Origin of the sequence: Porphyrobacter sp. TH134 (assembly GCF_002855495.1) — a bacterium.
Classification (GTDB): domain Bacteria; phylum Pseudomonadota; class Alphaproteobacteria; order Sphingomonadales; family Sphingomonadaceae; genus Erythrobacter.
This window is the reverse complement of the sequence record NZ_PKRO01000015.1, coordinates 1-57,671: the sequence shown is the minus strand read 5'-3', so window position 1 is coordinate 57,671 and position 57,671 is coordinate 1. Positions and strand designations below refer to the sequence as shown.

The following is a 57,671-nucleotide window of genomic DNA, read 5'->3' as shown; positions in this document are numbered from 1 at the left end:
ACCGGCGAAGCGCATGCATTTGCCGAAGCGGTCGGCATCCCGGTCCTGACCGCGATCCCCGCGAACGAGGACATCCGCCGCAAGAGCGCGAATTACCAGATCATCGGCATCCCCGGCGGCGAATGGGCAAGCCTGTTCGAAGACCTCGCCATCAACGTCGCCGAAGCCCCCCCGGTGCGCCCGACCCCGCTGACTCAGGACGGCTTGCTCGGCCTGTTCAGCGCCGACGTGACCGGTGCCAATGTCGAACTCGTTCCTGCAACGCAGGCCGATATGCGCGGCGGTGTGTTCGAAACCCGTCCGAGCCTCGAAGTGATTTACGACGAGGCCTGATGCGATGAGCGATGCTTTCCCCCCCAGTGGCAACCGCGCACCCGACCGGATCGATCTCGATGCCGGCGCCGTGAATGCGGGCGGCGCGTGTTCGTCCAAGGACACGATGCGCGATGCTGCGCGCGATGCGGGAAAGAGCGACATTCTCGATCAGTATGCCGCCGACTATCCGGTCGATCCGGCCGCCGGCCCGCATGATCAGCCGCAATCGATGTGCCCTGCCTTCGGGTCGCTCCGGGTGGGTCTCAGAATGCGGCGCACCGCCACGGTCCTGTCGGGCTCGGCCTGCTGCGTTTATGGCCTGACCTTCACCTCTCACTTCTACGGCGCGCGCCGCACGGTGGGCTATGTGCCCTTCTCCAGCGAAACGCTGGTCACCGGCAAGCTGTTCGAAGACATCAAGGAAGCGGTCGAAGGGCTCGCTGACCCCGAAAATTACGACGCGATCATCGTCACCAACCTGTGCGTCCCCACCGCCAGCGGCGTGCCGCTGCGGCTCTTGGGCAAGCAGGTCAACGGCGTGCGGATCATCGGCATCGACGTGCCGGGTTTCGGCATTCCGACCCACGCCGAAGCCAAGGACGTACTGGCGGGCGCAATGCTCAACTATGCCCGCGAAGAAGTCGCGGCTGGCCCGGTTGCTGCGCCGCGCGAACGCTCCGACCTGCCGACCGTCACCCTGCTGGGCGAAATGTTCCCGGCCGATCCGGTGGTGATAGGCCAGATGCTGGCGCCCTTGGGCCTCGCTGCCGGCCCGGTCGTCCCGACCCGCGAATGGCGCGAGCTGTACGCGGCGCTCGATTGCGCGGTCGTCGCTGCGATCCACCCCTTCTACACCGCCAGCATCCACGAATTCGAAGCCGCCGGTCGCCCGATCATCGGGTCTGCCCCGGTCGGCGCGGATGGCACAGCCGCCTGGCTGCAATCCATCGGCGACACGCTGGGCCTGCCGCAGGATAAGGTCGACGCGGTCAAGAACACCATGATCGCCGCCTGCCGCGGTGCGCTTTCGGCCATGCCGATCAAGGGCCGGATCACGGTTTCGGGCTATGAAGGCTCCGAACTGCTGGTCGCGCGCCTGCTGGTCGAAAGCGGCGCCGAAGTGCCGTACGTCGGCACCGCGACCCCGAAAACCCGCTGGTCGGATGCCGACCGCGAATGGCTCGAAGCGCGCGGCGTGCACGTGCAGTTCCGCGCCAGTCTGGAACAGGATATCGCCGCGGTCGACGAATACCGCCCCGATCTCGCGATCGGCACCACCCCGGTGGTGCAGCACGCCAAATCGCGCGCGATCCCTTCGCTCTATTTCACCAACCTGATCTCGGCGCGTCCGCTGATGGGTCCGGCAGGGGCTGGCAGCCTCGCCACGGTGATCAACGCGGCGATGGGCAACAAGGCGCGCTTTGATGCGATGCGCGATTTCTTCGAAGGTGTCGGAACCGAACACGCTGCGGGCGTGTGGGAAACCCTCCCCGTCGACCGGCCCAAGTTCCGCAAGAAGTATGCGGCACTGAACGATGCGGCGCGCAAGGCGTCCGAGGCGGTGGGATCATGACCCTCATCCTCGATCACGATCGCGCCGGCGGCTACTGGGGCGCCACCTACGTCTTCACCGCGGTGAAGGGCCTGCAGGTCATCATCGATGGCCCGGTCGGCTGCGAAAACCTGCCGGTGACGAGCGTGCTGCACTACACCGACGCGCTGCCCCCGCACGAACTCCCCATCGTCGTTACCGGCCTGGGTGAGGAAGAGCTGGGCAAGACCGGCACCGAAGGCGCGATGAAGCGCGCGTGGAAGGCGCTGGATACCGAACTTCCTGCGGTCGTCGTCACCGGATCGATCGCCGAAATGATCGGCGGCGGCGTGACGCCCGAAGGCACCAACATCAAACGCTTCCTGCCGCGCACCATTGACGAAGACCAGTGGCAATCGGCTGACCGCGCGCTGACCTGGCTGTGGACCGAATTCGGCCCCAAGAAAATGCCCGCACCGCGGACCCGCAAGGAAGGCGAAAAGCCCCGCGTCAACATCATCGGGCCCAGCTATGGCATGTTCAACATGCCGAGCGATCTGGCCGAGATCCGCCGCCTGATCGAAGGCATCGGCGCCGAAGTCGGCATGGCATTCCCGCTCGGCAGCCACCTGGCCGACATCCGCGATCTCGCCACGAGCGACGCCAACGTCTGCCTGTACCGCGAGTTCGGGCGCAACCTGTGCGAAACGCTCGAACGGCCCTATTTCCAGGCGCCGATCGGCCTCACCCAGACCACCAAGTTCCTGCGCGCGCTGGCCGCGGAGCTAGGCCTCGATCCCGAGCCGTTCATCGAGCGTGAAAAGCACACCACGATCAAGCCTTTGTGGGATCTGTGGCGTTCTGTCACGCAGGATTTCTTCGGTACGGCGAGCTTCGGCATCGTTGCCAACGAAACCTATGCGCGCGGCATCCGACAGTTCCTCGAAGACGACATGGGCCTGCCCTGCACGATCGCGGCCTCGCGCTGCGCCGGGGTAAAAACGGATAACCAAGCCGTGCGCGCCTCGCTGCACAGCAATCCGCCGCTGGTGATGTTCGGCAGCTACAATGAACGCATGTATCTGGCCGAAAAGACCGGCAGCGGCTTTGGCCCCAGCACGCAGTTCATTCCCGCCAGCTTCCCCGGCGCCGCGATCCGCCGCCATACTGGCACACCCTTCATGGGCTATTCCGGCGCGACCTATCTGGTGCAGGAAGTGTGCAATGCGCTGTTCGATGCGCTGTTCCACATCCTGCCGCTGGGCACCGAGCTCGACAAGACCGTTCCGACCCCGCCGCGCGGCGAGGCGCAATTGACCTGGGACACCGAGGCCAAGGCGATGCTCGACAGGCTGGTGGAGGCGCAGCCCGTGCTGGTGCGGATTTCCGCTGCCAAGCGCCTGCGCGATACCGCCGAACGCACCGCGCGCAGCCGCGGCGTCACCACAGTTACCGCAGACTGCCTCGATGCAGACCTGCTCGAAGGCGCGGAGGCATGATGATCATGCCCGCCCCTTCCAACTCTTTGTCGTTGCCGCGGACCATGTCCTCGGCAGCACATACCTACGCCCCTGAAAAAGGGGCTCTCCAATCCACGTGGGGGATCACGCGGGGACGCCGAAGAGAGCTTTCGGGCTCTCAATCATACCCAACTGAACGGAGAAAACCCGATGAACGAACGTATCGGAACCCACCTGACGCCTGAAGAGGCACAGGAAATCCACAAGGGCTTTATGGGCACTTTCAGCCTGTATGTCGTGATCGCCTTGGTCGCGCACTTCCTGATGTGGTCCTACAAGCCCTGGCTCTAATTCCGTCATGAATGCGCGTGGCCTGCACTCGGCCGGCTGCGCAGATATCTGACTGTACAAGAAAGGAATTTTCCCATGTGGAGAGTTTGGTTTTATTTTGACATTCGCCGCGCTCTGGTTGCGCTCCATGTTGGTCTCGCCGTGTTGGCGTTCACCATCCACTTCATCCTGCTCAGCACGGATCGTTACAACTGGCTCGAGCGCGCTCCTGGCACGCCCGCACCGGCCCAGGCTGCTATCGAGTCGTCGGAAAGCCCGGCGGCAGGATAACACCTGCTTTAAATGTGAGGGGGCAGGTTCGCCTGCCTGCCTCCCATCACTTTTTGGCAAAACTGTAGCGCCCGCCTTACTGGCGGGGAGGATGGATTTATGGCGCTCCTTAGTTTCGAGCGGAAATACCGCACACGCGGTGGCACATTAATCGGCGGCGACCTTTTCGACTTCTGGGTCGGGCCGTTTTATGTTGGATTCTTTGGGGTGACGACGGCAATCAGCGCCTTGCTTGGCACGATGCTGATATTCGCCGCTGCGACGCAGGGTCCAACCCTCAACCCCTGGCTGATTTCGATCAACCCTCCGCCGGTCGAATATGGCCTGTCGCTGGCACCGATGTCACAGGGCGGATACTGGCAGATCATCACCTGTTGCGCCGTTGTTGCCTTCGGCTCCTGGGTGCTGCGGCAGGCGGAAATCGCCCGCAAGCTTGGCATGGGCTACCATGTGCCCATCGCTTTCAGCGTTGCGGTCTTCGCCTATGTCTCGCTCAACGTCATTCGTCCCTTGTGGATGGGCGCGTGGGGCAATGGCTTCCCCTACGGGATCTGGACGCACCTCGAGTGGGTTTCCAACGTCGGGTATGCTTTCGGCAACTTCCACTACAACCCAGTGCACATGCTGGCGATCACGTTCTTCTTCACGAACTGTCTCGCGCTGGCTTTGCATGGCGGTCTGGTGCTGTCGGCGGTCAATCCGTCCGGGGGCACCGACGTCAAGTCGCCCGAATATGAAGATACCTATTTCCGGGACTTCATCGGTTATTCGGTCGGGACGCTCGGCATTCACCGGGTGGGCCTGTTCCTTGCGCTGAGCGCCGGGTTCTGGAGCGCCATCTGCATCGTGATTTCCGGCACCTTGTATGTCGGCAGCTGGATCGAATTCTGGGATTTCTGGAAGAAAATTCCGATCTGGTCGTAAGGAGCCTGAACAATGGCGACGTATCAAAACATCTTTACCCAGGTGCAAGTCCAAGGGCCGCCCGAAATGGGCGTCCCGCACCTCGACGGTAGCGAGGGCCGCATTGCCCTTGTCGGACACAACTACTGGATGGGCAAACTGGGCCAGGCTCAGATCGGCCCGATCTATCTTGGCCTGCTGGGCGTGCTCAGTCTGGCTTTCGGCGGGGCGGCGCTGCTGATTATCGGCCTGAACTTCGCCGCGCAGGTCAACTGGAGCCCGCAAGGCTTCATGCGCGAGTTTTTCTGGCTGTACCTTGGCCCTCCGGGTCCGGAATATGGGTTCAGCCCGTTTGTCCCGCTCAATGAAGGCGGCTGGTTCATTCTGACCGGTGCGTTCCTGACGATCTCGGTCCTGTGCTGGTGGGCGCGCACTTACATGCGGGCCAAGGCGCTGGGCATGGGGATGCACATCCCCTGGGCTTTCGCCAGTGCGATCTGGTTGTTCCTGGTGCTGGGCTTTATCCGCCCGCTGCTGATGGGCAGCTGGTCGGAAGCGGTTCCTTACGGTATTTTTGAACACCTCAACTGGACCAACAATTTCTCGCTGGTCTACGGGAACCTGTTCTACAATCCGTTCCACGCGCTCTCGATCGTCTTCCTGTATGGATCGGCGCTTCTGTTCGCGATGCACGGGGCGACGATCCTGGCGCTCGGCCGTTATGGCGGGGAACGCGAGATCGAGCAGATTACCGACCGCGGGACGGCGGCTGAACGCGGTGCGCTGTACTGGCGCTGGGTGATGGGCTTCAATGCCTCGTTCGAATCCATCCACCGCTGGGCCTGGTGGTTTGCCGTACTGACGACGCTGACGGGCGGGATCGGCATCCTGCTGACCGGCACCGTTGTCGACAACTGGTACCTGTGGGCGCAGGAACATTACTACGCTCCCGAAACGGTCAACTATGACCCGACCGGCGCTGCGCAGGCCTCTGCCGGCAACTAACAGCGGGCCGGGCCGCATTGGTCCGGCTCCTTCAATCGGAAATACAGCAAACCCGGCGCGGACTTATGGTCCTTGCCGGGTTTTTGCTTTGGGACTTTCAGCTGTGGCCCGCGCGGGGGCCAGTCGGACCAGCCTAGCGCTCATCTGCCCGCTTGGCTCTCAGCCGATTGCGAAGATCCAGCAGGTGGAGCGGCAGGGACGCTGCCAGTGGCAGTGCGATCCAGTACCAATCGGCCCTCACCATGGCCGCGCGCAGGCCCAACACGATCAGCGCCGCTGTGCCCAGCAGCGCGGCAATATCGGCCCAGCGCCAGCCTTTTGCGACCCGCAGCCATGCCGCCTCGATCGCAAGCACACCAAGGATAATGTCAGCTGCATGGCCATCGGCAAACAGCGTCGCGGTCAGATCGCTGCCCATCATGACGTCGCCCCCTGTGATTATGCACCCGGCCTCAGCCGAAGGGAGCGTTGAGTTGCACGACCGCCCAGTTGAGCGCGCCAGCAAAGCTCACCCAGCCAAGGTAGGGAACCAGCAGCAGCGCAGCGCTTTTCGAAAAACGCCAGCAAAAGACGATCATCACCAGAATCGAGAGCCACAGCAGGGTCAGCTCGAAAAACGCCCAATCGGGCCGCTGGAGGCGGAAGAAAATCAGGCTCCAACTGATGTTGAGAAAGCCGTTGAGGGCAAACAGACCCAGCACCCATTCTGCCCGCGCAGCGGTAGGCGCCGCACGCCAGGCGGTGATCCCGGCAACTGTGATGAGGGCATAGATCACCGTCCAGCCCATCGGAAACACGACATCAGGCGGGTTCCAGTCAGGCTTGGCGAGCGCCTGATACCACGGACCAAGGTCGGTCACGGTCGCGCCCAGCGCCGCCACACACAGCGCCGCACCCGTGGCAACGGTCACGGGAATAATCATCATCCGGTTCATGGCATCAGCTTAGAGTTGCGGGCTGCAACCTGCAATGGGCACCGCCGCCGCCGTTCAGGTCGCCGCTCTCAGCCCGAGCAGGTGTGCGGTGTCTTTCAGGAAGATCTTGACGTGTGCCATGGGTTTGGCGCGCACCAGCTTCTTGTGCATATAGGCCTGCCAGGTCAGTTCCTGCACATCCTTGTCGTCGCACATGGTGACAAACCGTTCGCGGCGCTTGTCGGATGAATACCAGAAATACTGCATCATCCCCAGCACCCAGAACACGGTGCCATGCTCTTTCATGAAGGCTTTTCGGGCGGCGCGCAGATGCTTGGCCTGGCCCGTCTTCAGGAATGCGGAGGCTGCCTCGCCGACCACGCGCCCACAGGCCATCGCGTAGTAGATGCCCTCGCCCGATGCGGGCGCAACCACGCCGGCGGCATCGCCTGCGACAATCACATCTGCGCCGTTATCCCAGCGTTTCAGAGGCTTCAACGGAATCGGCGCGCCCTCGCGGCGCAGCGTCTCGCAGCGGTCCAGCCCCAGATCATCGCGCATCGTGGCGATCGCACCGCGCAGGGAGAAGCCCTTGTTGGCGCTGCCCACCCCGATGCTCGCAGTGTCGCCATGAGGGAAGACCCAGGCGTAGAAATCGGGCGACAAGCGGCCCTGATAATAGACATCGCAGCGCGACGCGTCGAACTGGTCGGTGTTGCGCGGCGGGGCCTTGATGATTTCGTGATAGGCAAACACGCAAGGGATGCGCTCGGCACCCGGCAGGCATTGCTTGGCCACCGACGAGCGCGCGCCGTCCGCGCCGATCACCACGCGGGCGCGAACGCTTTCCAGCGGCCCGCCGCGGGTGCGGCGGAAGGTGACGATAGGATGAGCGTTGTCGTCGCGCTCGATCTTCTCGAAGGTGGCCGTCAGGCGCTCCGCGCCCGAATGGTGCGCGCGTTCGCGCAAGGCCTCGTCGAATTCCTCGCGGTCGACCAGACCGACATAACCGATCTCGCCCACCGGCATATCTACCGCACGGCCCGAGGGCGCGATCATCCGGGCCGAGCGTGCCTTGGCGACCAGCAGGCCGTGGGGAATGTCGAAATCAGCAAGCAGGCGCGGCGGGATCGCCCCGCCGCACGGTTTGATCCGGCCGCCGCGCTCCATCAGCAGGACCGAATGACCAGCCAGCGCCAGATCGGTCGCCGCCGTTGAGCCGGAGGGGCCGCCGCCAATAATGACCGCGTCGTAAATCGTCTGGTTCATGCGAACACCCCTCTCTCTTGCTTGATCATGGCGGCGCGCATCGCGGCCCCGCCTGTGGCCTTCACTGCCAATAGAGCAGCAAGCACGAAGGCTGCCGCTTCCACGGCAAAAACAACTTGAAACGCCGCGCCGTCATTCGCGAGCGCCCGGCGCGCGACATCAAGACCCAGTGCGCCAATCAGCCCGCCCAGTCCGAAGGCGATCGCTTGGCTCGCGCCCCACACGCCCATGCGCACACCTTCACGGGTTTTCTCGCCCGCGCCGGCCAGGCCCATCATCGATCCGATGGCAGCCACCGCGAAGACGCCATTGCCGAAGCCCAGCACGAAGAGGTTGATCCCCAAAGGCCACGGCGGCCCGTTGACCGCCGCCAGCCCGAGCGCGCCCAGCCCCAGTCCTGACGCAAGGCAACCGCCCACCACCCACGGACGCAGACCCTCGGCCCGCTTGCCCGAAAAGGCACTGCCGCCGATCCCGGCAATGATCATCCCGATCAGGATGCCGCCCTGGTGGAACTGCCCCACGGTCTTGGTCGATTCCCCCGGTGACAGGCCAAAGATCAGCCCTGCGAAGGGTTCGAGGATCAGATCCTGCATCGAGAACGCGATCATCGACACAAAGATGAAGATGGTAAAGCGCCGCGCCGCAGCCTCGTGCCAGATCTCGGCAAGCGCAGCGCGGAAATCGGGCACGGGGGCGTCTTCAGCGCCATCGCGGAACTGGCCCGCTTGCCGCTCCAGCCGGAAGGTCGCCAGCACGGTCACGGCAATCGTCACCGCCGCCAGCCCGCCCGCCACTTCGAGCAGTCGCTCGGGCGAATAGGGTTTGAGCAATTCGCCCACTGTGATGGCCGAGGCGACAATCCCGCCCACCATCATGATCCACGTAACAGCAGCGGCGGCCGCGCGCCGTTCCGGCGCGACGCCGGAAGCGAGCAGCGCCAGCGCCGACGTCCCGCCTGCACCCACGCCGACACCAATCAGCGCATAGGCAAACACGGCCAGCGCGAAGGCGGCGGGGAAGGTGCTCGCCATCATCAGGGTCGCTTGCGTCGCCAACAGCGCGCCAGCCGCCAACACGACCAACCCGCCAACGATCCACGGCACGCGGCTGCGCCCCTTGTCAGAACCATGCCCCCAAAACGGACGGCCCAACTGAACAGCATAATGCCAAGCGACCAACCCGGCAGGGATTGCCGCTGCCAGTTGAAACTCGACAATCATCAGCCGGTTAAGCACCGCTGTCGTCAGCATCACCAGCGCGCCGATCGACGCCTGCACCAGACCAATTCGCACGATCCCGAACCAGCTGAACCCGGCTTTCATTGTCACCGGCGCGGGAAACGGAGCGTGCATCAGATATAGCCTCCAAGGCCTAGCGCCGCCGCCAGCATCCCCAGCACATACAGGGTCACGCCCACACCGTTATACCATGGTGCATGGCGCGCCGGATCGCGCAGCAATTTGGGCATGGCAGCCACCTGTGCCGCAAGCACGCCGGTCACAATTCCGGCCGAAAGACCAAGGCCCCAGCGTGCCAGCAGGGCGATCACCACGACTTGCGCGGCGGCCATCGTCAGGCAGGCAAGCCTCGCCGCGGTGCTGACACCCAAAACCACCGGAAGCGAGGTCAACCCGGTCTGGCGATCACCTTCGACTGCCTTGAAATCATTCAGAACCATAATGCCATGCGCACCGAGCGAATAGAGCACCAGCACCGCGATGACCGCAGCCGAAGGCATCGCCCCCAGCATGACCGCTGCGCCGGTAAACCAGCTCAGCCCTTCATAGGTCAGCCCGCACACCAGCGGCCCCAGCCAGCCATTGGCCTTGAACCGCAGCGGCGGCGCGGAATAGGCCCATGCAAAGGCAAGGCCGACCAGCCCGGCGACAAATACAATCGGCCCCAGCAGCCAGCCGACGCACGCCGAGATCAACGTTGCGATAATGGCAATATAAAGCCCCCAGCGCCCCGGGATGCGGCCCGAGGGGATCGGGCGGTGGGGTTCGTTGATGGCGTCGACATGACGATCAAACCAGTCGTTCACGGCCTGACTGGTACCGCACACCAGCGGGCCAGCCAGCAAGACGCCGCCCGCCACAAACCACCAGCGCCCCTCCAGCCCGGCGCCTGAAGACACCGCGCCGCACATGAAGGCCCACATCGGCGGGAACCAAGTGATGGGTTTGAGCAGTTCGAGCACGACTCGCGGCCGGGGAACCAGCGCGGCCTGCCCGCTGGATCGCGGGGCAGGCACGGCTTGAGTCGCGGGTGCAGAGTGCTTCATATCCGGAAGCTATGCCTGACAAACCAAAGCGTCAAATTATTTTGACACTATTTATCCATTAGAAGCGCGATTTCGCGTTCAAATGGACAAAGCTTTGCCAGCCTTGTCCTTTTGCCTGGGGTCAGCCGAATTGACAGTGGGAAAATCGAACGCGATTTTTGAAAAGATCCAGACCCTGTTCAGCCCCCAACAGACCGTGGTCAGCCCCCTGTCAGGCAGCGTTGGGCGCGGAAAAAAACCGGATTTTGGCGGTCACGAAAGCAGCGCGGGCAGAACCCCGCAAGTGCCTACAAACAGGGCCTATTCACCCTCGCCCGTCAGATTGCCAAGGCCATAGCGGTGCAGCTTGGAATAGAGGCTCTGGCGTGACAGGCCGAGGATTTCGGCGGCCGAGGCGCGGTTATCCGACGTGTACGACAAGGCCGCCTCGATACACAGACGCTCGATCAGATCGGTGCTCTCACGCACGATATCTTTCAGGCTCATGCGCCCGACAAGATCGGTCAATTGTTCGACTGACCGCGGCAAATCCTGTGCGCCGGGCGGCAAATCGCGCAAGCGACGGCCGATCGGGCGGATCACAAAGGCGTAATAGCCCCCCTCGCCCGCCGTGCGAACCGCAGACAATTCAACCGGTTCCCCGTCAACATCATGGCCCACACGCAGCACTGTGGCGATGTTGCGTGCCGCACCGTGCTGGTCGATCTGACCTTCGATCAGATCAAGATCAATGCCGGGTCGGCCAATCGATTCCGACAGATGCCGCCCGCGCAGCTGATCAACGCTAGCTGCCTGCAAAAGCTCGACAAATGCAGCGTTGGCGGTCACGATTTCAAGATTGCTGTCGGCCACCACAAAGGCATCGGGCATCTGGTCGACCAGCGCCAGCACCGGGGATGTCTCGGGCGCCGGCCGGTCACTGACCGGAACCAGCCGCATCAGCAGAAACTGCCCGCGATCCTGCGTAAAGCCGTTGACCGACGCCAGCACTTCGCGCGCGCCGCGGATAATGCGGACCCGGCCCGGGCTGACGGTATCGGAAACCAGCGCGGCGCCGACCAGGGACTGCACGGCGTCATGCGAATTTTTATCAATGAAAGTCAGCAGCTTCTTGCCAGGCAGCCCGCCCGCGCGCGCGCCGACCAGCTGATGCGCCGCAGGATTGGCCTCGCGGATGCGGAGCGTCCCGGCCTCGATGATCATCACCGGTTCGGTCGACCGTTCAAACAGCATCCGATAGCGCGATTCAAGCTGGCGCATCCTGAGATAGTCACGCTCAAGCGATTGCTGGACTTGCAGCAGCCGTTGCTGGAGCTTGCCTGCCTCGCGCAGATCGCGGCCAAAGGCGATGCGATGCTCGCCGCCATTGACGCTGAGCACGGCATAGCGGATCGGCACATCACCATCGCGCGAGGGATGATTGACCTGGCGCCAGTGCTGCACCTCACCGCGCCGTGCAGCCGCCAGCATCTCCATGATTTTCGGGCGACTTTCATCCGTCACCGTTTCGATCCAGTTGGTCCCGACCCACCCGGCAAAGGCCGGAAATTCGCGTGGATCGAAGGCTGCATCGAGGATCGTGCCGGTATCGTCGAGCACCAGCGTTACGTCGCCCGCCACCATCGCCAGCTTCATGGCGGCACCGGCGTCAAGCGTGTCGAACAGCTCGGCTGCGTTGCCGAACGGGTGCTTGCCTTCAATGCTGTGTTTGCGGGTGAGCATGGCGTCCGAACCTATATCAGGTTCAGATCACAGGCGGCAGCAGTCTTGACCAGAGAGTTTGCAAGTTCAAGCGCGGCCAGTGCATCGGCGCCTGTGCCGTCTGCCCCCACTTCCAAAGCTATTCCGGGATTTTCGTTGATCATTCGGCCGCCAACAAGGACGATTATACGAGGGTTGGCAGAGACATTGCGCACCGCCTTGATAAGGTTTGCGAGCGCCGAGCTAGGACAGTCGCGCGCGAGCGTCAATCCCAGCAGATCGAAGGGCTGACGCGCCAGTCGGTCGAGCAATTCGCGGCGCTCCGGCTTGATCAGCGCCTCACTACGCCATCCGCCGCGCCCGAAGACCTCCTCGATCATCAGCGTACCGAAATTGTGATGGTCGCCCGGCATCGGCGAGAACAGCGCGGTGTGTGGCAGGCTGAGGCCGGCCAGCACCACCGGAGACCGTGCAGCCACTTCGCGCATAACCTCCTGAAGGCGCCATAAGCCCATGGTAACATCAAGGAAATCGCACTCGTCGGTCTCCCACATTTCACCCAATTTGCGGGCCGCCGGGGCGAGCAGGTCAAGGCAGATGGCCTCAACGCTGGCACCTTTGGCGATGAAGATGTCCACTTCTTCGAGCAAGCTGGCCGCCTCAAGCCGCAGCGGCAAAAGCGCAAATCGGGAAGCCTCGTCGGTGGTGATAAGGCGGGACCGGCGCGCCTTGGCGCGCGCTTCACTGCCGGCATGCGCCATCAGCAAGCGGGGGATGATCTCGCTTTCGATGATGGCATTGACGGAATCGGGACGATCCGGGCTGGGTGCTGCACTGCGGCGTCGGACAGCTTCAAGCGGGGCGGTGATGACACCCCTCAGCACCGCCGATCCTGCCTCAAACATGCTCGAAGCCTTGGACTCTCCCATAAACCAGACCCTCCCAGGTCGTGCGGACAAACCTTCCGCAGGAGGTAATGACCACCACCGTATGAAGCAGTCGCGGCCACGATCCCGAACAGCCAACGACTCTGAAATACGCCTTTTTTGATGATGGCGCAAATCACCTTACCGGGGATTACCTGTGCGTCAAGCAAACTAAACGTCCAATTTAGTTGACACTCAATTAGGAACGCGTAATCTCCGAGTCTGAGAGAAAAGGCCAACGCAACACATGACTCGGACGGATCAGCCATTCCCAGTCGCACCCGAAACCACGGTCACGGGGGCGCGCCATCAGAGTGGCAAATCGTTCGCGCTTTACACTGCGGAAGAACGGCAGCGGCGTGATGCATCGGCCTGGACGCTGGTCCAGGGGGTGCTGGCCCCAATCCAGTTTCTGGTGTTTCTGGTCAGCCTCGGCCTTGTTGCCCGCACGCTCACGACAGGCGAGGGCGCCTTTGCTGCCGATGCCTCGATCGTGATCAAGACGCTGGTGCTTTACACCATCATGATCACCGGCTCGATCTGGGAAAAGGTCGTGTTCGGGAAGTGGTTGTTCGCCCCGGCGTTCTTCTGGGAAGATGTGTTCTCGATGCTGGTTCTGGCATTGCACACCGTCTATCTCGTGATGCTGCTGGGCGGGATCGGCACGCTGGAGCAACGCATGCTCATCGCGCTTGCCGGATATGCCGCTTATGTAATCAATGCCGGCCAATTCCTCTGGAAGCTGCGCATGGCACGCCTTCAGGGCACCCCTTCCAACACGGCGGTGACCGCATGAGCGTGGCTGATCTTCTCGATGGCTGCGCGGCCGAACTCGCCCGCGACACCGCGCCTGCCGCGCCCGCCCGCCCCGTTCTGCGCGAACGCGGCCAGCGCGAAGTGTTCTGCGGCCTCACCGGCATCATCTGGCTGCACCGCAAGATGCAGGACGCCTTCTTCCTCGTGGTCGGCTCGCGCACTTGCGCCCACCTGCTGCAATCGGCGGCGGGCGTGATGATCTTTGCCGAACCCCGCTTTGCCACCGCGATCATGGAAGAGCGTGATCTGGCCGGCATGGTTGATGCGCAGGACGAGCTTGACCGGGTGGTGAACCGCCTCCTCGAACGCCGCCCTGACATCCGCACGCTGTTCCTTGTCGGTTCGTGCCCCTCGGAAGTGATCAAGCTCGATCTCGCCAAGGCCGCCCAGCGCCTCGGCGCGGTGCACATGCCGCGGGTTCGCATTCTGAATTACTCGGGAAGCGGGATCGAAACCACCTTCACGCAAGGCGAAGATGCCTGCCTCACGTCGCTGGTGCCGGTGATGCCTGCCCTGCCCGCTGATGCGCCCAAGGAGCTGCTGATCGTCGGCAGCCTCCCCGATATTGTCGAAGATCAGTTCCTGCGGCTGTTTGCCGAAATGGGTATCGTCAAGGTCGGCTGTCTGCCCGCCCGCAACGCCCGCGATCTGCCGAGCGTCGGCCCCGGCACCCGCTACCTCTTGGCCCAGCCCTTCCTGGGTGAAACCGCGATGGCGCTCGAAGGTCGCGGCGCCCAGCGGATCGAAGCATTGTTTCCCTTCGGCGTCGACGGCACAAGCGATTGGCTTCGCGCCGCGGGCGAAGCGTTCGGCATCGACCGCGCGCTGACCGAACAAGTCATCGCGCCCGGCCGCGCCCGCGCGGCCCGCGCACTCGCCAATCTGCGCCCGCAGCTTGAAGGCAAGCGCATCACCTTCCTGCCCGACTCGCAGCTCGAAGTGCCGCTCGCGCGCTTCCTGCAGGACGAATTGGGCATGGAGCTGGTCGAAGTCGGCACGCCTTATCTCCACCGCGCGCACCTCGCCCGCGAGCTGGAGCGGTTCGGCCCCAACGTGCGCCTCAGCGAAGGCCAGCACCTTGATCGCCAGCTTGATCGTGTGCGCGCTGACCGCCCTGACATTACCGTGTGCGGACTTGGCCTTGCCAACCCGCTCGAAGGGGAAGGCCTGACCACCAAGTGGGCCATCGAACTCGTCTTCTCGCCGATCCATGGCTTTGATCAGGCCGCCGATCTCGCCGAACTCTTTGCCCGGCCGCTGCGCCGCCGCGACATGCTGGAGATCTAGGCGATGCAACTGGCTGTCTGGACATATGAAGGCCCCCCGCATGTCGGCGCGATGCGCGTAGCGACCGCGATGGAGAAGCTCCACTACGTGCTGCACGCACCGCAGGGCGATACCTATGCGGACTTGCTGTTCACGATGATCGAACGGCGCGGCAAGCGTCCGCCGGTCACTTACACCACCTTCGAAGCCCGCGATCTGGGCAAGGACACGGCGCAAATCTTCCAGGACGCCGCGCGCGAAGCGGTCGCCCGGTTCAAGCCGCAAGCGATCATCGTCGGCGCTTCGTGCACCGCTGAACTGATCCAGGACGATCCGGCCGGCCTGTCCGAGGCAATGGGTCTGCCCTGCCCGGTCATCCCGCTCGAACTGCCGAGCTATCAGCGCAAGGAAAACTGGGGCGCGGCGGAGACCTTCTACCAGATCGTACGCACCCTTGCCGACAAGTCGGTGGTGCGGACCCCGCGTGAAGGCCGCGCAGCCCGCGTCAATATCCTTGGCCCCACGGCCTTGGGCTTCCGCCACCGCGACGATCTCGTCGAGATCCGCAAGATTCTTGCCCTGCTGGGTGTCGAGGTCAATCTCGTCGCTCCGCTGGGTGCCACCCCGGAGGACATCACACGGATCGGCCAAGCCGATTTCAACATCGTCCTCTACCCTGAAATCGCAGATGAGGCCGCCCGCTGGCTCGAAAAGACTTTCGATCAGCCCGCAGTGCGGACCATCCCTATCGGCGTGGGAGCGACTCGCTCTTTCATTGCCGACGTCGCCGAGCTGGCAGGTGCAGATCCCACGCCTGCCCTCGGCGACACCTCTTCCCGGATGCCCTGGTGGTCACGGTCGGTCGATTCGACTTACCTGACCTCCAAGCGCGTCTTTATCTTCGGCGATGCGACCCACGCGGTCGCCGCTGCCCGGATCGCGCGCGAAGAACTGGGCTTCGAGGTCTGCGGGCTTGGCTGCTATTCCCGCGAATTCGCCCGCGAAGTCCGCGCCGAAGCCGCCCGCTGCGGGGTCGAGCCGCTGATCACTGACGATCACTTGGCAGTCGAAGATGCTATCGCTGCCGCCGCGCCCGAACTGGTGCTGGGCACGCAGATGGAACGCCATATCGCCAAGCGGCTTGGCATTCCCTGCGCGGTCATCAGCTCCCCGGTCCACGTGCAGGATTTCCCCGCGCGCCATTCGCCTCAGATGGGTTTTGAAGGCGCGAACGTGATCTTCGATACCTGGGTCCACCCGCTGGTGATGGGTCTGGAAGAGCACCTGCTCACCATGTTCCGCGAGGATTTCGAGTTCTCCGACGAAGCGGGCGCATCGCATCACGCAGCACACAGCCCCCGCAAGGCGGCTGTGCCGGTGGTATCAGAAGCCCCGCTCGAAGACATTGCGGCGCCCGTAATGCCGGAAGATGATGCATCTCTCTGGACCGCCGAGGCCGAGCGCGAGCTGAAGAAGATACCCTTCTTCGTGCGTGGCAAGGCCCGCCGCAACACCGAGAACTTCGCCGCTGCCGAGGGTCGCCGCCAGATCGACCTCGAAACCCTCTATGACGCAAAGGCGCATTATGCACGGTAATGTCGCCTCCGCTTCCACGCTGGACCCCCGCGCGCCCGTCCGGGTCGTGATCGTCACGCTCGACAATCACCTCAAAGGCGCAGTTGACCGGGCCGAGGAAGCACTGGCGGCAGAGGGTATCGACCTCAGCCTGCATGCAGCATCGGAATGGGGCAGCGACGCGGGCGAGCTTGAACATTGCAAGGCCGCCATCGCCGAAGCCGACATTGTCATCGCGACGATGCTGTTCCTTGATGATCACATCCGCGCCATCCTGCCCAGCCTCGAAGCACGCCGCGAAGATTGCGATGCGATGGTCTGCCTGATGTCGGCGGGCGAAGTCGTGAAACTGACCAAGATGGGCGCCTACCGCATGGACGCGCCGGCCAAGGGCCCACTCGCGCTGCTCAAGAAGCTGCGCGGAAAGCCTGGCAAGCCGGGCGGCAATTCCGGCGCGGGGCAGATGAAGATGCTGCGGCGCCTGCCCAAGCTGCTCCGCTTCATCCCCGGCACCGCGCAGGACGTGCGCGCCTATTTCCTGACGCTGCAATATTGGCTGGCAGGATCGGACGAAAACGTGGTCGCCATGGTGCGGGCGCTGATCGATCGCTACGCTGCCGGAGAGCGCATGTATCGCCGCGGCATCACCAAGGCCGAAGCGCCGCTCGAATATCCCGAAACCGGGGTCTATCACCCGCGCACCCAGCAGCGCATTTCCGAAAGCCTGCGCCTGCTTCCGCCAGAACAGGGCCGGCAAGGCACGGTCGGTCTGATCCTGCTGCGTTCCTACCTGCTCGGCCGCGACTGCGCGCATTACGACGGCGCGATTGCCGCGTTCGAAGCCGCAGGGCTCAAGGTCGTGCCAGTGTTCGCCAGCGGACTGGATGCGCGCCCTGCGATCGAAGCCTTCTTCATCGGCCCGGATGGCCAGCCCACGGTCGACGCCATCGTCAACCTCACCGGCTTCAGCCTCGTCGGCGGGCCCGCCTATTCCGATGCGCAGGCCGCGCGCGAGGTTCTGGGCAAGCTCGATTTGCCCTACCTCGCCGCCCACGCGATCGAGTTTCAGACAATCGAGGATTGGGCGCATCGCCCGCAGGGCTTGCTGCCGCTCGAATCCACGATGATGGTCGCCATGCCGGAGCTTGACGGTTCGACGGTGCCGAGCGTGTTTGGCGGTCGTGCAGGCAATTCGGACAAGGGCTGCACCGGCTGCGATCGCAACTGCGCCCGTCCCGCTTCGCACAAGGCCCGTCCGATGCAGGCCTGCCCGGAACGCGCCGAGGCGCTGGCTGCGCGCACGGTCAAACTGATCCAGCTGCGCAAGAGCGAGCGTGCGGCCCGCAAGCTCGCCATCGTGGTCTTCAACTTCCCGCCCAATGCCGGCGCCACCGGAACCGCGGCCTTCATGGCGGTACACGAATCGCTCTACGCCACGCTCCAGCGCCTCAGCGCCGATGGCTATGCGGTCGATGTCCCCGAAAGCGTCGACGCGATGCGCGACGCGCTGCTGAAGGGCAACACCGATCGTTACGGCACCGACGCGAATGTCGCCCACCGCATCCCGGCCGATGAGCATGTGCGGCGCGAAAAGCACCTCGCTGAAATCGAGGCGGCATGGGGCCCCGCACCCGGCAAGCAATTGTCCGATGGCGGCAACATCCTCATCCAGGGCGCGCATTTCGGCAATGTCTTCGTCGGCGTGCAACCGGGCTTCGGCTACGAAGGCGATCCCATGCGGTTGCTGTTCGAGGGCACCTTCAGCCCCACCCACGCCTTCAGCGCCTTCTACCGCTGGATCCGCGAAGACTTCGGCGCGCACGCCATCCTCCATTTCGGCACGCACGGCGCGCTCGAATTCATGCCGGGCAAGCAGGCCGGGATGTCGGGCAAGTGCTGGCCGGACCGTCTGATCGGCGACACGCCCAATTTCTACCTCTACGCTGCCAACAACCCCTCCGAAGGGATGCTGGCCAAGCGCCGGTCGGGCGCGACGCTGGTGAGCTATCTCACGCCGCCGCTTGCCCAGGCCGGACTGTACAAGGGCCTGGTCGAACTCAAGGCGACGGTCGAACGCTGGCGCACGACGATTAACGATGCCGACCATGCCGCCGAACGTGCTGACCTTGCGCAACTGGTCGCCGACCAGTGCGAAGCGCTCGACATCACCTATGCCGACATCGGCGAGCTGCCCGCGCGGCTCTACGAGATGGAAGCGGCGCTGATCCCGCATGGCCTGCATATCCTCGGCCGGAACCCGCAAGGTGCCGAGCGCGAAGATATGCTCGATGCGATGATGGAAGCCGGGAGCCTTGATGGCCCGACACCCGAACGCGCGGTGCTGGCAGCCAAGCTTGATTCCTCCGATGAGTTGGGCGCGCTGATCCACGCGCTGGATGGCGGCTATGTCCAGCCCGCTCCCGGCGGCGATGTGGTGGTGAACCCCGACGTGCTGCCTACGGGCCGCAATATCCACGGCTTCGATCCGTTCCTGATGCCGTCGGCCTATGCCTGCCGCCTCGGCAATGAACAGGCCGAGCAGCTGATCGCCCGCCATGTGAACGGCGGCGAGCCATTCCCTGAAAGCATCGCCATGGTGCTGTGGGGCACCGACAACATGAAGTCCGAAGGCGTCCAGATCGCGCAGGCGATGACGCTGATGGGCGCACGGCCCCGCCGCGACTCCTATGGCCGCTTGGCCGGCGCGGAATTGATCCCGCTGGCCGAACTCGGCCGTCCGCGGATCGATGTGGTGATGACGCTTTCGGGCATCTTCCGCGACCTCCTGCCGCTGCAGACCCGGATGCTCGCCGAAGCAGCCCTGCTCGCCAGCCAGGCCGAGGACGAAACGCCGGAAGCCAACTTCGTCCGCAAGCACACGCTGGCGCAGATGGAAAAGCACGGCTGCGATCTGGAAACCGCTGCCTTGCGCGTCTTCTCCAATGCCGAGGGCGCTTATGGCGCCAACGTCAACCAGATGATTGAAGGCGGCGTCTGGGCCGATCCCGATGAACTCGCCAATGCCTTCGAGATCAACAAGGGCTTTGCCTACGGGGTTTCTGGTAAGCCCGTGCAGCAGCGCGAATTGCTGCAAAGCGCGCTCAGCACGGTCGATTTCACTTACCAGAACCTCGAAAGTGTCGAGCTCGGCATCAATGATGTCGACCAGTATGTTGACGGGCTTGGCGGCGTGACCCGCTCGGTGGCGCGGGCCAAGGGGGCGGAAACGCCGGTCTATATCCTCGATGCGACGCGCGGCAGCACCAAGGTGCGCACGCTTGGCGAACAGATCGACCTCGAAACCCGCACCCGCACGCTCAACCCCAAGTGGTTCGAAGGCCTGCTCGAACATGGTTACGAAGGCGTTCGCCAGATCGAAGGCCATGTGACCAGCACGCTGGGCTGGTCAGCCACCACCGGGCAGGTCGCTCCGTGGGTCTATCAGAAGATTTCCGAGACATTCGTGCTCGACGAAGTGATGCGCCGCCGCTTGTCGGACCTCAATCCGAAAAGCTCCGCGCGTGTGGCGAACCGCCTGCTGGAAGCCTGTGACCGCAATCTGTGGGCACCGGACGAAGCCACCCTCGCCGCCTTGCGCGAAGCGAGCGACGAACTCGAGGACCGCCTTGAAGGCGTGTTCGCGGGCGAATGAATAAAAGGGATAGACCAAAATGAACCTGCACAGCTCAGCATCCGCATTCAGCCAAGCCGATGGCGAAGGATCGGTGCAAGTTCAGCTCGATCCGGCCGACAAGATCAAGGGCGCCAAGGTGTTCGCGGTCTATGGCAAGGGCGGGATCGGCAAATCGACCACGTCTTCAAACCTCTCGGCAGCCTTCTCGAAGCTCGGCCACCGCGTGCTCCAGATCGGCTGCGATCCCAAGCATGACAGCACTTTCACGCTGACCAAGAAGCTGATGCCGACTGTGATCGACGTGCTCGAAACGGTCGAGTTCCACGCCGAGGAACTGCGGCCCGAAGACTATATGTTCGAAGGCTATAACGGCGTCATGTGCGTCGAAGCCGGCGGGCCGCCTGCGGGCACGGGCTGCGGCGGCTATGTGGTTGGCCAGACGGTCAAGCTGCTGAAACAGCACCACCTGCTCGAAGAAACGGATGTGGTGATTTTTGACGTTCTGGGCGATGTGGTGTGCGGCGGCTTTGCTGCCCCGCTGCAACACGCTGAGCGCGCGCTGGTGGTCGCGGCCAATGATTTCGACAGCATCTTCGCGATGAACCGCATCGTCGCGGCGATCGCGGCGAAATCGAAGAATTACGACGTCCGCCTCGCCGGCGTCGTCGCCAACCGCAGCAAGGACACCGACGAGATCGACCGGTTCTGCGACAAGGTCGGCATGCCCCGCCTCGCGCACTTCCGCGATGTCGATGCGATCCGCCGTTCGCGCCTGAAGAAGTGCACGCTGTTCGAAATGGGCGACGATCCCGAAGTGATCGCGGCGCAGGACGAATATCTGCGCCTGGCAGCGATGCTGTGGGCGGGTGTCGATCCCAGCCTCGCGCAGCCGATGAAGGACCGTGACATCTTCGACTTCCTGGGGTTCGAATAATGGCGAGCCGTAATTTCTCCGAATATGACACCCGCCGCGAGGCGCTGGCGACCTATTTCGACAGCACCGCGCGTCAGGCGTGGATCGATCTGACCTCGGATACCAAGGTTTCAGGCATTCGCGCCACGGTGCGCGCCGGACGCGATGCGATGCGTGCGACCTTGCTCGATTGGCTGCCGACCGATTTGCGGCGCACGCGCCTGCTTGATGCTGGCTGCGGCACCGGATCACTGGCGGTTGCTGCTGCCTGCCGGGGCGCCGAAGTCACCGGCATCGATGTGGCCGCGGGCCTCGTCGAAGTCGCGCGCGAACGCACGCCTTCATTTATCGGTCATGGCCGGATCGACTGGCGCAGCGGCGACATGCTCGACCCGGGCCTCGGCACCTTTGCCCACGTCGTCGCGATGGATTCGCTGATCCACTATCAGCCTGAAGATCTGGTCGATGCGCTTACCCAGTTGGCCACGCGCACCAGCGGCAGCATCCTCTTCACCTTTGCCCCGCGCACAAAGCTGCTCAGCGCGATGCACGAAGTTGGCAAGTTCTTCCCCAAGTCCGACCGCTCGCCCGCCATCGTGCCCACCGCCGAAGACGACCTGCGCGAACGGCTGGCCCGCCTTCAGGGCTGGAGCATCGGCCGCACGCAGCGCGTCCAGTCGGGGTTCTACACCTCGCAGGCCATGGAACTGGTGCGCCGCTGATGACCCGCCCGGTCCGCCCTCCCAATCCACACTGGACGCAGCTGGTTTTCCGGCTGCTTCCGTTCGCGGATGCGGCGAGCGTGGACCTGCCTTTGCCGCGCCTGCTGCGGCTATCGCTGTTTCAGGTCAGCGTCGGCATGGCGATGGTGCTTTTGAACGGCACCTTGAACCGCGTCATGGTGGTGGAACTGGGCACACCCACATGGCTGGTCGCGCTGCTGATTGCGGTGCCGCTGTTTGCCGCGCCCTTCCGCGCGCTCATCGGGCACAAGTCCGATACCCACCGTTCGGTCCTCGGCTGGCGGCGGGTGCCCTATATCTGGTTCGGCACGCTGATGCAGTTTGGCGGCCTTGCGATCATGCCCTTTGCCTTGCTGCTGCTTGGCGTTCCCGAGCGCTTCGAAATCGGCCTGGCAGCCGCGACGATCGCTTTTCTGTTAACCGGCACAGGCTTCCACGTCACGCAAACCGCCGGTCTGGCTTTGGCTACCGATCTTGCGCCCGAGGACAAGCGCCCGCGCGCAGTCGCGCTGCTGTATGTGATGCTGCTGGTCGGCATGATGTTCTCCGCCTTCGTGATCGGCGGCGTCTTGCATGATTACTCTGCGACCAAGCTGGTGCAGGTGATCCAGGGCTGTGCGCTGCTGACCATCATCCTCAATGTGACCGCGCTCTGGAAACAGGAAGCCCGCAATCCGGCGGCGACCGCACCGGATCGGGAGACAGCAAGTTTCAGCCAGATCTGGCAGGCCTTCGTCACCGATGGCCGCAATGCCCGGTTGCTGACGGCCATCGGCATCGGCGCAGCGGGTTTTGCGATGCAGGACGCGCTGCTGGAGCCTTATGGCGGGGAAATCCTCGGCCTTTCCGTCGGTGCAACCACCGGGCTGACCGGCGCGTGGGCATTGGGCTCGCTGGTGGGGTTCACCCTGTCGGGCCGCGCCCTGGCACGCGGATGGGATCCGCTGCGACTGGCGGGCGCAGGGCTGGTCGTGGGCATCAACGCCTTCTTGCTGGTGCTGTTTGCCGGCGGCTTCAACGCACCGGCGATGCTGTTTGCCGGTGCGCTGGCCATCGGGCTGGGTCTCGGGCTGTTTTCGGTCGGCACGCTGATGGAAGCGATGAGCCTTGCCAAGGATCAGACCGCGGGCCTTGCGCTGGGGGCATGGGGCGCGGTGCAGGCAACCTGCGCCGGTGTCGGCATCGCGGTTGGTGGATTGTTGCGTGATGGCATCGCTGCCTTTCTGCAAAGCGGCGAACCAGCCGCCAGTATCGCGATGCGCGCATCGGGGTATGGCACAGTCTATATTCTTGAAATCGTGCTGCTGCTCGCCGGCCTTGCCGCGATTGGTCCGCTGGTGAGCCACCAGCGCCACATGCCGCGTGATACCAAAGGTCCGCTGGGCCAACCCTTTGGTCTTACCGAGTTTCCGACATGATTAGCCGTAACTGCCCGTACCAACACTCGCCCGGCGACGCCGCAGCCGGTGTATTCCATGAGAGGAATGTGAAATGAACGCTGCCTATATCGTCGGCACCTTTGATGTTGCCGAACTTACCTTCCTGCTGTTTTTCGGGTTCTTCATTGCGCTGGTGTTCTACCTCAACAAGGAAAGCCGCCGCGAAGGCTATCCGCTTGAGGACGAGCTGACCGGCAAGATCCACCCGGGAAGCCTGTTCGATGGCGACAAGAAGGTGTTCCCGCTGCCCAATGGCCGCGGCACTTATGTCCCCGAAGATGTGGCCCGCGACGATATCAATGTCCCGGCTGTGTCCGCATTCCGTTCGGCCGGCGCACCGCTGGTGCCGACCGGCGATCCGATGATTGACGGCATGGGCCCGGCCGCCTGGGCCAATCGTGCCAAGTATCCCGATCTCACCTTTGATGGCCGCCCGCGCATTGTTCCGATTGCCGACAGCCACGAATTGATTGTTTCGCCCAATGATCCGCAACTGGTCGGCTGGCCGGTGGTTGCCGCCGACGGCGTGACTGTAGGCAAGGTCAGCGATATCTGGGTCGATCAGGCAGAACACCTGATCCGGTACCTCGAAATCGAGACCACCACCGGCAAGAAGGTGCTCGCGCCGATGATGGTCGCCTCGGTCCACGGCAACAGCCTGATCGATGCGCTGCTTCCCATCATCGAAGACAAGCCCAAGTTCGTCGAGATCGACGCGATCACTGCCGCGCAGTTCGAAACCGCACCGCTGCTGGAAACCCCTGGCATCATCACCCGCTACGAAGAAGACCGTGTCCAGGCCTATTTCGGCGGCGGCTACATGTATGCCACTCCTGAAAGGTCTGAAGCATGGATCTGAACGCGCCCACAGATGCGGCAGCGACGGTGACGTCGCTGACCGCAGGGATCGATCACGCCGCGCTGGAACAGGATGGGCCCAAAGCGTTCGGTGATCGGATGGGCACGCCTGCTGCTGACGAAAAGGTGCTTTGGAAAGGGCGCCCGGCGGTCGGCCTGCTGGCACGGACGGCCTTTCATGCCCACACGCTCGGCCTGTATATGGCGGCGCTGGCGCTGATCGGGCTTGTTGCTGGCAACACCACCGCTGCGATGGTTGCGGCGGTGATGGGGGTCGCGCTGGTCGGGCTGCTTTATCTGCTTGCCTGGCTGAGCGCTCGCAGCACGCTCTACATTCTGACCGATGCGCGGATGATCATGCGGATCGGCATGGCGATCGAAACCCGGATCAATCTCCCCTTGAAACAGGTCACCGCAGCGCATTTCCGTCCGCGTGGCGCGGATCATGGTGACATCGCCTTTGAACTGAGCGGCGAACGACTGCTGACCACGCTGCTGCTGTGGCCGCATGTGCGCCCCTGGCATTATGCCATGCCGCAGCCGATGCTGCGCAGCATCCCCGATGCTGCAAACGTGGCTGAAATGGTTGCTGCCGCCCGCGGGCAATATGGCGCGATTGAGCGGAATTTGACCAATATCAACGACGCTGGTCCCGCCAACGTCCAGCACGGGCTCCAGCCTGCGACCACAGCCGGTCGGCTCGTACCCGTCCGGCACCGCGGCGAACATGGTCTTGAAGGAGCGCCGGCATGATTGTGCGTGAATACGAAAAGGACGAGATAACCGTCCACAAGACGCCGATCATGCTGATGGGCGGGATTGTGGCGATCTCGCTCGCGCTCACCGCATCTGTCAGCTTCGGGCTGTTCGAGCGGCAGTCCGTGCCAGCCGAAGCCAGGGCCGCTGCCGGGATCAAGCCTGCGGCCGAACGCACCTTGCAGTTCTTCGATGAGGCTGACGGCACCGTGCGCGTTGAAGACGGGGCGAGCGCTGAAGTGCTGGCCCGGTTCACCACCGGCCAGGGCGGCTTTATCCGCGCAACGGTGCGCAGCCTCGTCCACCAGCGCCGCATCAGAGGCGAAGGACCGTCCGTGCCCTTCACTCTCACCCGCTGGGAGAACGACACTCTGACCCTCAGCGATCCCGTCACCGGCCGCAGCGTCGAGGTCAGTTCCTTCGGACCGGACAACCGTGCAATCTATAACAACCTCCTGCCCCCCAAGGCGGAGACGCGCTGATGGCTCTCGCGCTGCTGACCTCGCATTCTTTCGAGACGCCCTGCACGATCACGGTCGAGCAGAGCTCCGAACATTTCCACGCCCATGTCGAACTCGGCGGCGAAATCGCGATGGAGCCTGGCGACAAGGTCCGCGTCCACGGCGCGCCGATCCAGATTCCGTTCGGCACCCGTCAGGTGTTCGAACGCCGCGCCACGGTGACCCGCGCCAGCCCGCTGGCCCGCGCCCTGACCCGGTTGGCGGCCTATTTCGATCTGGCCGAACTCTACGAAGTCAGTTTCAACGCCGGGAGGATCAAATGAACGCCTACAAGCCGATGACCAGCGAGGAAGCGATGGCAATCGCGACGCAGGACACGATGCTGACCCCGCGCTTCTACACCACCGATTACGACGCGCTGGACGCGATCGATGTCAGCCTTGTGCGGCGCGAATGGGACCAATTGATTGCGGACATGGTGGGCGATCCCAACAAGCTGCATTTCAAGCACAACGACAGCTTCAAGGGCGTGATCGAAGGGCTTGAGCCTGAATTGCGCCGCGAGTTTACCGATTTCATGGTCAGTTCGATGACCAGCGAATTTTCGGGCTGCGTCCTCTATGCCGAAATAGCGCGGCGCACCAAGAACCCGGACGTGAAGCAGCTGTTCCGGCTGCTCGCCCGCGATGAAAGCCGCCATGCCGGTTTCATCAACGAAAGCCTCAAGGATGCCGGCATCGGGGTCGATCTGGGCTATCTGACGAAGACCAAGAAATACACGTATTTCAAACCGAAATTCATCTTCTACGCGGTCTATCTGTCGGAGAAGATCGGCTATGCGCGCTACATCACGATCTTCCGGCACCTCGCCCGCAATCCGCAATACAAGTTCCACCCGATCTTCGACTGGTTCGAAGAATGGTGCAACGACGAGTTCCGCCACGGCGAGGCCTTTGCCATGCTGCTGCGCGCCGATCCCAAGCTGCTGGAAGGCACGAACAAGCTGTGGGTGCGCTTCTTCCTGCTGTCGGTCTATGCGACGATGTATGTGCGCGACCACAACCGCCCGGCGTTCCACGCAGCGCTGGGTGTCGATCCGACCGAGTATGATTACAAGGTGTTCGAGATCTGCAATCAGATCAGCCGCCAGGTCTTCCCGGTCGAACTCGACATTGATGCGCCCGGCTTCCGCCGCCAGATGGAAAAGCTGCGCCTCGCGGCTGAACGAATCGAGGAAGGCAAGGCCCGCGGCGGCATTGGCGGCCTGATGCAACGCGCATCGGGGATGGCCGGCGCTGGCGTCGCCTTTGCCCGGATGTATTTCCAGAAGCCCAAGTCCAATGCGCTGCCGCAGTCGATCCGGCTTCAGCCCGCGTGGTAAGCTGGAGCGGTCATATTGTACCGTTCATCGTGACGGTGGCGATCTGGTTTGTCGCGACCGGGCTGATTGCCTGGGCGGACAACCGTGAGCGCGCGACCTTCTCCACCAGCCTGATGATCGGCAGCGTTGCCGGGATCGCAGGCCTGGTGGTGATCCTGGTTGCCTCGCTTTCGGCCGCGGTCTGGGCGGTTTATCTTGCCTTCATCGGCGCGCTGATGGTGTGGGGTTGGCACGAACTCAGCTTCCTCACCGGAGCATCGGCGGGGCCGCGGCGCGGATTGGCCGAACCCGGACTGACCGGCATCGCCCGCTTCCGTCAGGCAGCAGCCACGGTGATGCACCACGAGGTCGCACTGGCGCTGACCGCGCTGCTGCTGATTTCGCTGTCGTGGGACGTGCCCAACCAGATCGGGGCGACCGTGTTCGTCCTGATGTTCGCGATGCGGCTGATCTCGAAGATCAACCTGTTCGTGGGCGTGCCGAATTCGACCTCGGAAATGCTGCCGGAACAGCTGGCCTATCTGAAGTCCTATTTCGGCCCGAACCGCACGACCCTGCTGCTGGCCGTCTCGATCATCGGGCTGGCCGGAATGACCACCTGGTTTGCCGCGATGGCGCTGGCAGCGCCGGTCGGCAGCGCCGAAATGGTCGGCGCAAGCCTATTGACCACGCTCGCCCTGCTCGGCGTGCTTGAGCACCTTTTCCTTGCCCTGCCATTCCGTGACGGAATGCTGTGGGGCTGGGCCTACCCGCAGCGGAAGGCTGCGGCGCAGACCCACCAAGATTGAAAGCAAGATAATGACGACAGAGGGAACCCCGATGAACTTCGAAGCCTTTTTCGCCGGCGAACTGGATGCCGTGCGCGCCGATGGCCGTTACCGGGTGTTCACCGACATCAAGCGCCACCGGGGCCGCTTTCCGCACGCGACACGCTTTGTCGAAGGTGAAACCCAGGCGGTGACCGTGTGGTGTTCGAATGATTATCTCGGCATGGGCCAGCATCCCACGGTGCTTGATGCGATGCACGAATGCCTCGACGAATGCGGTGCAGGTGCTGGCGGCACGCGCAATATCTCGGGCACCAACCATCACCACGTTTTGCTGGAAGCCGAACTGGCCGACCTCCACAACAAGGAAAGCGCCCTGCTGTTCACCAGCGGATATGTGTCGAACTGGGCGGGCCTTGGCACGCTGGCGTCGAAAATCCCGGGGTGTGTCGTGTTCTCCGATGCGCTCAACCACGCCTCAATGATCGAAGGCATCCGCCACAGCCGCGCGCCTTACAAGGTGTGGCGCCACAATGATGCGGAGCATCTCGACGAACTCCTCTCGATGTATGGCCCCGAAGTGCCCAAGCTGGTCGCCTTTGAAAGCGTCTATTCGATGGACGGCGACATCGCCCCCATCGCCGACATCCTCGACGTGTGCGAAAAGCATGGCGCGATGAGCTATATTGACGAAGTCCACGCGGTCGGACTCTACGGCCCGCGCGGCGGCGGGATCGCCGAGCGTGAAGGGCTGATGGACCGCATCACCGTGATCGAAGGCACGCTGGGCAAGGCGTTCGGCGTGATGGGCGGTTATATCGCGGCATCGGCCAACCTTGTCGATTTCGTGCGCAGCTTTGCGAGCGGCTTCATCTTCTCGACTGCCCTGCCCCCTGCCATCGCGGCAGGCGCGGCGGCCAGCATCCGCCACCTCAAGAACAGCAGCGCCGAGCGTGAGCTTCAGCAGAAGCGCGTCGCGCAGGTGCGACGGGCGCTCGACATCATGGGCATCCCGCACCTCGACAACCCGAGCCACATCATCCCGGTGATGGTGGGCGACGCCAAGAAGTGCAAGATGATCAGCGACTGGCTGATGGACAACCACGGCATCTATGTGCAGCCGATCAACTACCCCACCGTTCCGGTTGGGACCGAGCGCCTGCGCGTCACGCCCTCGCCCGTGCACACCGATGGTGATATTGACCGGCTCACGCGCGCTTTATCCGAAATTTGGTCGCATTGCGAACTTGCAAGAATGGCAACAGCCGCCTAACGGAATCGGGCAACACAGTTTTCCCTTGGACGGGAAGAACCAGGGGGGCGGGTATCAGGCGATGCCCGCCCTTTTTGCGTCCTTGCGGTCAGTTCACCGGAATGAAGCGCACCGCCACCCCGCCTGATGCCGCCAGCCGAACGGCAAACATATCACCGCCGGTGACCACCTTCTCCTCGATCACGATGTCGTAGGGGTTGTAGTCCCAATGCGCGTGCGGTCCGTCGCGGTAGATCTGCGCGCGGTACTTGCGGCCCTTTTCAAGAAAGCCGAGCGGCAGTGACAGATCGCGCGGCTCGTGGTCGGTCACCGCGCCGAGGAACCACTCCTTCGATTTGCGCCCCTGCCGCGCGAAGGCGACATATTGGCCAACCTCACCGGCCAGCGCGATCGACTCCTCCCAATCGGCCTCCACATCCTTGATGAACTGGAAGGCTTCGGGCCGGGCTTCGTAATTCTCGGGCAGGTCAGCGGCCATCTGGAGCGGCGAGTAGATTGTCACATAGGTCGCAAGCTGCTTGGCCAGAGTCGTCTGCGGACGGTTCTTGGGGTCGCCGCGCGGCATGTCGGGGCGCACCGGCGGGCGTTCGTTGGGCCTGAGGTCAAAGATGCCCGGCGTGTAGTCGAATGGCCCCGCTAGCAGCGCGGTGAAGGCCAGCATCGGCTCGTGGCTCGGCGGATTGGGCGGCGTGCCCCAGGCGTTGAACTCCATCCCGCGCGCGCCTTCGCGGGTCATCCAGTTGGGATAGGTGCGGCGCAGGCCCGTGTCCTTGACCGGCTCGTGCGTGTCCATCGCGATTCTACGCTCGGCCGCGGCCTTGATCACCGTCATGTGGTGGTCGATCATGCGCTGGCTGTCGTAATATTCGTAGTGGCGGATGCCCTTGTCATCGACCCACACAGCATCGCCCGCGTCGGAGACATAGCCCGACTTCACATAGTGCGAGCCGATCTTGCGCACCAGATCGAGGCCCGCTTCAAGCTGCTTTTCGTAATTGGTGAGGTTGGCCGAAGTCTCGTGATGGACGATGAGCTGGACGCCTTTGGCGGCGGCATATTTGCTCAGGCCCGCGATATCGTAATCGGGATAGGGCTCGGTGAAGCTGAAGACGTCGCCATTGTTGAACCAGTCGCCATCCCAGCCCTTGTTCCAACCTTCCACCAGCACGCCGGAAAAGCCGTGTTTGGCGGCAAAGTCGATATAGCGCTTGGTCTCAGCGGTGGTCGCACCGTGATATTTGTCGCTCGCCCAGGTGCGGTCATTGATGTGCATCGCCCACCAGATGCCGACATATTTGCCGGGCTTGGCGTAGGAGACATCGCCCAGCGCGTTGGGTTCATTGAGGTTGAGGATGATGTCGGAATTGATCAGCCCCACCGCTTGCCGCGCAATCTGGATGGTGCGCCACGGGGATGTGAACGGCGCCTTGGTCTTGACCTTCGGCCCGCCCGACCAATTCCTGAGGTTCGCCTGGAAATTGCCGGGGCGCAGCTGATCCAGCGACATCGAGGAATAGTCGACCAATGCCGCCTCGTGGATCGCGAAGTGGATGCCGGTGGTGGTGCGGAAGGTGGACGGTGTGTGCGCGTCATCAACCTCGCCTGCGGGGGCGACCCGGTAGATATATTCGTTGCGGTTGTATTCGTCGGACGGCGTGTACCACATCGTCGTTTTGTCGCCGACGCCGAACTGGGTCAGTTCTTCGACGATGGCGATATCGCCTTGCAGGGCCGCCTGTTCGGGGAGTTCGTAGCGGAAGCCGATGCCGGTATCGAAGGCGCGGAAGCGGACGGTCATCTGCCGATCGGGGCCATCGGCAGGCTTGAAGGTAACGGCGAGTTCATTGTGCTGATCACGCACCAGACGGCGCTCGCCCCACGGCTGTTCCCACGTAGTGTCCTTGCTGGCGCGGACCGATCCGGCGATGGCGAGGCCGCGTTCGAAGCCGTGGTGTTCGGCAAACAGCATGCCGAGCTTGGAGGGCGCGATCACCTGCTCGCCTTCGAAGCTGACTGTATAAGTCGCTTGCCCGGCGTCATCGCTGACTTTCACGGTGATCTTGCCGTCGGGCGAGGTCACTTCCAGCGTTTCGGCAAGGGCCGGGGCCGTCGCCCAGACAATTGCGGCCAGCGTGACAAGTGGTTTCCAGTGCTTCGTCATCGTCCCTCTCCTGCGGCCTCGCGGTGCCGCCTCACTTGCTCTCTTTGAAAATCCTGTAGCCCCACGGCGCGATATCGAGCATCTCGCCTCCACCGAAGCGGGCGCTCTCGCCGCTTAATGCATCGGCATAGGTGCCGTGGTGGCGGGCCTGCGCGAAGGTGATCCGCTGCGGCCGGGGGCTGAGGTTGAACACCGCAAACACCCGCTGGCCCGCAGCCCCGCGCGTGAAGGCGAAGACATCGGCGGTCGCATTGGTCGGCACTTCCACCAGCGGCGCGCCAAAGCGCCCGTTGTGGAGCGCGGGGCTTTCGGTCTTGAGCGCGATCAGCTTGGCGATCAGCGCAGCGTGCTTGCCCTCGCGCCAGACGATCGGATCGCGCTCGAAGAACTTGAGCTGCCGGTCATTATCCGCCTCCTGCCCATTGTAGATCAGCGGCAGGCCGAGGCCGGTAAAGGACAGCGCCATCGCAGCCTCGTAAGCCGGGCCGTAGATTTCGCTCGCCACCCCGTCCCACGAATTCTGGTCGTGGTTTTCGGTATAGACCATGCGCATCGCGGCATGAGGCCAGGTTTCCGACTGCCCGGCGTAATAACCGCGCATCGCCCCTGCCCCGCTGCCGTCTTTCACAAGGCGCTGCATCGCCTCCTTCCAGCCCCAGCCATAGGTCGCATCGAAAGCGCGGGCGTGGAGATCGCGCTGCTCCCATTCGGCGAGCATGAAGACCGGCTTCACCTTGTTGAGCTCGGCGCGGGCGGTCTCCCAGAAATCGGTCGGAACATACCCCGCCACGTCCGCGCGATACCCGTCGATCCCGAATTCGCGCACCCAATAGACGAGGCTTTCGGTCATGTATTGGCGCAGGGCGGGCTGGCTGTAATCGAAGTCCGCCACATCCGACCAGTCGGTGCCAGCGGGCGACATCAGCGCGCCTTCGGGCGTGCGGGTATACCACTCCGGGTGGCTCAAGGTCAGCGGATTGTCCGTGGCTGAATGGTTGGCGACCCAATCGAGGATTACCTTCAGCTCCAGCCGGTGCGCCTCGTCCACGAAGGCGCGGAACTCGGCATCGGTGCCGAATTCGGGATTGACCGCGCGGTAATCGCGCACGGCATAGGGGCTGCCGAGACTGCCCTTGCGGTTTGCCGCGCCAATCGGGTGGATCGGCATCAGCCAGATGATATCGACCCCCATCGCCGCCAGACGCGGCAACTGCTTTTGCGCGGCGGCAAAGGTGCCCTCAGGCGTGAACTGCCGCGTGTTGAGCTGGTACAGCACCGCGTCCGCCGTCCACTCGGCATTCTCGATCTGCACCATGTCGCGCGGGGTGTAGTCGGGAGCGACTGGCGAGGATTGGGCCAGCGCCGGGGTCGCCGCAAGCGCGCCCGCCAGCAAGGCGAAAGCCAGCCGCATCATGCTTCTCCCGCCTGAAGCGCTGAAGCACCCGCCGCCTCGCCATCGCTCACCAGCAGAGTGGCCGCAGCCGCCAGAACGAAACTGACCGCCGCGATTGCCATCGCGTAGATCGGCTCACCCCCGAACAGGTTGGTGACGAGAAAGCCGAGCAACGTTGCTGCCAGCAATTGCGGAACGACGATGAAAATGTTGAACACCCCCATGTAAATGCCCATTTTTTCAGGCGGCACGCAGCCCGCAAGGATCGCATAGGGGAGCGCCACGATCGAAGCCCAGGCAATGCCGATGCCGATCTGCGGCAGCCACAACAGCGCCGGATCGCGGATCAGCAGCATCGCGGCAAAGCCCGCTGCACCCAGCGTCAGATTGATGGCGTGCAGGCGCGTGCGGTCGATCTTGGCTGCCACCATCACAAAGCCGAGCGCGGCCGCGGCAGCAAGGCCGTTGCGCACCGATCCCATCAGGCTCCACCAGTCGGCCCCGTCCTGATAGGCGGCGCTGGCAGCATCGGCCGCGCCGAAGTGGTATTCGGTGACGCCGGGCGTGCCGTAAATCCACAGCGCGAACATCGCGAACCAGCTGAAGAACTGCACCACCGCCAGCTGGCGCATGGTGCGCGGCATAGCGAACAGGTCGCTCACCACCTCCATGAAGCCGCTTGTTTCGCGCTCCTGCCGCCGCAGGCTACCCGCGATCAGCTGGATGACGCCAAACCCGGCGACGAGCGCGGCAAGGACATAAAGCTCCTGCGCTACCTCAATCGTGCCAAGAAAAGCGGGTCGCACTTCCCCCCGCGCTGCTGTGACCAGCGCAGCGATCACCGCGCCGGCCATGATCCACACCATCCCGCCCGTGAGAAATTGCGCGGCGCTGCGCTGGATGCGGACACTCCTCACCGCCGCGCCCTGCCCGCGCGCGGCTTCAAACCGGGCGAGTTCTTCCGGCGAATATTCCTTCGTTGAAAACACCGTCCAGCAGACGGCCGCCAGCAGCGCTGCGCCGCCGATGTAAAAGGCCCAGCGCACCGTTTCCGGGATCTCGCCTGCCGGCGCGACATTGCTGAGGCCCAGCCAGTTGGTCATCACCCACGGCAACGCGCCTGCCAGCACCGCGCCGGTGCCGATGAAGAAGCTCTGCATCGCATAGCCCATGGTGCGCTGGCGATCGGGCAGATTATCGCCCACAAAGGCGCGAAACGGCTCCATCGTGATGTTGAGCGAGGCGTCCATCACCCACAGCATCCCGGCCGCCACCCACAGCACCGGCGCATTGGGCATGACGAACAAGGCAAGGCTGGCCAGCAGCGCACCGACAAGGAAATACGGACGACGGCGGCCAAACCGGGGGTTCCACGTTTTGTCCGACAGATGCCCGATGATCGGCTGCACGATCAGCCCGGTCATCGGCGCGGCAATCCACAGGATCGCCAGGCTGCCAACATCCGCGCCCAGTGTCTGGAAGATGCGGCTGACATTGCCGTTCTGAAGCTCGAAACCGATCTGGATTCCGAGGAACCCGAAACTCATGTTCCAGATCTGGCCTGCGCTCAACGCAGGCTTGTGGACGCTTTGCGTCATGGCCGAATAATCCCTCTCCCCCGCGCCATTACCCGGGCGGGCGTGACGCGGCTCCCGGCATGGCGTAACTTTTCCGGGTCTGACGCCCGGACATATGCTCCACAATGCCGAGGCTTAGTCTGGACGCCCTGCAAAAATTTGCAAGAAACTTTCCAATGTTCAGCAGAAAATCTCCCTCATTCTAGCAAAAATTCGCCAATTATCACGTTTTTTCTGCAGCTTGATGCAATCCGGTTACCACTGGCCCGCACTCCACAAAGATTTGCAAAATGCTTTGCATGATGTCACAAACATCGCCGGAGGGAGTTGGGTCATGACGCGAATCTTCGTGAGCCTCGCGGCTGCGCTATGGGCAAGCACCGCTGTGGCAGGGGGGCCTATGGTCACCGAGGCAGCGGCAACAGCTGGGCCGATTTCAGAACGCCAGCTTGAAGACGAGATCATCTATTTCGTCCTGCCGGACCGTTTTGAAAACGGCGATCCGCGCAATGACCGCGGCGGGATTGCCGGCGGCGCCTTCGATCACGGCTTCGACCCCACTCACAAAGGCTTCTACCACGGCGGCGATCTTAAGGGCCTGACCGCCAGGCTCGATTACATCCAGGGCATGGGCGTCACGGCGATTTGGTTCGCGCCTGTGTTCAAGAACAAGCCGGTGCAAGGCAAGCCGGGTCAGGAAAGCGCAGGCTATCACGGCTATTGGGTCACCGACTTCACCCAGATCGACCCGCATTTCGGGACCAATGCCGAATTCAAGGCCTTCGTCGATGCCGCCCATGCGCGCGGCATGAAGGTCTATATGGACATCATCAACAACCACACCGCCGATGTGATCGACTATGCCGAAGGCGAAACGGCTGGCTATGCCTATCGCAGCAAAGGTGAATATCCCTTCTCGCGCAAGGGCGGCCCCGACGGCGCGCCGATCAACAGCGGGTTTGCAGGCGACGACAACGCCGATCCCGCCAACTGGGCCAAGCTGACCGATCCGACTTTCGCCTATACCCCGGTGGTCAGCGAGGCCGAGCGAAACGTTAAAGTGCCCGCCTGGCTCAATGATGTGACGCTTTACCACAACCGCGGCAATTCGCACTGGATCGGCGAGAGCAGTGTCTATGGCGATTTTTCGGGGCTGGATGATCTGGCGACCGAACATCCCCGCGTCGTCGAGGGCATGATCGACATCTTCGGCCAGTGGATCGATGATTACGGGATCGATGGCTACCGCATCGACACCGCCAAGCATGTGAACCCGCAATTCTGGCAGGCTTTCGTCCCCGCCATGCTGGCGCGCGCCAAGGCCAAGGGGATCGATCACTTCCACATCTTCGGCGAGATCGCCTACGAGGAACCAACCGCAACCCTCGCTGCGCAGGTGATGGCGGAAAGCGGGTTGCCCTATGCGCTCGACATGGGGTTCGCCAAGGCCGCTCAGATGGTTGCCAGCGGCAAGTCGCCGCCGCGCCTGATGGCAGAGTTTCTCCAGCAAGACGCGATCTATCCCGGCGGGGCCAAAACCGCGCTGGGTCTGCCGACCTTCCTCGGCAACCACGATTTCGGGCGTTTTGCGATGTTTGTGCAGGCGATGAACGGATCGGACCATCCCGACATGCTGATGAGCCGCGTCAAGCTGGGGCACGCGATGATGTTCCTGCTGCGAGGCGTGCCGACGGTTTATTACGGGGACGAACAGGGGTTCATCTCTGACGGCAATGACCAGCTGGCGCGCGAGGACATGTTCCCCAGCAAGGTCGCGGTTTACAACGACAATCGTTTGATCGGCACCCGCAGCACCACCGCGCAGAGCAACTTCGATACCGCCCACCCGCTCTACCGCCTGATCGGCGATCTTGCCAAGGCGCGCTCCGCCAGCCCCGCCCTGCGGCGCGGGCTTTCCACCATCCGCGCCTTTGAAGAAACCAAGCCCGGCCTGCTCGCGGTCGAACGGCACGATCCCGCAACCGGACAGCGCATTCTGACGGTGTTCAACACCAGCGATATGCCACTTTCGCAAGGCGTGGAGGTCAGCTACCGGGCGACCGGCGTGACCTCGTTAACCGGGCCATGTCCCTCGGCGCTGGCCACGCCTGGCTCTGTCACCATCACGCTTCCGGCGTTTGGTTTTGCTGCCTGCCTTCTGGAGACTGACGACTAATGGCCACCGTACTTGCCGAGGCCGCTACCACAACCTCTCAGGCGTGGTGGCGCGGCGCGGTCATCTACCAGATTTATCCGCGCTCTTTCCGCGATACCAACGGCGACGGGATCGGCGATCTGGCCGGGATTGCCGACGGGCTGGATTACATCGCCGACCTTGGCGTGGACGGCATCTGGATTTCGCCCTTCTTCACCTCGCCGATGAAGGATTTCGGCTATGACGTGGCCGATTACTGCGGGATTGATCCCAGTTTCGGCAGCTTCGCCGATTTCGACCGGATCATCGCCAAGGCGCACAGCCTCGGGCTGAAGGTCATTATCGATCAGGTCTATTCGCACACATCGGACGAGCACGCCTGGTTCCAGGAAAGCCGCGCCGATCGCACCAATCCCAAGGCCGACTGGTATGTCTGGGCCGATCCCAAGCCCGATGGCTCGCCGCCGTCGAACTGGCAGTCGGTGTTCGGCGGCTCGGCGTGGCAGTGGGATGGGCCGAGGAAGCAGTATTACCTGCACAACTTCCTCACCAGCCAGCCCGACCTCAACGTCCATAATGTCGAAGTGCAGGATGCATTGCTGGATGTGGCGCGGTTCTGGCTTAGCCGGGGGGTGGACGGGTTCCGATTGGATGCGCTCAACTTCTCGATGCATGACCCCGATCTGCGCGATAATCCGCCGTCGGGCACGCCGATGGAGCTGGTGACCCGCCCGTTCGATATGCAGCTGAAGCAGTACAACCAGTCGCACCCGGATATCACCGGCTTCCTCGAACGCATCCGCGCGACCATTGACGAATTCCCCGGCCGCTTCACCGTTGCCGAAGTCGGCGGGCCGGAGCCGCTGGCGGAAATGAAGGCCTTCACCGAAGGCGGCAAGCGGCTGGACTCGGCGTACAATTTCGACTTCCTCTACGCCCCGCGCCTGACCGCACCGCTGGTGCGCGCCAGCCTGTCGCAGTGGAGCGGAGAGCCGGGGGAAGGCTGGCCTTCGTGGGCGTTTTCAAACCATGATGCGCCGCGCGCGGTAACGCGCTGGACGCTGGACGGCGACATGGCGCGCGCGGCACGGCTCAACCTGCTGCTGCTGCTGTCCTTGCGCGGCAATCCGATCATCTATCAGGGCGAGGAACTGGGCCTGCCGCAGGGCGAGGTCGCCTTTGAAGACCTGCAAGACCCCGAAGCCATCGCCAACTGGCCGCACACCCTGGGCCGCGATGGTGCGCGCACGCCGATGCCGTGGTCGGCCAATGCGCCGCAAGCCGGGTTTTCGAACGCCAACCGCACCTGGCTCAAGCTGGACCCGGTTCACACCGGCTTTGCGGTCGACAGTCAGGCGTCGGACCCGACGTCGACCCTCGGTTACGCGCGCCAGCTGCTGCGCCTGCGGCGGACCCACCCGGCGCTGGTGCACGGCGATATCGAACTGCTGGACAGCCCTGAGGACATCCTCGCCTTCCTGCGCCGGGACGAAAGCGGCGCGGTGCTCTGCGTCTTCAACCTCGGCGAAGCGCCTGTCCGGTGGAGCCCTGCGGCGGAACTTGGCAGCCTGAGTGTGATCGCTACCCAAAACACAGTCGACACGGCCGCCGCCTTGCCGCACGATCTCGCCCCCGGCACCGGCTATTGGGCTGTCGTGGCGGGCAGCTGAGGACGAATGACCGATACACTCTCCCCCGCATCCCGGCGCAGCGCCACGCTAGAGGATATCGCGCGTGAGGCCGGGGTATCGATCTCCACGGTCAGCCGCGCGCTGAACGATAGCCCCTCAGTCAAGCGCCGGACCAAGCAGCAGATCTGGCAAATCGCCCGCGCGCATGATTACGAGTTTCGCGCCTCCATGCCGAGCGGGCCGATTGGCGCGGATGCGACCATCGCGGTGGTCGTCCCCGCCCCGCAGGCGCGCGACAGCCGGGTGTCCGACCCGTTTTTCCTCGAACTGCTGGCCGGCATTGCCGAAGCCGCGCGGGAACGGAACGCTGACCTCATCATCAGCCATCTCAGCCCGCGCGCGGGCCTCGATCTCGATTACGCGATGAGCACCAGCCGCGCGACCGGGGTGATCTTCATCGGCCAAAGCTCGCTCCACCACGAATTCAACGCGCTCGCCGCGCGCGACAATCGCTTCGTGGTGTGGGGCGCGGAGTTTCCTGATGCGCAATATTGCGTGATCGGATCGGACAATGTCGCGGGCGGCAGGCGGGCGACCGCGCACCTTGCGCGCCTTGGTCGCCGCCGCATCCTGTTTCTCGGCGATACCGAAGCGCCCGAAGCCGAACAGCGCTTTCGCGGCTACAAGCAGGCGCTGAATCAGGCGGGGATCGCGCTTGAGGACGAGCTGATCGTGCCGGCCCATTTCGAAGTCCATTCCGCCGAAGCCGCGGTGCGCAGCGCGATTGCGCGGGGCTTGCGGTTCGACGCGGTGTTCGCTGCATCGGACCTGATCGCCATCGGCGCGATCCGGGCGCTGACGCGTTCGGGAATGCGGGTGCCGGAGGATGTTTCGGTGGTCGGTTATGACAATATCCCCGCCGCGCGGCTTGTCACCCCGCAGCTGACCACCATCGATCAAGACGCCAATCTTGCCGGAAGGATGCTGGTGTCGAAGCTGATGGACAAGGGGGACGGCCCGGCGATTTCGCAGCGGCTGGAAACCAGCCTGCTGATCCGCGAAAGCTGCGGCGGATGACCCAGCCTGCTCCGCTGAAATCCATCGTCATCGTCGGCGGCGGTAGTGCCGGATGGATGACGGCGGCTGCGCTGTCCCATGCGGTGGGCAGCGCCTGCGCCATCACGCTAATCGAGAGCGAGGCTATCGGCACGGTCGGCGTGGGCGAGGCGACTATCCCGCCGATCCGCCACTTCAACCAGCGGCTCGGCATCGACGAGGCGACTTTCGTGCGCGAGACGCAGGGGTCGTACAAGCTCGGCATTGAGTTCGTCGACTGGGGCGAACTGGGGCACCGCTACTTCCATCCCTTTGGCCAGTATGGTGCAGAGTTCGACAGTGTTCCCTTCTACCACCACTGGATGCACGAACATCTGGCGGGGCGGATTGACGGCCCGATCGATGATTTCTCGATGTGCTGGGCGATGGCACGCGCGGGCAAGTTCAGCCACCCTGCTGCTGACCGGCGAATGATCCAGTCGACCTTCGATTATGCCTACCATTTCGACGCCGGCCTCTATGCAGCCTTCCTGCGCCGCTTTGCCGAAAGCCGAGGCGTGGTGCGCAAGGAAGGCCGCGTGGTCGATGTCGCCTCGCGCGCAGAGGACGGGTTCATCGCGGCGGTCACACTGGATGACGGCACGCGGATCGCAGGCGAATTCTTCGTCGATTGCAGCGGCTTCAGAGGCCTGCTCATCGAAGAGGCGCTGGAGGCAGGTTACGACAACTGGCAGCACTGGCTGCCGTGTGACCGCGCTGTGGCCGTGCCCAGTGAACGGGCGGGCGAGAGGGGCGAATTCACCCCCTATACCCGTTCCACAGCGCGCGCGGCGGGTTGGCAATGGCGCATCCCGCTCCAGCACCGCACCGGCAATGGCTATGTGCATTGCAGCCAGTTCATTTCCGAAGATGAGGCCGCTGCCACCTTGCTTGCAAACCTCGACGGCAAAGCGTTGGCCGACCCGCGCACGCTGCGGTTTGTCACCGGCAAACGCCGCGAATTCTGGAAGCGCAATTGCGTTGCCATCGGGCTGTCAGCCGGCTTCATGGAGCCGCTGGAATCGACCAGTCTGCATCTTATCCAATATGGCATCCTGCGCCTGATCGCCTTGCTGCCCGACAGCGCCATGTCACCGCTGCTGGCGCGCGAGTATAATGCGCAGACCGCCCTCGAATACGAGCGCATCCGCGATTTCCTGATCCTGCATTACAAGGCGAGCACCCGGGACGATTCCGAGCTGTGGCGCTATTGCGCGGCCATGCCGATCCCCGACAGCCTGCAATACAAGATCGACCATTTTCGCGAGGGCGGGATGCTGGTCTCGGACGAGCGCGAGCTGTTTGCCAATCCCAGCTGGATTGCAGTCTATCTGGGGCAGGGGATCGTCCCCAAACGTGCCCCGGCGTTGGCGGAAATGCGCGGCAGCGTTCCGGTGGCCGAACGGCTCGCCCAGATCCGGCAGGCGATGGCCGAGGCGGTGGCCGCCATGCCGAGCCACGGCGAATTCGTCGCCCGCCACTGCGCTGCCCCCCCCATCAGCGCCTGATTGTTTCACGTGGAACGTCGGGCAAGCCAGGCCTAGCCGGGGTTTAACCCGCCTCTGGCCGGACCTAGCCCCGCGCGAGCCCTCTCGCCGCGCCGCCTGCCACTCCTCAAAAGCGAAAGGGCCCGCCATGGCTGGCGGACCCTTCCTGCAACCCTCGATGCGACCCGAGGGCGTAGGCTTCAGAAGCTCTTGCGCAGCGTGAACTGGAAGGTCCGGCCATAGAGTTCATGACGGCTCGCGAAGGCCCCGATCGTGGCGGTGTCCGCGGCATTGCGCAGCGGGTTTTCGGTCACGGAAGGCTGGTCCGTCAGGTTGAACACTTCCGCGAGAATCTGCACCCCGTTGAGGAAGCTGCCTTCATTTTCGAAGGTGTAGCCGATCTGCGCATCGAGGATCGTCTCGCTGCGCGCCTGAGCGCCTTCGAGGCCACCCGAGAAATTCGGCACTTCCGACAGGAACCCGCCGCGATAGCGCGCGGCCAGCTTGGCGCGGAAGCCGTGCTTTTCGTAGAAGATGTCGCTCGACCAGGTGAGGTCGGAATAACCGGGGATATCGATCGGCGCATTGCCCGGCGGGGTGACCTCGGCATCCGCATAGGTGACCGAATAGAACCCGCCAAAGCCATCGAGCGCTTCGACAAAATCACCGAAGTTCAGGCGCAGCGTGCCTTCGATCCCGGTAATCTTGCCATCCGAAAAGTTCACCGGCCCGTTGAAGGCACCCACTGCGATTTCCGGCGCGGTATCAAGGATCGCGCCGAAACCGGCATTCTCGATCTGCTGGGTGAAATCGAACACGACCGGCTGATTAACCACCCAGTCCGTCAGATCCTTGTGGAAGGCGGCAACAATGATCGCCGTGCCGGGCGAGAAGTAATGCTCGAACGAGATGTCGTAGGAGGTCGAGCGATAGGGCTGCAAGGTCGGGTTGCCGCCGTTCAAGCTGAAGCACACGTTGGCGGGCGGGTTGAAGGAACCGGGAACGATCGAATCCGGCACCTGATCGCCGTTGGTGTCGCGGCAGACCAGCGGATTGAACGTCAGGTTCTGGTTCGCCGCCAGTTGATCGAGCCGCGCGCGGGTGATCGTCTTGGCATAGGCGAGGCGGATGAAGGTATCCTCGGCCACCTCGAAACTGAGGTTCGCACTCGGCAACCAGTTGTCGTAGCTGAAGTCGACCTCATTGATGGCCCCGCCGCCAAGCGTTCCGGTTGAAGATTGCGAGGTATCGACATAGCGCAGGCCGACATTGCCGCGCACTGGCACCGAGCCGAGATTGCCGTCGAGATTGGCCTGGATGTAGAAGTTGTGAATCTTCTCCTCGACCAGCCATTCGGTGTCGTCGGTCGCGGCTTCCTGCACATAGGTGCCGTCGGTCAGCAGCGTGGAGGGGTCATAAGCCAGAATGTCGAGGCCGATGCCCTTGGAATTGCTTTGACCAATGATGAGATTGTTCGGGATCGGCCGCGCGCCGCCGACAAAGCCGTTACCCGCCCGCAGGAAGATGCCGTTGTTGTCGAAATCCTTAGTGCGGTCGGAGTAGAGCCAGCCGGCTGTGACCCGGTCGATGAACCCGCCGTCGAATTCCCAATAGGTTTCGGCCCGCAGCTGGTGCAGCTCGTCATTGGTTTCCGGCACGCGCAGGAAGCCGACCTGACCCCAGCCGCCCGGATCAACCAGCAGCAGGTTGCTGGCATCGGTGTAATCGAGCTGGCTTTCGATGGTGTATTGGCCGTCAGCCGGGAAATTGAAGGTCAGCGTATCGGCCGGGCCGCTGCCGTTGGGGCCGGTGCTGGCGTAGGATTCGTAGTCCCGATCATTGCGGTTGAGCGTCGAGTAGCCGTAATCGACCACGAAGCCGAGATTGTCGGTCGCCTTCCATTCGAAGTTGCCGCCGATGGCGAAAATCTCGGATTCGGCGCCTTCGGTGTCGGTGCGCAGGATCGGATAGACGTTGGAATAGGTCGCGCTGTCAGCGAAGGGACCGGACCCGGTCACATTCTCGACCTGCGCGCCGCCATCGAAGCTCCACGAAGCGATCGGCGTTTCGGTGCCGCGGAAGATGCCCGAATCGGTCGTCTGGGTGTAGAAGGAATCAATGGTGAGCGAGACGCGGTCGGTCGGTTCGAATTGCAGCGATCCGGCCACCGAGGTGCGCTCGAAATTGCGGCTTTGCGAGCCCTGACGCGGGTTGTCGCGCGGGAAAATCACGCCTTCATCGGTGCGCGCGATCTGGCCATTGTTGGTCTTCAGCTCGCGCTGGATGATCTGGGTCGGGATCGATTGCACAGTCGCACCGATCGACCAGCCGAGCGTGCCATCGGCGTTCTGATCGATGTAGCTGCCGAAGAAGCGATAGCCATCAGCCCCGAAATCGGGATTGAGCGAGCCTTGATCGTTGAGCGTGTAGGTGCCCGAAACGGTGATCTGGCGCTTGGCAGAATCGAGCGGCCTGACGGTCCGCAGGTCGACTGCGCCGGCAATTCCGATAGCGGCAAGCTGCGCGTCGCCGGTCTTGTAGACCACGGCCGAACCGATCAACTCGGACGGGAACTGGTCAAATTCGATCCCGCGGTTGTTGCCCGCCGACACGATCTCGCGGCCGTTGAGCAGCGAAAGCGAGAAATCCGGACCAAGGCCGCGGATCGAGATCTGCTGCGAGCGACCACGCACCCGCTGGGCGGTGACGCCGGGCAAACGCGCGAGCGAGTCGGCGATCGACTGGTCGGGCAGCAGGCCGAGGTCTTCGGCGGTGATCACTTCGACAATCGAGGTCGCGTTGCGCTTGGCATCGAGCGAGGACTGGATCGACTGGCGGATGCCGGTGACAACAATGGCGTTTTCGCCCTCACCTTCGGCCGCAGCGCCTGCCTGCTCTTCGGCCTGCGCGTCCGCTTCCTGCGCCATGACCGGTGCGCCGGTGACAATAAGTGCCAGACAGGTGGCCGCTCCGCACAGCAGGCGCGCGCTTGCATTGATCCCATTCGTTTTCATCAGAAGTCCCCTCCCGCAAGCGACGTTGACCGTTCGCTTTTGCAGTTTTTTTCATACTCCAACATGAACCTCAGGTAAATGACCAAATGCGCAAAGCGGCCAAGGCTGGAAGATTTCCTATTTTTCGATTTATTATCGGATGTTTGCGCGCCTTTCTCAGCGCCCTCAGGTCGCTCAATGGGATGAGCTTTTGCCCGATTGTTGCCAGATTGACACAGTGCAGGCACTCGCCACGCCGGAGCATCGCGCACCATATGGCAAAGGCGCAGTCGCGGCCGGAAAAACGGCGCGGATATCTAATATTTTATCGCAATCTCATAGATTTGGTCATTGCACTTTGACCAGGTGGCAGAGTTTGTTAGGTTCAGTGGGTGACCACAACGCCCGCCTCAGCCACCCTCGGCGCCCCTCACCCTTGGGCAATTTCGCTGTCACAGCCGCGCATTGAGCATTTTTCAGTTTTAAATCATATTCTTGTACACATAAGCGGCTTTCTCAAAGCGCCTGAGGATGTCATTTTGCAAGCTAGTTTGCAAAATTTTGCAAAACTTACGCCGCATTATCCGGGGGTGCGCGCGCCGCTTGAACCGGCGGTATGCCGGGCATGGCTGGATTGTCTGGCCCCGCGGCTCGATCAGTGGTTCGGCCCGCTGGGCCGTCCGTGGGAGATGCAGGCATGGTTTTCGCTGGTCACCACCCGGCCCGCCGATCTGGCTCCGATCCAGCGGCTGCCGCATGTCGATGGGACCGATCCTGCGCAAATCGCGATGATGCTGTACCTGCACCGGCCCGGGCCGCAGTCCCGACAAGGCGGCGGCACGGCGTTTTACCGGCACCGCGCGACGGGGCTTGAGGCCCTCACCGCGGCGGATTACCCGCGCTATGCTGCTGCCGTACAGGCCGAGGTCGGCCGCGCAGGCCTGCCCCCAGCAGCCTATCCCACCGATGGCGGCCCGCATTTCGAGCAAACTCATGCCGTTGTCGGCACATTCAACAGTGCGGTATTCTATCGCGGCAACATCCTGCACAGCGGGGTGATCGACAATACCGCGCCATTAAGCGCCGATCCATTGGCCGGACGGCTGACCATCAACGCCTTTTTCCGCCCGGCGGCGGCATGACAGCAATAGGGACAGGATGATGCAACCGGGGATCACAAAACTCGTTATCGTGGGCGGCGGAACCGCAGGCTGGATTGCCGCGGCCGCCTTTTCCCGGCTGCTGGGTGAGCGGCTGACAATCGAACTGGTCGAAAGCGAAGCGATCGGTACCGTCGGCGTGGGTGAGGCCACGATCCCGCAGATCATCCGATTGAATGCGATCCTCGGCATCGACGAGCATGAGTTTCTGCGGGCGACCTCTGGCACCTTCAAGCTGGGGATCGAATTCGTGGACTGGGGCAGGCAGGGCAGCCGCTATCTTCACACCTTTGGCGACACCGGCATGAACCTCGGCAATGTCGCCTTCCACCACTATTGGCGCCGCAGTGTGAGCGGGCAGGCCGTGCCCGATCCCAAGGGGTTGTGGGACTATTCGCTGCACCAGCAGGCCGCCGATCAGGCACGGTTCGGCAAGCTGGACCGCGTGGGCAACACCGCGATGACAGGGCTGGCCTATGCCTACCATTTCGATGCCAGCCGCTATGCCCTGTTCCTGCGGGCCTACAGCGAAGCGCGCGGGGTCACGCGCACCGAAGGGATTGTCCAAAGCGTTGAACGTCAAGGCGAATCCGGCGACATCACGGCCATCGGCTTGGCCGATGGCACGCGGGTTGCGGGGGATTTTTTCATTGATTGCACCGGCTTTCGCTCGCTCTTGCTGGGCGGCGAATTGGGTGTGGGTTACGAAGACTGGTCGCGCTGGCTGCCGTGCGACCGCGCACTGGCGGTGCCAAGCGAGCGGCTGCCGACACTGGTCCCCTACACCCGCGCCACTGCGAAGGCGGCGGGATGGCAATGGCGCATCCCCTTGCAGCATCGCACGGGCAACGGTCATGTCTATTCCAGCGGCTTCACAAGCGACGACGCGGCCGCCGATGTGCTGCTTAAAGGCTTGGACACAAAGGCGCTTGGCGATCCGCGCCCGATCCGGTTTACCACCGGGCGGCGGGCGGCGTTTTGGGCGCAGAATTGCGTCGCCATCGGGCTGTCGAGCGGATTTCTCGAACCGCTCGAATCGACCAGCATTCACCTGATCCAGTCGCATATCAGCCGCTTGATCCAGCTGTTCCCGCGCGCCGGCAACCCGGCCGCGCTGCGCGACGAATACAACCGCCGCTGCGCTGCCGAGTTTGCGCAGATCCGCGATTTCCTGATCCTGCACTACCACCGCACGGATCGGGACGATTCGGAATTCTGGCGTTATTGCAAGCACATGGCGGTGCCTGACAGCCTGTCCCACAAGCTGGAACTGTTCGCTGCGGCGGGCCGCGTCGGGCGTGATCCCGATGATCTGTTCCGCGATGCGAGCTGGGTGCAGGTGATGCTGGGCCAGGGGATCATGCCGGCCGATTACGATCCGATGGCCGATTCGGTGGCACCGCAACAGCTTGGCGAATTCCTCACCAATCTGCGCATCCTTATCAGCCGCGCCGTCGCGCAACTGCCGTCGCATGAGGATTATCTGCGTCAGCACTGCCCGGCTGACGAAAGCTTGCTCGCAGCGTGACCTAGGCGCTGCCTGATCGGGATCCAGCACAGTCTGGCGGGGATTTGACAGCGGGCCAACCGGCTTCGAACTGCCCACGAAAAAGGGCGGCGCAGTGTCCCGCGCCGCCCCATCATTTCCACCCGAAGGCGTGAAATTACTTCGACTGGGCTTCCAGATAGGCCACCAGGTCAGCGCGCTTCTGCGCGTCCTTGACGCCCGGGAAGGCCATCTTGGTGCCGGGCATGAAGCCCTTGGGATCTTCGAGGTATTCGAAGAGCACGTCCGGGGTCCAGGTCACGCCGCTGCCCTTGTTGGCGTCCGAGTAAGCAAAGCCCGGGACCGAGCCCGACTTGCGGCCGACGATCTTGTAGAGCGACGGGCCGACGCGATTTACGCCTTCGTCAAACACGTGGCAGGTGCGGCATGCCGCGAACACTTTTTCGCCCGAGGCAGCATCGCCGGTGAAGCTGGCATATTCCAGCTTGCCGCCGGCAGCAGCGGCATCAGCCGGTGTTTCGGCAGCAGCCGGGGTTTCAGCAGCTGCCGGAGCAGCTTCGGTTGCGGCCGGCGCCGGGGCATTGGCATCGCTGCCCGCACCGCCACCACAGGCCGAAAGAGTAGCGAGGCTCGCCAGTGCGGCCGCACCCATCAGGAAATTACGCTTCATAGTCGTCTGTCCTCTGAACAACTTGTTCCTCCCGCATCCGCGCGAGGCATAAACCAGATTTTCAGCCATGGAAAGCGAGACCTCGCACCAGCGCGGCGCTCGCTCCCCAAAAGCCGTAACCGTCCTAACGCTAAGCCGCGCAATCGGTTTCCGCAAGTCTCGCAACGATTGCCATGCGCAGTGCGGACGCTATGATTTGCGCATGATGACCAACCTGCCCAAGCACACCAAGCTTATCCTCGCCCTGCTACTTTTCATGCCCGCCTATTTTGCGATCGCCGCATTCGGCACCAAAATCGGCATCTGGGATTGGAAATTCGGTCTGGGGGTGCTGACCTTCAGCGGCGGATTGATCGTTTTCGGCGTGACGGCGCTGGTGGCATTGGTCTCGCTGGTGCTTGCCTACCGCGCGGCGCCGCGGCGCAACGGGCTGGTGGCGATTGCGATCCTCGGCCTCGTGTTGCCCGCGGCAGGCTTTGCCGCGTTCGCAGGCGCGCGCAGCAAGGCGGCGGACAATCCGATCCACGATATCGCCACCGACACCGGCAACCCGCCGCTGTTTTCGGATGAAACGATGGCAGCGCGCGCAGATGCCGGCGCCAATCCGCTGAGCGATTACCAGGCCCCGCTGGGGCAGCTGGAATTGTACAAAGACCGCACAGCGCCTGAGTTGGCGGTCAAATCCCATGCGCAGATCATTACCGACCGCAAGGATCGCCCCGCCCCGCTGCCGCTGGGCGGCGCAACCAAGGCCGAAGCGGTCGCCGATATTGCCGCAGCGATGGGCGCGATGGGCCTCACCGATATCCGCACCAATCCTGAAACCGGCATGGTCGAAGCGGTCGCCGAAACCTTCTGGTTCGGGTTCAAGGATGATGTGGTGGCGCGCGTGGGTGACAGCCAGATCGACTTTCGTTCGGTGAGCCGCGTGGGGATCAGCGATCTTGGCGCCAATACGGCCCGCATCATCGAACTGCGTGCCCGCACCGAGGCCTTGCTGGGCGCGGCGAGCCGTTAATCGCGGAACGCCGCCACAGCCATCGCGCTGCGCTGGATAATGGTCGCCGTGCATAGCCCGGCATAGGCGAAGGCGAGCAGCGGGAACCACGCGGGCCAGATGCACATCGCGATAAACACCGCGATGGTCTCTGCCCCTTCGGCCAATCCCGTGGAATAGAAGAAGCTCTTCTTGCCGTGGGCCTGCGTCTCGGCCCCGCGCTTGCCCGCGATCACAGCAAAGGCAAGAAAGCTCACCCCGGTCAGCACGAAGCTGGCTGTCAGCACCAGCGCGGGTAGCAGGTTGGCAGGCGCCAGCAGGCCAAAGCCCACGGGAATGCTGACGTAGAAGGCGAAGTCGGCGACGATATCGAAATAGCCGCCAAGGTCCGACGGCCCCCGCGCCCGCGCCACCGCCCCGTCGAGCCCATCGGTGAGGCGGTTGGCGATGATGAGGGCAAGGCCCCAGCCGATGTGCCCTGCCGCGATGGCCGCCGCCCCCGCCAGCCCGATCGCAAGGCCGGTAAAGGTCAGCGCGTTCGCGGTAACGCCAAGGCCCGCCAGCAGCAGCCCTGCGCGGTTCAGCGGCGGATCGATCAGCGGGCGCAGGCGCGCGTCAAGCAAAGGTCACCAACCCGATCCACGCCCCCGTCATGCCGCTGGCAAGATTGCCCGCGATCCAGCTTTTCATCCCCATCCCCGCTGCCTCGGCCCGGCGTTCAGGGCAAAGCGTCCCGATGGTCGAAACCAGCAGGCCGACGCTGGCGAGGTTGGCGACGCCGCACAGGGCATAGGTGACGATCAGCGTTGCCCTCGGCCCCAAAGCGCCATCCGGCAGCGCGGCAAGTTCAAGATAGGCGACATATTCGTTGAGCACCGCCTTGGTGCCCATCAATCCCCCCGCCGCCTGCGCCTCGCCCCACGGCACGCCCAGCAACCACATCAGCGGCGCCAGCGCCCAGCCCAGCAAGCGCTTGAGGCTGAGCGGCGCGCCATCGATCAGCGGCAGCGCCGCCAGCATCCCGTCCACCAGCGCAACCAGCGCGAATACCGTGATGATCACCGCAATGACGCTGAGGAACAGCTGCATCCCGTCCATCGTGCCCTTGACGATCGCATCGATGCTGGATTCGTAGCGCAGGCCGGGGTCTTCCTTGTCAATCTCGGTGGCGCTGTCATCGGCGCTGGCCGGAACCATCAGCCGCGCAATCAGCAGCGCGGCGGGGATCGAGACCAGCGAGGCGGCGATCATGTGGCCGACCGCGTCCGGCACGACCGCACGCAAGGTGGTCGCATAAAGCACCAGCAGCGCGCCGCTGATCGTCGCCATCGCCAGCACCATCAGCTGGAACAGCTCGCTCCGGCTGACCCTCGCAAAGTACGCGCGGGTGACCAGCGGTGTTTCGACCACGCCCAGGAACAGCGCCGCCCCGCCCGCCAGCCCGACCGGTCCCGACACGCCGAGCGAGCGGCGCAGCAAGAACGAGAGGCCATTGACCAGCCACCGCAGCACGCCCCAGTGCCACAGCAGCGCGGACAGCGCCGAAAACACGATCACCAGCGGCAGGATCTGGAAGGCGATCACCAGCGGCGGCTGCGCGCCCTCTTTCAGCGCGAAGGGCAGTTCTGCCCCGCCGAGATAGCCGAACATATAGGACGAGCCCTTGAGCGTCGCTGCCTCGACCGCGCTGACCGCGTTGTTGACGAGGCCGACCGCCTGCCAGACGATCGGCACCCGCACGATCAGCACCGCCAACAGGCCTTGCAAGGCGAGCGCGCCAAGTAGCCAGCGCCAACCGGGGTGGCGGGTGCGGTTCTCACTGATGGCCCAGGCGATGCCGATCAGCACCGCAATGCCGATCATCCCGCGCAATTGGTCGAACAATTCCACGCGGTCTAGCCCCGCATCCAGGTGTGATAGCGCTCGACCCAGCGGAGCAGGCCTTCGGGCTTGTGCGCCTTCTTCCAGTTGCCGGCGGCAAACTTGTTGGCTTCCACCATGGTGGGATAGGCATGGATTGTGCCGAGGATCTTGTTGAGCCCGATCCCGTGCTTCATCGCCAGCACATATTCGGCGAGCAATTCGCCCGCGTGGGCACCGACTATGGTCGCGCCCAGCACCGTGTCCTTGCCGCCCGCCGGGGTGAGGATTTTCACGAAGCCCTTGGTCTCGCTCTCGGCAATCGCGCGGTCGAGATCGTCCAAGTCGTAGCGGGTGACTTCGACCGCAATGCCCTGCTCGGCCGCTTCGCGTTCGTTCAGGCCGACGCGGGCGAATTCGGGATCGAGGAAGGTGACGGCGGGGATGACGCGGTAATCGGCCTTGAACTTGCGGAAGGTACCGAACAGCGCGTTGACGCTGGCATACCACGCCTGATGGCTGGCGGTGTGGGTGAACTGGTAGGGACCGGCCACATCGCCCGCCGCGAAGATATTGGGGAACTTGGTCGCGAGAAATTCGTCGGTGACCACGGTCTTGGCGGTGTCGACGCCGATATCCTCCAGCCCGAAGCCGGTGAGCCGCGCCTTGCGCCCGACCGCGACCAGCAGCACGTCAAACGGCACGCGCACTTCCTGCCCGCCTGCCTCTGCAATCAGTGTGCGCCCGTCGATCCGCACCGCCTTGTGGCCGGTGAGGACTGTGACCCCGTCACTTTCCAGCACCGCCTTTGCCAATGCCGAAACATCCGCATCCTCGCGCCCCAACAGCGCCTCGGCCATCTCAACCTGCGTTACCTGCGATCCCAGCCGCGCCAGCGCCTGCGCCAGTTCGCACCCGATCGGCCCGCCGCCCAGCACCGCGACCCGCGCCGGGGCCGCGTCCATCTGCGCAAAGGCATCCCACATGGTCTCGCTGGTGAGGTAGCCGCTGCCCTCGATGCCCGGGATCGGCGGGACGACCGGCTCCGCCCCGCTGGCGATCACGATGCTGCGGGTGGTGAGGCGCTGCGTGCCGCCATCATTTCGGGCGATTGCGACCGTCCACGGGTCAATGATCTTGGCATAGCCCTTGACCACATCGACGCCGAGACCCTCGTAGCGTTCGACAGAATCGTGCGGCTCGATGGTCTTCACCGCGTCCAGCACGCGGGCTATCACGGCGCGGAACGGCACCTGCGGCTCTGACGCCGTCAACCCATAGCGGTCGGCGTGACGCATCATCGCCGCGACCTTGGCGCTCTTGATCAGCGCCTTGCTGGGTACGCAGCCGGTGTTGAGGCAATCGCCGCCCATTTCGTTGGCCTCAACCAGCGTGACCTTGGCCTTGACCGTCGCGGCGATCAGCGCGCTCACCAGCCCTGCCGAACCCGCGCCGATCACCACCAGATTGCGGTCGAACTGCTTGGGCCGCTTGAACCCCGCATAGACCTTGCGGCGCTGCACCACGCCGATCACCAGTTTGGCCAGCCAGGGCGCAATGCCCAGCAGGACGAAGCTGCCCAGCACGCCCGGCGAGGCGATGCCCGAAAGGCTCTCGATCCGGGCGAGCTGCGTACCCGCATTCACATAGACCGCTGTGCCCAGCAGCATCCCCAGCTGGCTGACCCAGACATAGGTCGCCACGCGGATGCGGGTCAGGCCCATCACCAGATTGACGACGAAGAACGGGAACGCCGGGATCATCCGCAAGCTGAACAGATAAAACGCCCCGTCGCGCTCGACCCCGGCGTTGATCGCCTTGAGCCGCTCGCCAAACCGCGCCTCGATACTGTCGCGCAGCACATAGCGTGATGAGAGGAACGCCAGCGTTGCCCCCAGCGTTGACGCGAAGGAGACAAGGATCGTGCCTGTCACCAGCCCGAACAACGCACCGGCTGCCAGCGTCATGATCGCGGCGCCCGGCAATGATGCTGCCGTTACCGCAACATAGGCGGCAAAGAACGCGGCGATGACCGCTACGGGGTTTTCGGCATAGAACGCCTCCCACTCGGCCACTGCGCCCTTGATCCCGGCAAGGGTCAGATATTGCCCCAGATCGAAGGCGAAATAGGCCGCAACAACGGCGGCCAGGGCAGCAAGGATGGCAAGCTTCTTCACAATATCTCCTGCCTGATGCTTTAGCTCAGGTGCGGGGGCTCAGGTGGCCGGGCGGCGGTGCGCTCTTTGACAAGACGTGCGTATTTGGCGATCCAGCCTTTGTCGATCCGGTGCTTGAGGGCAAGCACCCAGCGACCCTCGGCGCTGAGCGGGCCATAGCTTGCAATCGCGCGGCCGTCGCCGGTGTTCATGAGGTAAAGGCTGTTCCAGCGCGGGCGATAGCTGCGCGTCGGCGGCTTGCCCGCGGCGATGCTGCGCAGATTGGCGGCCAGAACCGGGCCGGCAAACACCGCATGGACGCCCGAATGCGCGAGCGGACGGTCGATCCGCGCGGCAATATCGCCTGCGGCGAAAACATGCGGATGCGAGACGGAACGCTGGTGCGCGTCCACTGCGATAAAGCCTGCGGCATCGCTCGCCAGCCCGCTCGCCCGCACCCAGCCCGGCGCGGCGCTGCCGGTGGCAGCGATGATGCAGTCAACCGGTTCGAGGCTCTGCCCGCCCGCCATGATCGCGCCGTTCTGAAACCGCGCATCAGCGTCCACCACCGCGATCCCCTGCCGCGCCAGAGCCGCCGCGGCGCGGGCCTGCACACCGTGGGCAAAACCGGGAAGAATGCCGCCGACACCCGCAGCCAGCGTAACCTGCGGCGCCGCAACGGCGCGGGCGAGATTGCGCATGGCAAAGGCTAGTTCCACCCCCCCAGCGCCGCCGCCTGCCACCACCACGCGCGCAGGCACAGGACAGGTCGCCAGCCGATCGGCAAAAGCGCCAATCGGGCGGACATCGGTCAGGCGCGGATCATCGCCCAGCAGCAAGGCCGCCCGCCCTTCGCCGCCGGTGTCAAAGGATGCGATGCCGAAGGTGATGTGCGCGCCGCTGGCAGTCGTCACCACGCGCGCATCAGGATCAAGGCCGGTGCAGCGGTCGAGGATCAGTTCCACCCCCGCCCGCGCTGCCAGCGCGGCAAGGTCAACCAGCCCGTCATCGCGCCCATGCTGCCCGGCCAACCAGCCCGGCACCATGCCGGAATAGCGCAAGGTCGGCTCCGGGGTGATCAGCACCGCGCGAAGGGCGCGCGGAACACCCTGCGCGATCCAGTCGGCCAGCACCGCGACATGCGCATGGCCGCCGCCCACCAGCAGCAGCAGCTGCTGCTGCGGCGGGGCCGAAGCGCTGTCTGCATTGGTATTCTGTCCCGCCATCATCATCGCTTCATCGGCTTTGGTTCAGCTAACCGCAAGCTTGGCGCGTTATGCGCACCCCCAACGCGACATTGCCTCTCAATAGCCATCAACAGCTTCATATCTAAAGGAAGTTGCAGCATTTCGCCACCGCCGGAACCGCTGGCGTGCTGAATGATTGATCGCTTGCGGCATGGAAATGTTGCATAGGATGCACTTGCAGTCCGGCGAGCGGTTTTTGCGCGTCATGCATTCGCATCAACACCGGATTTGAACACGAAAGGCTGCCATGGCAGGTGAAGGCCAACATTACGGCTCCCAGATTTCGCTGGCGAAATTCTTCAGGATTTTCTTCGACATCCTGAAGCCCGAAGCGAATTTCTACTGGCTGGCCGCGGTCTATGGCGTCGGCATCAGCCTCTTGTCGCTGGCAACGCCGATTTCGGTGCAGATGCTGATCAACACCATCGCCAACACCGCGCTAACCGCGCCGTTGGTGATGCTGTCGCTGACCTTGTTTGGCCTGTTGGTCATCTCCAGCCTGCTTTATGCCTTGCGCGTTCACCTGATGGAGATCTTCGCGCGGCGGTTTTATGCCCGGATGGTCGCCGAAATCTCGCTGATTTCGGTCTATGCCCAAAATCCGTTCTTCAACGACGCCAAAAAAGGCGCGCTGTTCAACCGCTATTTCGACGTGGTCTATGTCCAGACCGCAATCCCGATCCTGTTCATCGGCGGCTTTACCACCCTGCTCCAGATTGCGGTCGGGTTTGTGCTGGTCTCGCTGTATCATCCCTACTTCCTCGGTTTCACGCTGGTGATGATCGTGCTGATCTGGGCGGTGTGGCTGACATGGGGCAGCCGCGCGCTGCGCACCGGGATCGATCTCAGCCATGCCAAGCACGGCACGGCGGCCTGGCTGGAGACGATTGGCGGATCCAACGGCTTTTTCAAATCGCAGCGCCGCATCGATTACGCGCTCGACAAGACCGATGATTACACCCGCACCTATATCCACCAGCGCAAACGCCACTTCCGCCACCTGTTTTCGCAGACGATCGCCTTCTTGCTGATGTATGCTGCCGCCAGCGCGGCGCTGCTGGGGCTGGGCGGCTGGCTGGTGATCCAGAACCAGTTGACCCTCGGCCAGCTCGTCGCAGCCGAGCTGGTGCTGTCGGCAGCCTTCTTTGGCGTGGCGCAGCTCGGCAGCTATCTGGGCTATTTCTATGATCTGTTCGCTGCGGTTGAGGAAATCTCGCAGTTCTATGATGTCGAACAGGAACAGCCCAAGGGGGCAGACCCGTTCGACGGGCCGGATCACGCCATCGTCATGAAGGGCGTGCGCGGGCCGGCACGCAACGAGGAGGTGCAGTTCGACCTGGAGATTCCCTCGGGCGCGATCATCATGGCTGCGGCCAGCCAGCACGGCGTGCAGCGCTTGTTCACCAACCTGCTCAAACTCCACGCCCTGCCCCAGACAGGCCTGGCAACACTGGGCGGAATCGACATGAACGCGATCGAACCGCACCATTTGCGCAAGAACGTGCATGTGCTCGACCGGCCCAGCATCGTCGAAATGACAATCCGCGAATATCTGGCGCTGTCGTGCCCCGATACCGCGCAGCAGCGGATGATCGGCGCGCTGGAAACCGTGGGATTGGCCGACATGATCTCCACGCTCGACAAGGGGCTCGATACCCCGCTGGCGGCAACCGGTTATCCGCTGTCAGCGGTGGAGTTGCAGCAATTGAAGCTGGCCAACGCGCTGCTGGAGCGTCCGCGGATTCTGGTGCTCAGCCGCCTGTTCGACCTGATCGATCCCGAACCCATCGCCCGCGCCGTTACCGAACTGCGCCAACAGGCCTATTCGACCGTGATCTATTTCTCCAACCGCCGGATTGATCTTGGCTTCGACCGGTTTTTGTACCTCGAAGCCCACCAGCAACGTTATTTCGACAATTTTGAAACGTTCTGCGCCGCCATGAACCGCCCGGCGGCCTTCACCGGCGCGCCAACCATCAATGGGGGTGCATAAGCATGGCAACCCTCAAGGAAGACATGGCGCATTTCACCACGCTGGCGTCGATCAAGACGCCCAAGGTGATGCGGGCCGTGTTCATCATCCTGCTGACTGCGATCATCATCGTGATCGCCTTCCTGATCTATGTTCCGTGGGTTCAGACCACATCGGGGCGCGGGGTGGTGACAACGCTGAGCCCCAATGAACGCAAGCAGGATATCAACGCGCTGGTGCCGGGCCGGATCGAGGAGTGGTACGTGCGCGATGGCAGCAGCGTGAAGAAAGGCGATCCGATCGTCCGCATTGCCGATATCGACCCGCAGTTGCTTGATCGCTTGCAAGCCGAACGCGGACAGATGGAGCTGCAATTGCAGGCCGCCCAATCGGCGCTCGCCACCGCGCAGATTGACGAACGCCGGTCGCGCGAATTGTTCGAAGCCGGCCTTGCCGCGCGGCGCGATTACGAATTGGCGCAGATCAAGGTTGCCGACATGCAGGGCCGCGTGGCCGCTGCGCAGGCCGATCTCAACCGCGCTGATACCAACATTGCGCGCCAATCCGAACAGATCGTGCGCGCGCCGCGCGATGGCTTTATCCAAAGCCTGAATGCGGGCGACGCGGCGACCTATATCAACGCGGGCGATGTGCTGGCGACCTTCGTGCCCGATGGGGCCAAGCGTGTGGTCGAAGTCTTTATCGACGGGCGCGATGTGGCGCTGGTGCGGCCCGGCGACAAAACCCGCATCCAGTTTGAAGGCTGGCCTGCGGTGCAGTTTTCCGGCTGGCCCTCGGTCGCGGTCGGCACCTTCGGGGGTCAGGTGATTGCGGTCGACCAGTCGGCCCAGATCAATGGCCGCTTCCGGGTGCTGATTGCCGAGGATCGCAGCGATGGCCAGGCCTGGCCCGAAGAACGCTATGTGCGCTTTGGCGCCGTGGTTCAGGCCTGGGTGCTGCTGGAAACCGTGCCGGTGGGCTACGAAATCTGGCGTCAGCTCAACAACTTCCCGCCGGAACTGCCAGCCCCGCAAGCCAGTGGGTCGGCGAACTGAGGATGCGGCCAAGACGTGCCCTGATGCCGCTGAGCGCCGTGCTCGGCCCCGCTGCCCTCGCGGCCGCAGCGCTGCTGGCGCTTGCGCCGGTGCCAGCAGAGGCGCAGGTGATCGCGCCGGTCGGCGATCCGCTGGACGTCGCGCTGAAAAGCGGGCCCCTGCTGCCCAGCGAAGTACTGCGCAGCTCGGCGCTGACCTTCCCGTCGATTCTTGAAGCCTTCGAACGCGAAGCTGCCGCGCGGTCCGATCAGCTGACGGCCGACGGGGCCTTCGATCTGATGCTGAAGGGCGAATATTATGATCGCCTCACCGGCTTTTATTCCGGCGGTTTCGGCAAGGTCGAAGCGCGCCAGCCCTTGCGGCCTTACGGCGCAGAGGTGTTTGGCTCGTACCGCGTCTCCAACGGCACCTTCCCGACTTACGAAAACTACGATTACACCAACCAGCTTGGCGAAGTGAAGGTCGGCGCGCTGTTTTCGTTGCTGCGCAACCGCGACATCGACAGCCGCCGCTTTGCCATTGAAGACACCCGGTTGGCGGCCAGTCAGGCGCAGCTCGATGTGCTGCTGGTGCAGTTGAACGTCCAGCACGAAGCCTTGCGCGCCTATTGGCGCTGGGTCGCAGCGGGCGAGGAAATCCGGGTCTTCGAAGAACTGCTGGAAATCGCGGAAGCGCGCCAGATCGGCCTCACCCGCGAAGTCAACGAAGGCGCCCGCGCGCGCATTGCGCTGACCGAAAACGAACAGAACCTGCTGCGTCGCCGTTCCTTGCTGGAGGAGGCCAAGCGCAATTTCCTGACCGCTGCCAACAGCCTGGGCTTTTACCTGCGCGGCAGTGATGGGCAGATGGTGATCCCGACCCGCGAAATGCTGCCCGATCTGTCGCGGATGAAGGACATCGCCCCGGTCGAACAACTGGTCGCAACACCGATGAGCGAAGTGATCCAGAGCCGTCCGGAGCTCCAGACCTTCAAGCTGGCGCTGGAACGCGCCAACAACCGGGTGGCGCTGCGCCGCAATGATCTGGAACCCTCGCTCGATGCCAGTGTCGAATTGTCGCGTGATTTCGGCCAGATCGGGCCGGGCGGGCCGGGCTTCGATTCAACCGATACGGTTGTCGGCCTGACCTTCAGCGTCCCCCTGCAACGCCGCACAGCGCGCGGCGCAGTGCAGCGGGCCGAGGCCGAACTGCGCGAGACCGAACTGCGCCAGCGCCGCATCGCCGACCAGATCTCGACCGAGGTGAGCAACATCCTCGCCAACCTCAACGCCGCGCTGAAACTCGCCAATCTGGCCGATGCCGAAGTCAAGCAGGCGAGCCAGATGGTGCAGGCCGAACGCACCCGGTTCCGGTTGGGGGCGGGCGATTTCTTCCTCGTCAACGTGCGCGAAGAAACCGCCGCCAATGCCCAGATCAGCGCGATCCGCGCCGATCTGGCCGGGCGGCTGGCCGAGGCGAGCTATAATGCGGCAACGATGAACCTGCCCGCGCTGGGGCTGGAATAGACGCCAGCGCCCGGCCTCACTTAACCGTGAAGTCGAACACGCGCGCGCCTGCAACCCCGCCTGACAGGCCCGGACCCGCCCCACCCACCAGCGCGAACAGGAAGCCATATTCGCCCGGCGCAAGATCAACGTCGGGCGTGTGTCAATGGACACCCAGTGTTACGAGCTAAGGCGACACCCAGTGTTACGAGGTGTCTCGTTGTGACCGTGCGATGATTTCAGGGGCGGGGAGCATG

General features: G+C 63.5%; 47 protein-coding genes (1 of these 47 running past the window's edge). 31 read left to right on the top strand and 16 right to left on the bottom strand.

Annotated elements, in window-relative coordinates:
• The 7 genes from C0V72_RS08595 to pufM all read left to right on the top strand — a co-directional run.
• On the top strand, positions 1 to 333 hold the 3' portion of the coding sequence (locus C0V72_RS08595) for a chlorophyllide a reductase iron protein subunit X (protein WP_199797782.1). The gene continues 678 nt to the left of window position 1, outside the view; 333 of the gene's 1,011 nt are visible here — the last part of the coding sequence; its start codon lies off the left edge, out of view; the stop codon is at positions 331 to 333.
• 4 nt (positions 334 to 337) lie between these two features.
• The gene (gene bchY, locus C0V72_RS08590; RefSeq protein ID WP_101793588.1) at positions 338 to 1,888 is read left to right on the top strand and encodes a chlorophyllide a reductase subunit Y; all 1,551 of its coding nucleotides are present in this window, start codon (positions 338 to 340) and stop codon (positions 1,886 to 1,888) included.
• On the top strand, positions 1,885 to 3,345 hold the full coding sequence (gene bchZ, locus C0V72_RS08585; RefSeq protein ID WP_101793585.1) for a chlorophyllide a reductase subunit Z: 1,461 nt from the start codon (positions 1,885 to 1,887) through the stop codon (positions 3,343 to 3,345). The genes bchY and bchZ overlap by 4 nt, the downstream gene beginning before the upstream one ends.
• Positions 3,346 to 3,516: 171 nt before the next feature.
• Positions 3,517 to 3,657: a light-harvesting antenna LH1, beta subunit gene (pufB, locus tag C0V72_RS08580; RefSeq protein ID WP_101793582.1), complete on the top strand. Its 141-nt coding sequence runs from the start codon at positions 3,517 to 3,519 to the stop codon at positions 3,655 to 3,657.
• A gap of 75 nt (positions 3,658 to 3,732) precedes the next feature.
• Positions 3,733 to 3,927, top strand: a complete 195-nt coding sequence (gene pufA, locus C0V72_RS08575) for a light-harvesting antenna LH1, alpha subunit (protein ID WP_101793579.1) — start codon at positions 3,733 to 3,735, stop codon at positions 3,925 to 3,927.
• Positions 3,928 to 4,026: 99 nt separating this feature from the next.
• A complete protein-coding gene (gene pufL / locus C0V72_RS08570; RefSeq protein WP_101793576.1) occupies positions 4,027 to 4,851 on the top strand; it encodes a photosynthetic reaction center subunit L in 825 nt (274 codons plus the stop codon).
• 12 nt (positions 4,852 to 4,863) lie between these two features.
• Positions 4,864 to 5,835, top strand: a complete 972-nt coding sequence (gene pufM / locus C0V72_RS08565) for a photosynthetic reaction center subunit M (protein WP_101793573.1) — start codon at positions 4,864 to 4,866, stop codon at positions 5,833 to 5,835.
• Between the two features lie 133 nt (positions 5,836 to 5,968).
• Here pufM and C0V72_RS08560 read toward each other — a convergent pair whose 3' ends face one another.
• From C0V72_RS08560 to C0V72_RS08530, 7 genes are all read right to left on the bottom strand, one after another.
• Complete coding sequence (locus C0V72_RS08560; protein WP_233999856.1) at positions 5,969 to 6,256, bottom strand: hypothetical protein; 288 nt, start codon at positions 6,254 to 6,256, stop codon at positions 5,969 to 5,971.
• A 31-nt stretch (positions 6,257 to 6,287) separates the two neighbouring features.
• Positions 6,288 to 6,770: a TspO/MBR family protein gene (locus C0V72_RS08555; protein WP_172438964.1), complete on the bottom strand. Its 483-nt coding sequence runs from the start codon at positions 6,768 to 6,770 to the stop codon at positions 6,288 to 6,290.
• A gap of 54 nt (positions 6,771 to 6,824) precedes the next feature.
• The gene (locus tag C0V72_RS08550) at positions 6,825 to 8,018 is read right to left on the bottom strand and encodes a geranylgeranyl diphosphate reductase (RefSeq protein WP_101793570.1); all 1,194 of its coding nucleotides are present in this window, start codon (positions 8,016 to 8,018) and stop codon (positions 6,825 to 6,827) included.
• Complete coding sequence (locus tag C0V72_RS08545; protein ID WP_101793567.1) at positions 8,015 to 9,373, bottom strand: BCD family MFS transporter; 1,359 nt, start codon at positions 9,371 to 9,373, stop codon at positions 8,015 to 8,017. The genes C0V72_RS08550 and C0V72_RS08545 overlap by 4 nt, the downstream gene beginning before the upstream one ends.
• Positions 9,373 to 10,305: a chlorophyll synthase ChlG gene (chlG, locus tag C0V72_RS08540; protein WP_233999855.1), complete on the bottom strand. Its 933-nt coding sequence runs from the start codon at positions 10,303 to 10,305 to the stop codon at positions 9,373 to 9,375. The genes C0V72_RS08545 and chlG overlap by 1 nt, the downstream gene beginning before the upstream one ends.
• 300 nt (positions 10,306 to 10,605) lie before the next feature.
• Positions 10,606 to 12,027, bottom strand: a complete 1,422-nt coding sequence (gene ppsR / locus C0V72_RS08535; protein WP_101793564.1) for a transcriptional regulator PpsR — start codon at positions 12,025 to 12,027, stop codon at positions 10,606 to 10,608.
• Between the two features lie 11 nt (positions 12,028 to 12,038).
• Positions 12,039 to 13,031: a cobalamin B12-binding domain-containing protein gene (locus tag C0V72_RS08530; protein WP_233999854.1), complete on the bottom strand. Its 993-nt coding sequence runs from the start codon at positions 13,029 to 13,031 to the stop codon at positions 12,039 to 12,041.
• 148 nt (positions 13,032 to 13,179) lie between these two features.
• Between C0V72_RS08530 and bchF the strand changes: the two genes are divergently transcribed.
• From bchF to hemA, 14 genes are all read left to right on the top strand, one after another.
• The gene (bchF, locus tag C0V72_RS08525; protein ID WP_101793558.1) at positions 13,180 to 13,728 is read left to right on the top strand and encodes a 2-vinyl bacteriochlorophyllide hydratase; all 549 of its coding nucleotides are present in this window, start codon (positions 13,180 to 13,182) and stop codon (positions 13,726 to 13,728) included.
• Positions 13,725 to 15,035 carry a ferredoxin:protochlorophyllide reductase (ATP-dependent) subunit N gene (locus C0V72_RS08520; RefSeq protein ID WP_101793555.1) on the top strand — a complete coding sequence of 437 codons (1,311 nt, stop codon included), beginning with the start codon at positions 13,725 to 13,727 and terminating at the stop codon, positions 15,033 to 15,035. The genes bchF and C0V72_RS08520 overlap by 4 nt, the downstream gene beginning before the upstream one ends.
• A 3-nt stretch (positions 15,036 to 15,038) precedes the next feature.
• Positions 15,039 to 16,610: a ferredoxin:protochlorophyllide reductase (ATP-dependent) subunit B gene (bchB, locus tag C0V72_RS08515; RefSeq protein WP_101793552.1), complete on the top strand. Its 1,572-nt coding sequence runs from the start codon at positions 15,039 to 15,041 to the stop codon at positions 16,608 to 16,610.
• Positions 16,600 to 20,241 carry a magnesium chelatase subunit H gene (locus tag C0V72_RS08510; RefSeq protein ID WP_101793550.1) on the top strand — a complete coding sequence of 1,214 codons (3,642 nt, stop codon included), beginning with the start codon at positions 16,600 to 16,602 and terminating at the stop codon, positions 20,239 to 20,241. Before bchB ends, C0V72_RS08510 begins: the two co-directional genes overlap by 11 nt.
• Positions 20,242 to 20,260: 19 nt before the next feature.
• Positions 20,261 to 21,157 carry a ferredoxin:protochlorophyllide reductase (ATP-dependent) iron-sulfur ATP-binding protein gene (bchL, locus tag C0V72_RS08505; RefSeq protein ID WP_101793547.1) on the top strand — a complete coding sequence of 299 codons (897 nt, stop codon included), beginning with the start codon at positions 20,261 to 20,263 and terminating at the stop codon, positions 21,155 to 21,157.
• Positions 21,157 to 21,858, top strand: coding sequence for a magnesium protoporphyrin IX methyltransferase (bchM, locus tag C0V72_RS08500; protein WP_101793544.1), 702 nt, complete (start codon positions 21,157 to 21,159; stop codon positions 21,856 to 21,858). The genes bchL and bchM overlap by 1 nt, the downstream gene beginning before the upstream one ends.
• The gene (locus C0V72_RS08495) at positions 21,858 to 23,297 is read left to right on the top strand and encodes a BCD family MFS transporter (RefSeq protein ID WP_101793542.1); all 1,440 of its coding nucleotides are present in this window, start codon (positions 21,858 to 21,860) and stop codon (positions 23,295 to 23,297) included. The genes bchM and C0V72_RS08495 overlap by 1 nt, the downstream gene beginning before the upstream one ends.
• 73 nt (positions 23,298 to 23,370) lie before the next feature.
• Positions 23,371 to 24,177: a photosynthetic reaction center subunit H gene (gene puhA, locus C0V72_RS08490; RefSeq protein WP_101793539.1), complete on the top strand. Its 807-nt coding sequence runs from the start codon at positions 23,371 to 23,373 to the stop codon at positions 24,175 to 24,177.
• Positions 24,168 to 24,929 (top strand): photosynthetic complex putative assembly protein PuhB, encoded by a 762-nt coding sequence (puhB, locus tag C0V72_RS08485; protein ID WP_101793536.1) that lies wholly within the window; start codon positions 24,168 to 24,170, stop codon positions 24,927 to 24,929. Before puhA ends, puhB begins: the two co-directional genes overlap by 10 nt.
• Positions 24,926 to 25,414: a photosynthetic complex assembly protein PuhC gene (gene puhC, locus C0V72_RS08480; RefSeq protein ID WP_101793534.1), complete on the top strand. Its 489-nt coding sequence runs from the start codon at positions 24,926 to 24,928 to the stop codon at positions 25,412 to 25,414. Before puhB ends, puhC begins: the two co-directional genes overlap by 4 nt.
• Positions 25,414 to 25,716, top strand: a complete 303-nt coding sequence (locus tag C0V72_RS08475; protein WP_101793531.1) for a hypothetical protein — start codon at positions 25,414 to 25,416, stop codon at positions 25,714 to 25,716. Before puhC ends, C0V72_RS08475 begins: the two co-directional genes overlap by 1 nt.
• Complete coding sequence (acsF, locus tag C0V72_RS08470) at positions 25,713 to 26,774, top strand: magnesium-protoporphyrin IX monomethyl ester (oxidative) cyclase (RefSeq protein ID WP_101793529.1); 1,062 nt, start codon at positions 25,713 to 25,715, stop codon at positions 26,772 to 26,774. The genes C0V72_RS08475 and acsF overlap by 4 nt, the downstream gene beginning before the upstream one ends.
• Positions 26,768 to 27,562, top strand: coding sequence for a putative photosynthetic complex assembly protein PuhE (gene puhE, locus C0V72_RS08465; RefSeq protein WP_101793526.1), 795 nt, complete (start codon positions 26,768 to 26,770; stop codon positions 27,560 to 27,562). Before acsF ends, puhE begins: the two co-directional genes overlap by 7 nt.
• Before the next feature lie 31 nt (positions 27,563 to 27,593).
• Complete coding sequence (hemA, locus tag C0V72_RS08460; protein WP_101793523.1) at positions 27,594 to 28,814, top strand: 5-aminolevulinate synthase; 1,221 nt, start codon at positions 27,594 to 27,596, stop codon at positions 28,812 to 28,814.
• 88 nt (positions 28,815 to 28,902) lie between these two features.
• On the opposite strand, the gene C0V72_RS08455 is transcribed toward hemA, so the two are convergent.
• Genes C0V72_RS08455 through C0V72_RS08445 form a run of 3 tightly spaced genes read right to left on the bottom strand, consistent with a single transcriptional unit; the run spans position 28,903 to position 33,966 of the window.
• A complete protein-coding gene (locus C0V72_RS08455) occupies positions 28,903 to 30,975 on the bottom strand; it encodes a glycoside hydrolase family 97 protein (protein ID WP_101793520.1) in 2,073 nt (690 codons plus the stop codon).
• Positions 30,976 to 31,006: 31 nt separating this feature from the next.
• Positions 31,007 to 32,389, bottom strand: a complete 1,383-nt coding sequence (locus C0V72_RS08450; protein WP_233999853.1) for an alpha-amylase family glycosyl hydrolase — start codon at positions 32,387 to 32,389, stop codon at positions 31,007 to 31,009.
• Positions 32,386 to 33,966 (bottom strand): MFS transporter, encoded by a 1,581-nt coding sequence (locus C0V72_RS08445; RefSeq protein WP_101793517.1) that lies wholly within the window; start codon positions 33,964 to 33,966, stop codon positions 32,386 to 32,388. The genes C0V72_RS08450 and C0V72_RS08445 overlap by 4 nt, the downstream gene beginning before the upstream one ends.
• A gap of 313 nt (positions 33,967 to 34,279) precedes the next feature.
• Between C0V72_RS08445 and C0V72_RS08440 the strand changes: the two genes are divergently transcribed.
• Genes C0V72_RS08440 through C0V72_RS08425 form a run of 4 tightly spaced genes read left to right on the top strand, consistent with a single transcriptional unit; the run spans position 34,280 to position 40,334 of the window.
• Entirely contained in the window at positions 34,280 to 36,121 is a 1,842-nt protein-coding gene (locus tag C0V72_RS08440) for an alpha-amylase family glycosyl hydrolase (RefSeq protein WP_101793515.1), read from the top strand.
• Positions 36,121 to 37,770, top strand: a complete 1,650-nt coding sequence (locus C0V72_RS08435; protein ID WP_101793512.1) for an alpha-glucosidase — start codon at positions 36,121 to 36,123, stop codon at positions 37,768 to 37,770. Before C0V72_RS08440 ends, C0V72_RS08435 begins: the two co-directional genes overlap by 1 nt.
• A gap of 6 nt (positions 37,771 to 37,776) precedes the next feature.
• Positions 37,777 to 38,808 carry a LacI family DNA-binding transcriptional regulator gene (locus C0V72_RS08430; RefSeq protein ID WP_101793509.1) on the top strand — a complete coding sequence of 344 codons (1,032 nt, stop codon included), beginning with the start codon at positions 37,777 to 37,779 and terminating at the stop codon, positions 38,806 to 38,808.
• Entirely contained in the window at positions 38,805 to 40,334 is a 1,530-nt protein-coding gene (locus C0V72_RS08425) for a tryptophan halogenase family protein (RefSeq protein ID WP_101793506.1), read from the top strand. The genes C0V72_RS08430 and C0V72_RS08425 overlap by 4 nt, the downstream gene beginning before the upstream one ends.
• Before the next feature lie 179 nt (positions 40,335 to 40,513).
• Here C0V72_RS08425 and C0V72_RS08420 read toward each other — a convergent pair whose 3' ends face one another.
• Positions 40,514 to 43,327, bottom strand: a complete 2,814-nt coding sequence (locus C0V72_RS08420; RefSeq protein WP_101793503.1) for a TonB-dependent receptor — start codon at positions 43,325 to 43,327, stop codon at positions 40,514 to 40,516.
• Positions 43,328 to 43,749: 422 nt separating this feature from the next.
• Here C0V72_RS08420 and C0V72_RS08415 point away from each other — a divergent pair, with 422 nt between their 5' ends.
• Both C0V72_RS08415 and C0V72_RS08410 read left to right on the top strand, forming a co-directional pair.
• On the top strand, positions 43,750 to 44,448 hold the full coding sequence (locus C0V72_RS08415) for a DUF6445 family protein (RefSeq protein WP_324761531.1): 699 nt from the start codon (positions 43,750 to 43,752) through the stop codon (positions 44,446 to 44,448).
• Positions 44,449 to 44,467: 19 nt separating this feature from the next.
• Complete coding sequence (locus C0V72_RS08410; RefSeq protein WP_101793618.1) at positions 44,468 to 45,994, top strand: tryptophan halogenase family protein; 1,527 nt, start codon at positions 44,468 to 44,470, stop codon at positions 45,992 to 45,994.
• 136 nt (positions 45,995 to 46,130) lie between these two features.
• On the opposite strand, the gene C0V72_RS08405 is transcribed toward C0V72_RS08410, so the two are convergent.
• Positions 46,131 to 46,643, bottom strand: a complete 513-nt coding sequence (locus C0V72_RS08405) for a c-type cytochrome (protein ID WP_233999851.1) — start codon at positions 46,641 to 46,643, stop codon at positions 46,131 to 46,133.
• Between the two features lie 205 nt (positions 46,644 to 46,848).
• Between C0V72_RS08405 and C0V72_RS08400 the strand changes: the two genes are divergently transcribed.
• Positions 46,849 to 47,661 (top strand): DUF1499 domain-containing protein, encoded by an 813-nt coding sequence (locus C0V72_RS08400; protein WP_101793612.1) that lies wholly within the window; start codon positions 46,849 to 46,851, stop codon positions 47,659 to 47,661.
• Here the strand turns inward: C0V72_RS08400 and C0V72_RS08395 are convergent.
• The 4 genes from C0V72_RS08395 to C0V72_RS08380 are packed head-to-tail and all read right to left on the bottom strand — an operon-like array spanning position 47,658 to position 52,882.
• Positions 47,658 to 48,263 carry a CDP-alcohol phosphatidyltransferase family protein gene (locus C0V72_RS08395; RefSeq protein ID WP_101793500.1) on the bottom strand — a complete coding sequence of 202 codons (606 nt, stop codon included), beginning with the start codon at positions 48,261 to 48,263 and terminating at the stop codon, positions 47,658 to 47,660. The genes C0V72_RS08400 and C0V72_RS08395 overlap by 4 nt on opposite strands.
• Positions 48,256 to 49,530: a NupC/NupG family nucleoside CNT transporter gene (locus C0V72_RS08390; protein WP_101793497.1), complete on the bottom strand. Its 1,275-nt coding sequence runs from the start codon at positions 49,528 to 49,530 to the stop codon at positions 48,256 to 48,258. Before C0V72_RS08390 ends, C0V72_RS08395 begins: the two co-directional genes overlap by 8 nt.
• 5 nt (positions 49,531 to 49,535) lie before the next feature.
• The gene (locus C0V72_RS08385) at positions 49,536 to 51,677 is read right to left on the bottom strand and encodes an FAD-dependent oxidoreductase (RefSeq protein ID WP_101793494.1); all 2,142 of its coding nucleotides are present in this window, start codon (positions 51,675 to 51,677) and stop codon (positions 49,536 to 49,538) included.
• A gap of 20 nt (positions 51,678 to 51,697) precedes the next feature.
• On the bottom strand, positions 51,698 to 52,882 hold the full coding sequence (locus C0V72_RS08380; protein WP_233999850.1) for an FAD-dependent oxidoreductase: 1,185 nt from the start codon (positions 52,880 to 52,882) through the stop codon (positions 51,698 to 51,700).
• Positions 52,883 to 53,150: 268 nt separating this feature from the next.
• Here C0V72_RS08380 and C0V72_RS08375 point away from each other — a divergent pair, with 268 nt between their 5' ends.
• The 3 genes from C0V72_RS08375 to C0V72_RS08365 are packed head-to-tail and all read left to right on the top strand — an operon-like array spanning position 53,151 to position 57,435.
• Entirely contained in the window at positions 53,151 to 54,896 is a 1,746-nt protein-coding gene (locus C0V72_RS08375; RefSeq protein WP_101793488.1) for an ABC transporter ATP-binding protein, read from the top strand.
• A 2-nt stretch (positions 54,897 to 54,898) separates the two neighbouring features.
• On the top strand, positions 54,899 to 55,930 hold the full coding sequence (locus C0V72_RS08370) for an HlyD family secretion protein (protein WP_172438963.1): 1,032 nt from the start codon (positions 54,899 to 54,901) through the stop codon (positions 55,928 to 55,930).
• A gap of 23 nt (positions 55,931 to 55,953) precedes the next feature.
• Positions 55,954 to 57,435: a TolC family protein gene (locus C0V72_RS08365; protein WP_101793482.1), complete on the top strand. Its 1,482-nt coding sequence runs from the start codon at positions 55,954 to 55,956 to the stop codon at positions 57,433 to 57,435.
• The last annotated feature ends 236 nt before the right edge of the window (positions 57,436 to 57,671 follow it).

Coding starts and splice junctions, on each gene's coding strand:
- bchY (WP_101793588.1), top strand. CDS start 338: ATGAGCGATGCTTTCCCCCCCAGTGGCAACCGCGCACCCGACCGGATC.
- bchZ (WP_101793585.1), top strand. CDS start 1,885: ATGACCCTCATCCTCGATCACGATCGCGCCGGCGGCTACTGGGGCGCC.
- pufB (WP_101793582.1), top strand. CDS start 3,517: ATGAACGAACGTATCGGAACCCACCTGACGCCTGAAGAGGCACAGGAA.
- pufA (WP_101793579.1), top strand. CDS start 3,733: ATGTGGAGAGTTTGGTTTTATTTTGACATTCGCCGCGCTCTGGTTGCG.
- pufL (WP_101793576.1), top strand. CDS start 4,027: ATGGCGCTCCTTAGTTTCGAGCGGAAATACCGCACACGCGGTGGCACA.
- pufM (WP_101793573.1), top strand. CDS start 4,864: ATGGCGACGTATCAAAACATCTTTACCCAGGTGCAAGTCCAAGGGCCG.
- C0V72_RS08560 (WP_233999856.1), bottom strand. CDS start 6,256: ATGATGGGCAGCGATCTGACCGCGACGCTGTTTGCCGATGGCCATGCA.
- C0V72_RS08555 (WP_172438964.1), bottom strand. CDS start 6,770: ATGAACCGGATGATGATTATTCCCGTGACCGTTGCCACGGGTGCGGCG.
- C0V72_RS08550 (WP_101793570.1), bottom strand. CDS start 8,018: ATGAACCAGACGATTTACGACGCGGTCATTATTGGCGGCGGCCCCTCC.
- C0V72_RS08545 (WP_101793567.1), bottom strand. CDS start 9,373: ATGCACGCTCCGTTTCCCGCGCCGGTGACAATGAAAGCCGGGTTCAGC.
- chlG (WP_233999855.1), bottom strand. CDS start 10,305: ATGAAGCACTCTGCACCCGCGACTCAAGCCGTGCCTGCCCCGCGATCC.
- ppsR (WP_101793564.1), bottom strand. CDS start 12,027: ATGCTCACCCGCAAACACAGCATTGAAGGCAAGCACCCGTTCGGCAAC.
- bchF (WP_101793558.1), top strand. CDS start 13,180: ATGACTCGGACGGATCAGCCATTCCCAGTCGCACCCGAAACCACGGTC.
- C0V72_RS08520 (WP_101793555.1), top strand. CDS start 13,725: ATGAGCGTGGCTGATCTTCTCGATGGCTGCGCGGCCGAACTCGCCCGC.
- bchB (WP_101793552.1), top strand. CDS start 15,039: ATGCAACTGGCTGTCTGGACATATGAAGGCCCCCCGCATGTCGGCGCG.
- C0V72_RS08510 (WP_101793550.1), top strand. CDS start 16,600: ATGCACGGTAATGTCGCCTCCGCTTCCACGCTGGACCCCCGCGCGCCC.
- bchL (WP_101793547.1), top strand. CDS start 20,261: ATGAACCTGCACAGCTCAGCATCCGCATTCAGCCAAGCCGATGGCGAA.
- bchM (WP_101793544.1), top strand. CDS start 21,157: ATGGCGAGCCGTAATTTCTCCGAATATGACACCCGCCGCGAGGCGCTG.
- C0V72_RS08495 (WP_101793542.1), top strand. CDS start 21,858: ATGACCCGCCCGGTCCGCCCTCCCAATCCACACTGGACGCAGCTGGTT.
- puhA (WP_101793539.1), top strand. CDS start 23,371: ATGAACGCTGCCTATATCGTCGGCACCTTTGATGTTGCCGAACTTACC.
- puhB (WP_101793536.1), top strand. CDS start 24,168: ATGGATCTGAACGCGCCCACAGATGCGGCAGCGACGGTGACGTCGCTG.
- puhC (WP_101793534.1), top strand. CDS start 24,926: ATGATTGTGCGTGAATACGAAAAGGACGAGATAACCGTCCACAAGACG.
- C0V72_RS08475 (WP_101793531.1), top strand. CDS start 25,414: ATGGCTCTCGCGCTGCTGACCTCGCATTCTTTCGAGACGCCCTGCACG.
- acsF (WP_101793529.1), top strand. CDS start 25,713: ATGAACGCCTACAAGCCGATGACCAGCGAGGAAGCGATGGCAATCGCG.
- hemA (WP_101793523.1), top strand. CDS start 27,594: ATGAACTTCGAAGCCTTTTTCGCCGGCGAACTGGATGCCGTGCGCGCC.
- C0V72_RS08455 (WP_101793520.1), bottom strand. CDS start 30,975: ATGACGAAGCACTGGAAACCACTTGTCACGCTGGCCGCAATTGTCTGG.
- C0V72_RS08450 (WP_233999853.1), bottom strand. CDS start 32,389: ATGATGCGGCTGGCTTTCGCCTTGCTGGCGGGCGCGCTTGCGGCGACC.
- C0V72_RS08445 (WP_101793517.1), bottom strand. CDS start 33,966: ATGACGCAAAGCGTCCACAAGCCTGCGTTGAGCGCAGGCCAGATCTGG.
- C0V72_RS08440 (WP_101793515.1), top strand. CDS start 34,280: ATGACGCGAATCTTCGTGAGCCTCGCGGCTGCGCTATGGGCAAGCACC.
- C0V72_RS08435 (WP_101793512.1), top strand. CDS start 36,121: ATGGCCACCGTACTTGCCGAGGCCGCTACCACAACCTCTCAGGCGTGG.
- C0V72_RS08430 (WP_101793509.1), top strand. CDS start 37,777: ATGACCGATACACTCTCCCCCGCATCCCGGCGCAGCGCCACGCTAGAG.
- C0V72_RS08425 (WP_101793506.1), top strand. CDS start 38,805: ATGACCCAGCCTGCTCCGCTGAAATCCATCGTCATCGTCGGCGGCGGT.
- C0V72_RS08420 (WP_101793503.1), bottom strand. CDS start 43,327: ATGAAAACGAATGGGATCAATGCAAGCGCGCGCCTGCTGTGCGGAGCG.
- C0V72_RS08410 (WP_101793618.1), top strand. CDS start 44,468: ATGCAACCGGGGATCACAAAACTCGTTATCGTGGGCGGCGGAACCGCA.
- C0V72_RS08405 (WP_233999851.1), bottom strand. CDS start 46,643: ATGAAGCGTAATTTCCTGATGGGTGCGGCCGCACTGGCGAGCCTCGCT.
- C0V72_RS08400 (WP_101793612.1), top strand. CDS start 46,849: ATGACCAACCTGCCCAAGCACACCAAGCTTATCCTCGCCCTGCTACTT.
- C0V72_RS08380 (WP_233999850.1), bottom strand. CDS start 52,882: ATGGCGGGACAGAATACCAATGCAGACAGCGCTTCGGCCCCGCCGCAG.
- C0V72_RS08375 (WP_101793488.1), top strand. CDS start 53,151: ATGGCAGGTGAAGGCCAACATTACGGCTCCCAGATTTCGCTGGCGAAA.
- C0V72_RS08370 (WP_172438963.1), top strand. CDS start 54,899: ATGGCAACCCTCAAGGAAGACATGGCGCATTTCACCACGCTGGCGTCG.
- C0V72_RS08365 (WP_101793482.1), top strand. CDS start 55,954: ATGCCGCTGAGCGCCGTGCTCGGCCCCGCTGCCCTCGCGGCCGCAGCG.